Here is a 57,360-nt window from a genome sequence, read left to right as displayed (position 1 = left end):
AGGCCCTCTGGACTGAGGATCAATTCATACTTTTCGCCATTGAAGCCCAGTTCAAAAGAAGCATCATGCAGGGCCGTCTTGAGTGCATTCCCGCATTTTTCAATCAGTTCCTCGCCGCGCTGGTGCATTTTGTCGGTATCCATAATTTGGCGCAGCTCCGCCTCAATCTGAGAAAAGGCTGTCCATGCTTCCTGCGTCCTTTCCCGGAAATTCTTTTCAAACCGGGACAGGGACAAACGACGGCGGCAATCGTCTATGTACTCCTGAGTGTCTCTGTTTCCAGGGCGGGCTTTCAGGGCCTTTTCAAAGTAGCACAGGGCGGGGCCTTCCTCATCCAGAAAATAATAAGCGGAAGCGATCCGGTAATTCCAGCAGTGATCGCCTGCAAAATACTCCTCATGGGGAGCCAGAAGCTTCAGAGCTTTTTCATACAGTGCCCGTCCTGCCTCTCCGATTTCTGCAATGGCGATGTATGCCTTGGCCAGTTCGCTGTCCAGTTCCGGGGTGCGCTCCCCGGCGGGGATGGCTTCCAGCGCGTCAATCACCTCCTGAATTTCATTCTGTTCAAACCATTGCTGGCATTGTTTCAATAAATCCATATCACGGCCTCCTTTTTCGTTTTTGATTGAAATAGGTTTCTCTTAATAAGCAGAGCTTGTAATTTCAAAACTACAATTCATATCCGCGTTGATGGTTGCTTCTTCATTTGCTGCTGGTTGTATCAAAAATTCAAATGTTGGCTCATAGTCCCCGTCCTGCAAGGTTTCTCCGCCCAAAATCTCGATATGATACCAGCCATTTTCAAGCTCAATCATCGGCTTATTATGCACTCTATAATAAGAAATCAGATCTTTCACCTTTTCAGGAGTAAACTGTTTCAATATCGGCCATGTAAAAAGCAACAGCATATTATGAGCTACTTTGAGGGAATAGCCACTTTTTCTAAACTGCAATCGGTTTTTTTCTTTGCACAGCTCCGGTGTATCACCAGAGAGGTTGAACAATATGGTATAGGGATAGTTTTCAATACCGGTCATTGGGATTACAATTCCTTCGGCAAATATCCTGTCGCCGCTTTCGTTTGTGGTAAACTCCATCGCTAAATCATCTGAAAGATGATTTGCCTGCTTCCAGTCCTCCAGCAACAAAATGTCACCAAGGAGAAAATAATTAACAAGATCGTTTAATACTTCCGTAAACCTATATATCATCCATTATGCCTCCCTTACAATCCTGTCCGTTGCCAGCCGTCCAGCCGCTCCTGCACCGCGTCAATCATCCAACCCTCGCCCACGCGCTTCATGAGAAAGCGGCGGTCAAAGCTGGTATTTTTCTCTCTGGTGTAGATGTAGAGCTTGTTCTTAGTGATCTGTTCCGCGTCAAGGAATTCTTCCCCGTTGTAGGTGCCCTGGGCGCTGTATGAGAGGGCCAGAGGCCGATAGCCCAGACGGGGCTTTTCGCTCACATACTTCTCCCAGATCGCCAGCAGGCGGGGCACAGCCTCGGCATCTTCAAACCCAACCTGATCCATGTACTGCTCCCATTCTGTCATTTCGGCAAAGAAAGCGGACAACACACTGCGGCATTCCGACGCTGCCCGCTCATCCAGCTGGACGGGCTTTTTGGCCTTTTCCCGCTGGAGCTGGGAGAAGTGTTCCATCTGCTCCTTGGTAAATTGCACATGGGCCACCGGATGGATGTAGTTGTTGCCGGCGACAGCCAGTAGTCCATCATAAGTAACAGCAGTGTGGTCGATCCAGATGTGGGAGAGTTTGGGGATGGAGGCTGCTCGAAGCAGACCGGCATCCTCCAGCTTGGTGTGGTCAAGGGCCAGTAAATCCAGCTTACAGCTTTGCAGGGCGGACAAGCCGCTTCCGTCGATCCCGGAATTCCCGGTCAGCAGCAGATAGCGCAGCTTGGGCATGGCGGAAAAAAAGGGGAAACAGGCGTCGGTGAGGGCGCCGTTCTCCACGCCGAAGTTGACCATACTTTTATGCCCGGCAAAGGGGGCAAGCAGTTCATCCGTCACCGGATACCCTTTCACATGGAAGCCTACCAGGGTGTAACCGGCCAACCGCTCCATGATCTCTGCGGTCAGCTTCGGAATATCAAATTTCTTTTCTCCATCTAAAGTTAGGACACCGTTTTCCCAATCCGCTGTTCGTGTCCGTTTTGGCCATTCCATAGTTTACCTCCTTACTCTTGCGCTCTATCTATTACCATTCTCCACCCGGATGTCTGCACCCGGATAACAGGACGGAAAAAGTCATAGTCATTGTGAATCTCGTTATCTTCCCGAACCTCCGGTTTACAGTGAGGGGAACAGGGTAAATATCCAAGCAAAGGACCCATGCCACCGCAGACATTGCAGCCACCGTCACCGCCGCAGGTGGTCAATGTTTTCCCGTCTACCAACTCTCGCTTATAGGGGTCGTAGGCAATAGACAGACCAAAGAAGTTAGCCTGCTCCATGTTGTATGGCTTGCCCTGATCTTCCTCGCTTTCAAAGTGATGCAGTTTCATCTTGTGGTCCAGTCCATCCCCCCAGGGAAACAGGGTGCGGCATCCGCCTCCGCACAGATAGGCCCACTCATCCGGCGTGGGAAGGCTGGCTGCCAGCTCCCACAACAGGGACCGCTGAAATTCCGGGTAGGTCATTGGATGGCACAGCCACGCTCGCCAGCTATCACCATTGCGTTCAAAGCGGACAGTTTCGTGTATTTCAAAGCTCTGGCTGTTCTGGCCCGCCCACTTCTGCAAGTTCTCCAGCCAGTCGGGGTGGGCGGTGATGCGTGGATCGTTCATGGGTACGCTTTCCCAGCCAATTTCCTCCAGTTTTCTGCCCACGAACATGGGGGCGATGGTCACCTGGCGTACTGGGGTCATGCCCTGCCTGAGAAATTCCTCCACAGAGCCCTCATATTCGATTTCCGCAAAAATATCCGCCAGTTCCTCTTGGTTGGCCTTGTCCATTCCTTGGACAAAACTCTCCCAGCCAAGAATCACGGTATCACCTGGGACAAAGACAAACTCCCGGCCACCTTTTTCAAATAGGCCGGTGGTGCAGCTTTGTCCCCAGCGGGAAAAGGCGTATAGTTCCTTGAATGTCAAATGATAACGAGTCGCCAGCGTCTGCATCAGCCAGAGCTTATCGGACAGTTTCAATGTATCAAATTGTGAGCGAAATAAATTCTCATTCATAGCCATTCTCTCTTTCTGATTCAGGGCGATCCTGTCTCAAATTAAAAAAGCAGTTCACCGAAAAACAGCCTGAGAGTCACGGCAGATAATGATTCAAGCTGTGGCTTGCTGAGAGGAGTGTAGTGAAGGACGATTTCTCCATACAACTCCGTGTTGATGTGGTGTTCTTCCAGATACCGCAGAACCTTTCGGTTGTTCCGCACGATATTTAGACGAAACCTGGTATTATCAACGGCATATTCAAAACAGTCTGGGTCAATCAACTGACCATTGGCTGGATCATTTATTTCCAAGCGGAGTGCTTCCGCGCCGGTCTTGCGGGAGAGTGTAAAGTAACCATCCTCCAGTTCAAAGAACAGGCAGGACAGCCCTTCATCATTGTCCAGCTCCCAAGTCATTCTTTTTGCAAATAATTCCATTGGCTTACCTCATATCAACACTATCATACTCAGCCCTCATAACTACTCCAAGGTCATTTCACAAAGAACCAGCTTATCTTTCTCATCGCTGAGAAATGCCCGGTTTCCCCATACATCCAGCACATGGAAGGAAGCGTATCCACGGGGCATAGCAAGGTCGATCAGCACCAAATCCGAAAGGCGCAGCAGCTTTTGTTTACCCTTCCAGTCATCATTCTTAAAAATGGGAGATAGGATCAGGCAAGTCCTGTCACCGGAGAATTTTCCGCGCATCCCGTGTTTTCCGGGCAGGCGGCTTAAATTATCTTTACCCCACAGTTTCTTTTTGAATAGTCCGTTTTCCTCCAGTTCCAGATACCAATAGTAGCCCATGAGAGAAAGACCCGCCGGATTGATGGTGCTGCTTTCCAAAAAGGCATAAAACTGTCCATTCTGTTCCAGTATGGAGCCAATCATAGGATAGTTGTAGTGAAAGTCTGCCTGGGCAAAATTTCCGCCAGCACGCTCTACAGCCGCCAAATGGGTCTGTCGGGTTCCTGCTTTGCTGTATACGCAAGAGCCGCTTTCTGCCCAGTGTGCAGTCATGGTTTCAAAGTCTACCGTCAGGCTGGTAAAATTGTTGGTCGCATCAGCGGAGTTGTCCACTCGGCACACAATAGGGAAAACGCCCTGGCTTCCGGTGACTGCCACCGGCTTGGGAATACCCTGGGCACACCAGTTATCCATGGGGATCGGAATCCACTCTCCATCCATCTGCGGCATCCACCAAAGGGATTTACTGGCCGGGCAAACCAACAGGATTCCTCTGTCGCATGAAAGCAAGACAGGATCTTCCCAAACATCTTGCTGCTCTTTCGGCTCCGGGCTGGGAATCCACCTGGAAACTTCGTCTTTGACCCACAAAACGCCGCTGCACTTTTGCGCGAAATGATAGGTCCAAAACACAATTTCATCTTCGCTGCGGGCTACCATACCTTTGCATCCAGTCGGGCTGTATTTGAAGGAAGTTCCCGTCAGTTCAAATTCCTCGAACTCCCAGTTCTTTATCACATTTAGTTTCGCTTTCATACTTTCACCTCACAGCAAGTCTACCTTGATACCGCACCGTTCCAGAACCGGCAGTACCTGTTCCGGCTTGGAGGACATGAGGGTAATATGTTTGAGATTGGGGAACTGGCGCAGTTCCGCCACAGTAATGGTATTAAGATCAAAGGCTCCATCCTCGCCATCCCAGAACGGACAGAGCTGGGTATAAATCTCGCTGCCGCCATCCATCTCGATTTCTGTGACCTCCGGGGCCAGCCGCTCCGGGACAGGGTATTGTTCCAGCCACTTCCGAATCTCTGGGATGGGTTCATACCCTTCCGCGTCAATGTCGATCTTGCGTCGGCTATACTCTCTGGCAAACTCATGGGCATCCAGTTTAGGAGCCAGTAAGCCTTTCTCGTACATCAGGACTTCCATGACCGCCAGCTTGAAGTTGAAGCTGGTAAAGGTGAGCACTGGTTCAGTCGGCTTGGATAACTTGTATTTCTGCGCTTTCGCCGCCTTTTGCTCTGGCTCTTTCCAGCTGATCTGTACCATGGCGGAGAGGGCCTCCAGCTTTGCTTTCTGCGCGGACTGCTCTTCCGGAACAGGGCCCGGCAAGCGGGTATAAATGGTAAAGCCGCCTAATTTGAGGGTATGGGCAAATCCGGCGAAATCCTTCCAGCTGGCCTCCCGGTAGTCCTTGGACCCAATCCAAACCGCTCCGTCAAATATCTGCCGAACCGCATACTCTCCCTGTGCCGCCACCCGGACACCAAGGGTTTTGATGGTCTGTTCATCTTCATCCAACCAGCCCTGGAGTCCAAGCTCGTCCCACAAAGCAAGTGCCTGGATATAGGGACTCTCTCGGCCAGTCATAGGGCTTTTCTGTGTTCCCTTTTGCAGGACAATGCGGGCAGGCCCCAGCTTTTCCGCCAGCTGCGACAGGGTAAACGGCGGCGTAAATACCGACCCCAGGATGGTCAGGCTGTCTTTTTTGAGAATGATTTTTCGCTCCGTGGCCTTGGACGGTAGAAAGATGGGCAGATTCGGGTACACTTCTTTGTACTCCCGCCATTCCAGCTTTTTGGGCTTGTTTGCCGTCCGAAGGAAGCCCCAGAGGTCGATGGGATAACGAAATACCGGCCCAACCCTATCCCGCCGGGTGACGATGACCACCGTGCCATCGGTGAGTATTCCAATGTGCTGCATTTTCTCCCCGCCGAACATTTCCGGACGGATACGCAGCACTTCACGGGTGTTCATATTGATGAGCTGGGCAAAGTCATCGGAGAGGATTTCGCCGTTTCCCTGCACCAGCAGCCAGTCCCCGGTAAACCAGCGAAGTTTCAGTCCCTCGCCCATGCCGGGCAGGGGGGTGATGCGGCACCGCCCGGTGTCCATGTCCAGTTCCAGCAGGCATTCTTCCATCCGCCCCTTGCCACTGACTGCGTGGATCATGGTAATGCGGCCTGTGCCGGGAACGGGAACGGCCTCAGAGAGATGGTCGTATCCATCCAGAGAGAAGGTGTGTTTTGTTACCTTGCCGTTTTCCCAGCGGTAAATCTGCCCCTTGTACCACTCGTTGGAAAAGTAGACCCGGCCCAGACCGTCTGTCGTAATGCCGCAATGGTATTTGGTGCTCCATCCATCTTCCGGCAGAGTCCAGTTTTTCACATCCTGGCAGGTACCCCGGTCAGTCAGTTCGATCTGTGTAGCGTTGGTGGGATCACCCACCCAGAGGGAATGGTCAGCCCAGCACAGGGTCCGGGGTGGACCGTCATATCCAATGGGGGACGGCTCGGCCCAGTTGAGGGTGGCTGGATTCTTGCTCAGTAATGCCCGGCCAATAGTCCCGCTACCAGCGGCCCTTGATGCAGCATATAGTTCATGTTCCGGGGAATAGGTAAGGCACCCAAGGTGCGGCAAGTTGTGGGAGCGGATTACTTGCGGCGGACGGTGGCGCAGATCGGCCACACAGCCGTTTTTCCATTCTTCTGCATCCTGGTTTTTCCATTCGCCCGCCGCAAAATCACCCGCCAGAGAATTGAAGAAATAATCGTACTCATCCTGAAGTATGTATTCCTCGCAGGGCATCAGCTTCCCAGGGTCCTGCTCCTTGGCATGGTCGCCCCATTTCCGTCCTTGCTGTTTCATCAGGTGGCAATATTGCCCCTGCTTTTTGCAGTAGCGTTCCCATTCGTTGCGTTCTTCTTCTGGGATCAAGGCAAACAGATACTCGTCCTCATCGTCCAGGTTATACAACGCCCAGCCGAAGGCAGAGAGTTCCTGCCCCAAGGCCGCCGCTCCTTTTTCATGGGGCAATTTCATATATTGGATGCCGATGGCGTCAAAGCGTTCATCCAGCAGCGCCGGGACCTGTGCGCCCCATTTTTCTCGAAGTTCCGCCAGAGTGTCCTGTACGGCTCCGTCAAATTTCAGAATGTCCAGCGCATCATCTATGATTTGTGCCCAGTCTGGCATGAAAGTACCCCCTTTTTAGTGCCTCAAAGTTTGCTGCTCAGCCGCTTGACTGGCGCAGACATTACATCTGGAAAATGCTTACACAGAATCTCTGTGAATAAGGTCATTGCAAGGAACGGCTTGAGATTACCTGCTGCAATCTCAAAATATTGAGAATAGCCCCAATCCAACTCATCCTCTCCGCACCAAAAGTTGAGAAGTTCTGCACCCAGATCCATCTGCTGACTGGATAGGGATTTCCATGGAATCTGTGACCGCAGATACTCCTGAACCTCTCTGAGCTGTTCTGTGGCAATGTGCTGATGGGCATAATCCTGCACATTCTTGAAATAGGTATCCAATTCTATGTAGCTGGGAAAGAGGCTGCTGCAATCAATCTTGGAAAACATCTCCGCCATACAGAGAATGCGCCGCCGGTGAAAATCCTCCATTTCCCGCTCCAAAGCCTCGGCCTGAATCATTTCGTGTTTCTCTCTACAGGCATAGGCTTTATTTTCTGGTACCTGGAACGCTTCATCTACTTTCTTGGCTATGGTAAACATCTGGATTTCATCGGTATTCTTGCGCTTCCGCAGATCATCCCAACTGCCTCGTTCCAATTTATCCTCTTTTGAATAACAAACAGAGCATATCGCCTGTGCCGGATCAATTTCTCTCGTCAAACAGTAAGGACAAGGAATTTTCGCATTCTCACACAATCTGGTCGCCTCCTTTCCGTTGTGTTACAGCGACAGCCATGTGGTCAAAGCACTGATTTCCTCCCGCAGCAATGCGGATTTCCCAGTGGCGGCAAAGGCTTTTTGGATACCGCCATAGCGCCGCCCGGAGCGGTCTACCAGCTGGAGCGCGGCTGCCTCCAGATCGGGAATCGCCATCACAGCATCTGCCAGCGCCTGGGCGGAGAGTTTATCCCCGATCAGAGAGGCGGCAAAGTAGCGCAAATGGCTGTGAGAGAGGGCGGACAAATCGTTTAGTTTATGCAGCTCATAGAGTTTCAGGGCATAAAGGGAAGGAAGCCCATCCAGAGCCGGTAGTTCCTGCACAGCTGGGAGTGACTGGAGATAGAGTTTCTGAAGCCGGGTCGCTGGAGTCAGGAAAGCGGCAAGATCTTCCGTTTTCCGCATTTCCTCCAAATGGAGATAGGTAATGCTGGTGAGAAGTGGGGTGATGTCGCCATTCTTTTCCCCACGCAGGTGGAGAACACGCAGGCCGGGGAGAGAAACATTGTCCCAGGAAACAGGGGCCGACAGCCATAGGGACAGTGTATGAAGCTGCTTTAGCCCGGAGAGAACTTCTACACCCTCACACTTTTCCATTAGGGTTAGTTCCTCCAGATTGGGATAATCTCGCAGGAAGGACAGATTCACCTTCCGCTCTCCCGTCACAGATAGGCACCGTACCGCATCCGGCTTTCGCCCATTCAGATCAATCTTTTCTCCGCCGCGCCAGAAAACTGCGGTGCAATATGCCTGTTCCATGTTGCGTTCTCTCCTTATTCTTCTGTGTTATTCAAACTTGGTATCCGGTCTTTGGAAATATACAACATGGTCTACATCTTCCATGTATTCCAGCATTTCATCTGTACTATGTTGAATCTTGTATTCCAGTTCGTTCTCTGTCAGAGGAATCACCTGATAAAAACCGACCCAACTTCCATCTGAGAGCTTACAGACGGCAGCACCCTCCGGCGCATCCTGTACGCCTAAAAGAACACACCCTGCCAGCAATGTAGTATCTGCGTATGGTGTTCCGTTTTGAATAGAATGCCCATAGCCCAGCCAAGTGCTTTCTATGATTGGAAATCTTGCTAAATATCGAAGCAGCTCTACTGGCCAATTTTCTTGGCTTTCCTTACTTTCAGGGTTCCACTCAGGCGGAAGGCACATCATCAGTTCTATCCGAGAGGGAAGGCCATCCTCTTGATATTCACTTGGGATCTTCATCGAAAACGCACCCATGCCTGTGGTTACCAAAGTATAATAGTTGTGTTCCTCATGGGGCGGAATGATGGAGACATCAACATGAATATCTTCGCTGAAAAACTCATGAACCACTGTTGTGGCTTTTCCAAAATATTTTTCGATATGGTTGTCCAATCGTTCAAGTTCATCGGGACTATATAACGCAGGATTCTCCAAATACTTTCCAGTAATCATTGATCACACACCTTACTTCTTTTCTCGGCTTACATCATCAACACCAGTAATCATCAAATTCTTACCAAAACAGTCCTATTGTACTCATGCCAGTTCCGCATCCAAAATCTGCACCTGTTTTCCTTTATCATTCACATAGTAAAGTGCAATGTAGTCAATGCCGTCCCGTTTGACCTGCTCCCAGGGCATCCGCTCACCGTTAACCAGTTCCACGGTATCAGCCTCGTCTACCTCGAAGCTCTCTTTTTCATCCTCATAGTCGATATTGTAGCCCAGTTCCAGCACCAACTTGGAGGCAGGGATCTCATACCGCTGGAGGGGGCGGTGCGCCAGCTGAGCTGGATTGTGTTCATCGCAGAACATATTATCATAACCATGCTGCCCACCGTCGAAGATGACGAACTCTTCGCCGCTCTCTGGGTCGCGGGCTTCCACCAGTCCGGGGGCCTCGCCTCCATCTATGATATAGAATTGGGACTCTCCCTTCACTGTGAGCAAATCTCCGTAATACCACACTTCCAGCAGTTCATTTCCGGCAGAGGAGCAGAGGGTCACGGTGGGCAGGCGCTTTTGTTTCCGTTCTTTGACATGGCCCTCCAGCCAGGTAGGGATTTGGGGAAAGGAATCCCGTTTCTTCTTTTTTCGTGGTGATGCCTGTGCATCGTTCAACGGCTCCATATCCAGAATGATGATCCATCCGCTATAATCGCTGTACTTCATTGTGGTATTCGCCCGGATATAATCCTCCCCCCAGAGGGCCACATCCACCTTACTATACCAGGTAGTCTGTGTTACACCATCCTCATTGGTAACATCGCAGCAGAGGTAATCTTCTGCTTTCCCGTTTCTCAACGCTATCATACGAAGAATTTCGGTATCTTCCGGGGTGACTTCACGAAAGTTCAATTTTAATGCCATAGGGGAGCCTCCCTGTATTAAAAGGTGTCGTAGCCAACCTTCGGACTTGGCACGAACTGCTCGTCAAAGGACACATTGAGATAGAGTTCCCCAGCCGGAGAGTCCCCAGTATCATAGCAGAGGGAAAATGTCCCGTAACAGCCGGATTTGTCTATCGTAATGTCGGTCAGGGCCAGACCAGGGATGTCCTCATCATCGGGGAATTCTTTCTGTAAGATTTCATGGGCCTGCCGGTCCAGCTCATCCAGTTCCTGAGCTAATCGTTCCCAGAAGGGCATGGCCAGAATCTCTGCCTCGGTATAATCATTGCAGTTGATATGCAGTTCCTTATCTGCATCTGCCCGGTGAGCCGTGAAGTAGACCCCGCAACTCATTACCTCCCAGTTATCCGCATTCCATAAAGATAAGAGTTGATCTTTTGTCATTTGTGTTCTCTCCTTATTCCTCAAACTCTCCCTCAATCATTCCATTAAGATATTTTCCGGGATCAGCAATAAATTCCTCCCATTTGGCTAACGGATGAAACTCCTTATGCTCAATGTCCAGATACCAGAGTTTCTTATCTCTGGGACTCCACAGCAGCAAATAGTCGCTGTAATTGTCCATTTTCGCCATAAGGGAGAGCAACTTTTTCCGCTTCCAGGTCATCTCCTGTACATCCATGTAGGGGTACAGTTCCGCCCATTTCACCAGTTCCCGCTCTGGAAATTCCAGACGCAAGGGGCCGGTCTTTAAGTATTCCACCAGCTTGGCAGGCAGCTTGTAAGGCATGAGTTGACGCGCCTTTTCCTGTTCGTTGTGCCATTCCTCCGGCTCCAGAGCTTTTAAGTAGGCGGCCATTTCCTGATTTTTGTTCTGCACTGCTACGGTGTAGGGCCGGTCACCGTATTTATCTGGGATGGTGATATCCGCACCCTGCTCCACAAGCCAGCGCACCATAGGAAAATCGTTGTGCCGTGCAGCTTCAGTGACAGGAGTCGAAGCGTAGGGAAACACCATATCTGGCTTGTGATAGTTGATGTCCGCCCCGTTTTGAATCAGATACTCCACCAGCAGCTGATTTCCATGGCTCGCCATACTGCGCAGGGCTTCACCGCCGTATTGTTTCAAATCCATGCTCATCCTTTTCAAAATGGGGAGTACATTAGGCTCATCCCGATCCACCAAGTGGAGAAACAGCCTGCATATATCCCTTTGCGCTGCGGGGATTCTGACTCCCACATCTACCAAAAAGGAAAACAGGGCCAGGTCTTGACTGCGCAGGGAACCACAAAGCAATTCTTCCGGGTTATGGGTCAAATCTGCTCCGCATTCGATCAGGAGCTGCACCATGTCCATCCGATTTTCCAGCACAGCCAATTCCAGTGGAGAGGCTTCGCCATCCCGCGGCCACTCTCCAATCATTACCTGATAGCACTGCGGCTCATTGGGAGAATGCCCTGCATGAAGCAAGGAACGAATCGCCTCTATGTCACCACTTTTGATGGCAGCCATCATGGGAGGTACATTTGAATAGCTTACTTCACTCATCCGAATTCTCCTTATAGTCTATTGAAAAATTTCCTGATACCGTTCTCTCAGTTCCTTCGGAGCCGTCTTAATGACCTTGCTGCCGCCGTTTTCAGAGGCTTGCCCCCAGATCGCCCAGAGCAGGCTCTGCCAAGCGATGGCCCGGAATTTCGGGTCTTCGTTTTCTTCCGGCAGGAGATAAGCGGAAAAGCGGCGCTTGACTGCCAGCAGTGCATCCAGGCTTTCCCCATTGGCTATCAGGCTGCGGAATTCTCTGGCAGGCTCCAGCCACTGCATAGATAATGCGCCCCGCACCAATACCTCCAGCGTCCATGGTTGAAACCCAAACTTTCGGATCAAGGCATGAAGGAATTTCTCTTGCAAAGAGGAGTGCTCGTCGTCGCAGAGATCCAGATATTCCGTCACCAGCGGTGCCCACGGTTCTCCCTCCAGTCCCAGGGCAAACACGGCGAAGGTACCGGGCATCGCACAGGCTTCATCCGCAAGGTTTTGATACCACTCAAACTCCCGCATAGCCAGACGAGCGTATCGCTCCATAGCCGGATGAAGATCAGGGTGCTGCACAGCACAGGCAAAGAGCTGATTGACGCCCTTTTTGGGCAAGCCGGGAATGGGCAGATAGAGTTTTTCCTTCCCACGGAACTCCACCGAGTAACTGCGGGGAAATTCCTCCTGTTCCAACACCGCACACAGGTAGTCCAGGATTTCAGCATAGCACTCCTCGGTGGAGTCCCTGGCGGTGATGCGGATGGCAGCAAACACATCATTGGCCGATGCGGTGAAATGCTCCGTCTTAAGCCGCTGAATGTCCTTTGGCAATTTGCCGCTGCCATTGGTTTTCAGCTGCTTCACCATATCTGGGCGGAGCTGGGAAACCAGATCAAGGTAGTGTTCGGTTGTAATGGTATTATAGCTGGCTCCATATACCGTATAACAGACTGCGACATAGCAAGTAAAGCGCAGCAGGTTTTCGTCCACATCCTCTGGCCGCAGCTCCGGCCACACAGTACAAGGCGGGTAAGGAGTAAAATCGTCCTCTTTTTCTCCAGCCTCAAAATACCTTTCCTGCACCTGTTTTTTGATATACTGCTCCAGTGTGTAATCAATCTCTTTCCAGCCCACCAACCGCCGCAGTGCATCGCAGAATACAACCGCTTCCTCATAGGGGAATCCCTTCAGAGGCAGTTTGGACAGATACCGGCCCAGCAGCTGGCTGGGAAGAAAGGGCGTTCCACTTTGGTTCCGAACGACCACCGGATAGCCGGAATGGTTTTCTTTTGCAGTTCCATCCAACACATCCTGGATGCACTGATCGGCGTGTTCCAGCACTTCGGGATTCGTATCTGGTTTCTGGATCAAATAATAACGACCTTGTACGCCGTCGCGTTTCGGCAAACTCATAGCAGGCCACCACTTCCTTCCGGGTTCTTCGTTATCGGAATAAAAATCTGTCGGTAAAGTTCCTTCAGTTCCTCCGAAGCTGCTTCCACCACTTTCTGACCACCCTTGGCGCTGGCTTTGCCCCAGATCACATAGCAGACCGTTTCCCATGCGTATTGCAGCACTTCCTCCGGGCTGGCTTCTGTTTCCTCGGCGGGTTCCTCGTCCTCGTCATCATCGTCATCCTCGTCGGAGGAAAAACCGCTTGGAACGATCTCGGACAGATGGATTTTTGCCTCCAGTAGAGCGTCCAGACTTTCTGCATTTGCCATCCACGCGGTATAGTCCTTGGAATACTTCATGTTCTGCATGGACAGCACCCCACGGACAAATATAGGGACGGTATCGGCGGTAAATCCGAACTGTTTCACATACTCCCGGAGGAATTTTTCCTGTAAGTGGGAGTGCTCATCATCACAGAGATCGAGATAATCCCATACCAGCTGCCGCCACTCTTGCCCCAGCATTCCCAGGGCAAACACGGCAAAACTTCCGGGGAGAGCGCACTGCTCATCGCTGAGATTGGTGTACTGCTCATATTGCCGCATGGCAAGCCGGGCGTACCGTTCCATCAGGGGGTGGAGGCCGGGGTACTGCACGGCACAGGCAAAGAGCTGGTTTACTCCCTTTTTGGGCAGTCCTGTGATGGGAAGATACCTCTTTTCCGGCCCTTTGAACTCCACCGCATAGCTGCGGGGAAAATCCTCCTGCTCCAGAAGCTCACACAGGTAGTTCAGTACTTCATGGCAGCACTCCTCCGTGCTGTTCCTGGCAGTAATACGGATCACAGCAAAGGCATCGTTGGCCGATGCGGTGAAGTGCTCTGTTTTCCGCTTTTGCAGGTTGAGCGGCAACCTGCCGGTCCCATGTTCTTTCAGCTTTTTCACCATATCCGGACGGACTTTCTCCACCAATCCAAAGAGGTAATTGGCGTCCAGATACTGAAAGTCCATACCATATACCTTATAGCTCACCGCCACATAGCAGGCGAAACGCAGCAGCGGCTCCGGGACCTGCTCTGCACGGATACCTGGTTTTAGGGAATACTCCCGATCCCAGAAGTGGTCATCTTCATTGCCTGTCACGATAAAATATTTCTCCTGTAGCTCCCGTTGCAGCATATCAAGTAGATGGTGGTCAATTTCACCCCACCGGCTCTGGCGGCGCAGGTTTTCGCTGAAGGCGATGGCCTTTTCCGCGTCAAGGGTCTCAGCCCGCTGCGCTTCGGTCCATGTCCGAATCAGTTGCCACACCTCAAAGGGCGCGCCTTCGCTGCTGACCACTACCGGCGGCCAGAGGGAATCAAGCCGCGTGATTCTCCCGTCAATGGCATCCTGGATGCACTGGTCAAAGAGCGGTTGCAGTTCCTCCTGTACCTCGGGCTTCATCCAGTAACAGCGCCCGTCCGCACTATTTCGTTTTGGTAAATTCATATCAGGCCACCTCTTTCCGAACAATAAAAAATGCCCTGCGACACCCTGTCATTTGGACAGGCTGACGCAGGGCGCGAAAAGGCCGCACAGAACCAAAACCTGTATCCCAAGGCTCTGTGTCTGACGATATTCTGCTGTCTTTCCCGTCCGTTTGGACATGGGTACTCATCTCTATCCATTTGCTTTCACCTACCGCACATGCTCTTTTACCCGCTCCATCTCGTCCACCAGAGCCCTGACCTGGAAGTCCACCATATCCTCCGCCACCTCTGGGAATAGAAATGGCATGGTGTCTGGAATGGCTTTGTGTACCATCATCATGCTGAGGGCCAGATTGCCAAACAGCCGGGGATCAATACTGTCCACAGGGAGGCCAAAGATGGAAAGCAGCTTTCCATAAAAAATAATCTGATCCCGCCGGAACGCCTGGAAATTCTCCTCGGAAAGGCAGTGGCGTACTTGCTGCTCCTCCTCAATGGACAAAACGGCAACTCCGCTTTTAGCTCCATAACAGCAGTTTTTCAGAAAGGTTTCCACTCCCGCCCGCCAACTGAGTCCGGGGTCCTCCATTAGGGATCTGGCATAATCCAGCAGCTTGGGCTGTTGGTATCGCAGGGCGTAGAGCACCAGTTCTTCCTTGGATGAGAAAAAACTGTAGAAGAAGGTCTTGGAGATCTCTACTTTTCTGCACAAAACATCAATACTGCTGTGAATCAATCCCCGATCCGCGATACACTGAATCATGGTGGTCATTAGGGCATTCCGCACTTGCACTCTATCTTCTTCAGAATAGGCTTTTCGTGCCATATCTTCCCATCCCCCTATAAAGAACAGAATCATAAAACGGTATTTATATAATAACTGCACAGAAAAAAATATACAACTATATTTTGAAAATTTTTTATGAACTAAATAGCGGCAAGCAATGCTTGTGGCTATCCATTTCGCCACAAACGCTTGTTGAGGGCGCTGCCCCCAAGCCCCTTTGAACACAGGATTTTATCCTGTGGCCACGCGTTCTGCGAACGCTTTTGACTGCGATCAGCTCACCGCTGGTCGTGGTCTTTTTCTTTCTCCTGTTTCTGCTCCTCGTCCATTTTCAGCAGCCGATCCACATTCGCTTTGGCCGTCAAAAGTTCCCTCATTTCTTCGCGGGAACGCCGGTATTCAGCATATATTTTTTTCTTTTCCTCCAGGAGTTTGGCATAGTCAGTTTGCAATTCTTTGACCTTGGGCAGCTTCTTAACCCCCATATCGTCGAAAGCATTTTTTGCTGTCTGGTGGAGCAGGATTTCTGCTTCATGTTCCTGGCGGAATTTCTTAGAGTAACCAGCCTGTCGATAAGCTACATAGATCTCGCGGGTCTTCGCATAATTGATGATGTGGGTCCGCAAGACAGCAATCTCCGCCATGCGTTTTTCCGCCGCCTTAATCTGTGCCGACAGTTCGTTATGGTGGGCTGTAGCCGCTGCCGCTTTTTCCTCCAGCACTGCATATTCCAGCAGATTATGCTCGGTAAGAAAATTCATCGTCTGTGCCATCTGCTTGAGGTTAAAGACCTTGGCCCAACGCGCATATCCAGCACCTTTTCCAGCACGGAGTTTTTCTTGGATGTCCACCAATAGATTAACCTTGGGAGGCTCTGCCTGTACGGTGGATTTTTTGCGGGGTGTGTGCTGCTTTTTCCCTGCCAGCACTGCACGAATTTCTGCCTCACTGTATCCGGTTCCAAGTCCTTCATCCATCCGGGCAATATTTTTCCATCCGGGTGCCTTGAGGCGAATTGCTTTTCCGCGTCGGGTTACTTCGCAGCCCATCTCGGAAAGCATTTTCAGTAACTCATCAAAGTCTGTAGGCTTTTGCTCCAGTGCCTGGTCGATCATCATTCTCAGCTGCTCCCGATGGGATGGCTTCGCCTTATTGCCCAACCATTTATTGTAGCTTTTGCCATGGAGATTGGGATTCTCGATAATGGACAATCCATTTTCGATACAGATGGTGTCGCTCAAACGCCTAACAGCCTTTGTACTGCCCCAGAAGTTTCGGAATTTTCGGTCACAGTCCAGATTGACCGAACTCCAAATAATGTGATTATGCACATGGGCTTTGTCAATGTGAGTGCAGACAATAAAGGCGTGGTTGCCTTTGGTAAACCGTTTGGCAAATTCCACTCCCAGCCGGTTGGCTTCTTCCGGCGTGATTTCACCCGGACGGAAAGACTGACGGACATGGTAAGCAATCACATCGTCTTTTCCGCGCACCCTTCCGGTGATGGCAATATACTGACGCTTGGCCATAACAAATTCTGTGTCTGCGATCCGGCTATCACACTCATATCCGGTAACGAGCCTGCCGTTGTCGGTCTTTTGGGGATTAGCCACATAGTCGATAATATCACTGATCGCAGTGCTTTCTGTGCGGCCCTTGCCAATGTGCAGCGGCATAATTCGTGTTGTTGCCATGAAGTTCCCTCCCTTCAAAAAATGGGCAGTCTCAGCTGCCCATCTCGTCACAGTATGAAATAATTTGTTTCTTTTTTTGTTTGGCGCACTGTAGTGTTGTGGCAGCTCCACCCCAATCATGGAGAACATAAGCAACGGCTACATCAGCAGACTCTACCATCCAGCGGTTTCTATGAGAAATCGCAAACCGGTGCGGGACAGTTTCCAGTGGCGGATAAATGGTGCTGTCGTAACCTGAAGTGCCCCTCCCGGTGTTAAGATATGCCAGAACAAGAATCAACTCAATATGTGGATACCGTTTTTTCTGCACTCTCAGAACGGATGCCGCCAAGCTATCAAAGGCTCCATAACCACCCAGGTAAAAGGTAGTCGCTCCTTGCTCAATTAGTTTTTCCGTAACATCGTATAGCCATTTCTCTATTTTCTCACTTTGCAAGATCTGTGCATGGCCACAAAAGGTCACAGTCATAAAAACACCCCTGATCCTATCTTAGCGCAAATAGCACTATTAGTACAGTCACAGGGACTAATTTTCACGCGCCTGCCCATATAATAATTTTAGTACAGGGACAGGGACGGTGAGTGAAATTGAAGCTAAATCAGGCGGTCAGTAGACGCCTTTCAGAATTGCTGGAGGAGCGGAAAATGACGCAGTATCAGCTGTATATGAAAAGCGGCGTTCCCAAGTCCACCATAGGCAATATCATTAACTGTTCTTATGATTCCGTAAAGTTGCGTATCATCCATGAGATGTGCCAGGGATTGGGAATTGGAATAGGCACCTTTTTTGCATCACCACTTTTTCAAGAAGATAATCTCGAACCATAAGACCTCCGACGAAAAATCCGCCGGAGGTCTTTGTATTACCTGTAAACCAAATCACGAATTGTAAATTTCAAATCCTGAGCCTTACCCAATAACCAGATGGCTGCCATTGGCAGACCGTATGGGCTGATAAGGAATGCCATCACCAGCAGAATGATGCCGTTTTGTAGAGAGTAAGTAATCATTACTGCCACGCCCAACAGAGCAACCACCGTACTGAGCAGCCCCAGTACTAAGCCGCATACATAAACAATTCCTACACACATCCAAATGGCAACCGTGAGCACCACCACTACTGGTGCGGCAACGATCTTCAAAATCAGTTTGAGCAAGCCAATCACTATATTCATATCGTCTCCTCCTTTAAGCTGCTTTCTATGGGCTCCTCTGTGCTGATGCCCCTCTATGTGCAGAGTGTCATGGGATATTCAGCCGTTATTTCCGGTCTTGTCACCTTGCCGGGATCCCTTGCCACCACCCTTGTAAGCCCCTTTGCCGGGAGAATTTACGATAAAATGGGAATCAAAAGGCTGTTTGTCATTGGTTCAGCTATCATGCTGTTCAGCAATATAGGAATGTACTTTTTAACGATGAGTACGCCTCTTTGGACAGCTGCTGTGCTGAACGTGATACGGAATGTTTCCATCGGCAGTCTGATGATGCCGCTGCTGACATGGGGAACGAGCAGCATTCAGATCAAAAAGGTGGCCGACGCCTCCTCACTGCTCACCTCGTTCCGGACGATTGCAGGTTCCATCGGATCTGCCGCTTTTGTGGGAATTATGACTGCGGTAAGTGAAGGTTCCTCTGCTGCTTATGGAGAGGGAGCACTGATGCATGGTATGAACATTGCCTTTTTGTGTATGGCAGCGGGTTCTGTGATTCTGCTTCTGATTTCTGTCTTTGGAGTCAGAAAGGAAAACAAATGCAACAGGGAAGGGACTGAGACGAACGGCTGAGACGAACTGCTGACACAAACAACTGACACAAACGGACTGAGACAAACGACTGAGATAAAGCAGAATTTGCCGCAGAAGGGTCCGCTGAAGGGGCCTCTGCAGGCAGGAACTGCCCCGCAATACAAAAGCCTTTGGGCGGATGGTTTTAACGAAATCTGAAGAAAAAATGCGCCTTGTATCAGAGGGTTATCTCTGATACAAGGCGCATTTTTGCAGAATTTTTTATTGCAGAGTTTTTTATTTCTTCTCTGCGCCAGTCCCTTTCGTTTAAGAGGAATCTCCGTTTCCTCGAGGGGGGAAAGGGCAATGCATAGGGGATGTCAGAAGCGGGAAAGGCTTTACAGTCCTTCAAACTGCATGCTGTAGTAATGAGAGTAAATGCCATCCTGCTCCAGCAGCTCTCTGTGATTTCCCCGCTCCGCAATACCGCTTTCATTGATCACAATGATCTCGTCTGCGTTCCGGATGGTGGAAAGACGGTGGGCGATGGTGATGGTTGTCCTGTTCTTAGACAGCTCCTCTAGGCTTTTCTGAATATGGCGTTCACTCTCATTGTCCAGAGCGCTGGTGGCCTCGTCAAGAATCAGAATCGGGGGATTTTTCAGGAAAACCCGGGCAATGGAAATACGCTGTTTCTGACCGCCGGAAAGGCGTGTTCCCCGTTCTCCCACAAAGGTATCATAGCCGTCAGGCAGGGACTCGATGAACTGGTGAATATTGGCCTTTTTGGCAGCTTCAATGATTTCCTCCTCGGAGGCTCCGGGCTTCCCGTAGGCGATATTCTCACGGACTGTCCCGCAGAAGAGATATACATCCTGCTGTACGATGCCTATCTGGCCTCTGAGGCTCTCCAGAGTGAGGCTTCGGATATCCTTTCCATCGATGAAAACGGCGCCCTCTGTGACGTCATAGAAGCGCGGCAGGAGAGAACAGATGGTGGTTTTCCCGCCGCCGGACGGTCCAACCAGCGCAACAGAGCGTCCGGCCGGGATGTGAAAGGAAATATCAGAAAGCACCGGTTCCTCTTCCAGATAGGAGAAACTGACGTGTCTGTACTCCACATCGCCCTTTACATCTGTCAGGGGGACAGCGCCCGGCAGGTTTTTGATCTCAGGCTCTGTGTCCATGACAGCGAGAAAGCGGCAAAAGCCTGAGAGGCCCTTCTGCATCATTTCTGTCAGCTCCACCAGGATCTGTATGGGACTGATAAAAATTCCGATATAGAGGGCATACATGGCCAGATCTGCTGCATCCATCGCTCCGTGAGCGATCAGATATCCGCCGTAGACCAGGGTAACCAGATACATCATGCCCTGGAAAAACAGGTTCCACCCCATGAAGCTGCCCATACAGCGGTAATTGGCATCCTTGGAAAGGAGAAAGCTGTGATTGCTTTTTTTAAATTTCTCTCTCTCTACCTTTTCATTGGCGAAGGACTGGACAACGCGGATGCCGGCCAGAGTATCCTGAAGGCTTGCATTTACATCGCCGATCCGGCGGCGGTTATCCATAAAGGTTACCTGCATTCTGCTGTTTTGTCCCAGAGAGAACAGGAACATGCAGATAACGAGAAAAACGAGAGGAAGAGCCAGCCGCCAGTTAATGAGGAAGAGAAAGATAAAGGAGCCAATAATTTTGATCAGGGAAATAAACAGGTTTTCCGGTCCGTGGTGGGCGAATTCTGCAATATCAAACAGATCGGAAACCAGCTTGCTCATCATCTGGCCGGAGTTGTTGCTGTCGTAGTAGGAAAAAGACAGCCGCTCATAGTGGTCAAAGAGCTGCTGGCGCATATCCCGCTCCATCTGGGCGCCCATCATGTGTCCCTGATAGCTGACGTAATATTTGCACAGGCTCTGGATCACATACATGGCGAAGAGCCCCAGGCCGATGGGGAGAAGAGCTCTCAGGATGACAGAGCTGTCCTCGGTAAACAGAGTTCTGGTAAGCGTGCGGAGAATCTGGGGATAGAGCAGATCCACAGTGCTGATCACTGCCGCACAGAGGAGATCCAGAAAAAATACGGCCTGGTAAGGCCGGTAGTAATGAATAAATCGTTTCAGTGTATTCATGGCAGTCTCCCTTGCAGATAGGTTTTGATTGACAGCCGGCATATTGTGATACGGCTGATATTAGTAATTATAGTGTAAACCGTGGGGAGGAGCAAGGAAAAATAAGTAAAGAAAAGGCTGAAAAGCAACAGGAGAGATAGGCCTGAAAAAGAGAATGAAAAGGAGAATATATCAAAGAAAAGCTTCAAATAAACCTTCAGAAAGTTTCAAACAAACCTTTAGAATATGCCAAGGAACCTGTGTATTATGATTACGGATTGTATGGTATGGACGTCTGACAAAATAAAAAATCAGATTTCTGTGATGGGGAACAGTACCCGAAATATCTATTGATAAAGTATATAAATATGCATATTTAATTTAAATAAGAAGAAAAAGAGAAAGAATAAAAATAGAAAATGCAGCATAAATATACAGATAAAAATTCATTCAAACTATATAATACAGTTCGGTCGGTTTCCCCTGGAAGCCCACAGGAAGCACTGAGGAGCCATTTCTAAAAATAATAGCAGAGAGGGAGAGACTGCAGACAGCTGAAGAAAGAAAAGTCCACGGTACCGAAAAACAGGATTGGTGAAAGAATTGTTTCACGTGAAACATGGGGATTATACGAAATAATGATGTATTGATAAGATATAGATAAGATATAAATAAGATATAAATATAAAAAACTTACGGTGAAAAGTAGAGATGGATAATATGAAGCCAAAAATGGGAATGCACTGTGCTAAATAATCTTTAAATTACTGAAAGCTCAGACAGGTATTATACCAAAACGGAATCTGGCCGTACTGAAGAAAAAAGAGTTTCCTGACAATTCTGAGACAGAGAAACAGTGAGTAAAATTGCAAATATGCTAAATAAGATAAACGGAAACATGAAAGAATAATTAATTATTAAAATAAATAATTATTCAGTACAAAAATCAGAAGACCGTTTTTTCAAACGGCATCTTTCAGTATCTGCTCGAGACAGGGGAAAGGGACCGGAAAAATTTTTCATCGACTTATTTCATAGAATGTGGTAAAGTTAATAACAGGTAAAGAGCAGCCCAAAGCGTTCTTGCAGGGCTGCTCTTTGTTTACGCAGGCGGATTGGCAGGGCCGCAGCCTGGAGGACGTGTGTTTTAAAGAGTCAGATTTATTTGGGAATGATAGCTATGGGACATTATATTGTGCTTGATCTGGAATGGAACCAGAGCTCAGGCGGCAGGGAGGCATCCATTGATCGACTGCCCTTTGAGATTATTGAAATCGGAGCGGTGAAGCTGGACGAAAATCTCAGAATTGTATCAGAGTTCAGCCGCCTGGTGCGCCCGCAGGTGTACCGGACACTTCACTATAAAATTTCAGAGGTAACGCATCTCACGGCGGAACAGCTGGAACGGGAGGGCCAGAAATTTGAGACAGCGGTAAAGGAATTTTTTGACTGGTGTGGAAATGACTGCCGTTTCTGTACCTGGGGATCCATGGATCTGACAGAGCTTCAGAGGAATATGGTTTATCATGGCATGGAGCTTCCCTTTCAGAAACCTCTCTATTACTTTGATCTTCAGAAGATTTACAGTCTGATTCAGGGAAATACGAAGAGAGAATCGCTGGATACGGCGGTTCTGGAGATGGGAATTGAGGAGGAGCGCCCGTTTCACCGCGCTCTGGATGATGCCTGGTACACAGGCCTTGTGATGGGAAAAATGAACTTCTACAGTATGATGGAGTACATTTCCGTGGACTACTACCAGACTCCTGAAACAGAGGAGGAGGAGATCTATCTGGAATTTCCCGATTACTCGAAATTCGTGTCAAGAACCTGGGAAACCAAGGAGGAGCTGCTCGCACAAAAGCGGGTGACAGATGTGGTCTGCTATAAGTGTCACCGCATGCTGCGAAAGAAAATCCGCTGGTTCAGCGTGAACCAGCGGTATTATTTCTGTCTGGCTGTCTGCCCCGAGCACGGGTTTGTGAAGGGAAAAATCAGGATTAAGAAGTCAGAGGACGGCTCTGTGTTTGCTGTAAAGACAGTGAAGTTTGCAGATGAGGCAGGGGTGGATACGATTATCAGGCGCCGCGAGGAAGCGAAAAAAAAGCGCGCTGAGCGGGCAAAGGCGCGCAAGGAGGCCAAAAAGAAGGAAAAATCAGAGGCTGCAGCAAACCGGCTGAAAAGAAAAGGAAAGAATTCCGGAGCGGCAGGGCAGCAGGGATGAAACAGGCAGGCAGCTGGTGCTCTGAATCGCAGGTTTGGAAAAACTGAGGCGAAGCGGACAGGAAGAGAGAAAGAGAAGCTGAAAGGCTGTATAAATAGAAAGCTGTATTAATAAAAGCATCCTCCGGGGGAAGACCTGAAAAACAGGCTTTCCGCCAGAGGATGCTTTTTTTATTCAATGTTCAAGCCATAATATCCGAGCCGTCAGAAGAACTGAATCAAATACTCTGCGGATACACAGTGGGTATTGGGGCAGATGCTTCTTCGATGAGACTTTGCTCTGTCATGACTTACCGCTTCCACCTGCGCCTTTTTTTCAAGGTGAATTCACTGTCCCTGGTTCTCTTTTTCTTCGGCTGGGATAAAAGAAAGCTTTTAGAACTTCCCTTTCTGCGGGGAGAACGTTTATCCGGCTCCAGCGGGATGGAGAGGCGGCGGTTTTTCATCATTTCGTTAAACTCCTCCTCAGATACGCCTGTTTCTTTCAGGCGCTCCATACGCTTTCTGCGGCGCTCCATGCGCTCTGCCTCCTCGCGGCGGCGGCTTTTTCCGATCCAGACAGCCAGGGCCGTTCCGAGAAGGGCGATTACAGCTGCTGCAGCGGTAAAAATGAGAATCGGTGTGACAGAAAAGCCATCCGATAAAGCGCCGCCGGTGGGGTTCTCATCCGGAGTGTTCTGGGACTGCTCGCCGGAGGATAAGGTATTCTGGTCCGGTTCGGAGGCGGAATCTGACGTGCTTTGACTGTCAGCGGCTTCTTCCATGTTTCTGTCTTTTTCAGAGCTGTTTTCTGCCGCTGCTTCATCCTCATAGCTGACCTGAGCGATAGTAGTGGGAACCGCGCTCAACAGCTCCTCCGGAATGGCGGGAGATTCTGACCGCTCTGCGCCCAGGGTAAGCCAGGCAGTTCCGACCTGGTGCTCTCCCAGAGAGTAACAGACGGCTGCAATCGCATTGTCCGGAGCATTTTCCGGCAGGTCGAACGATACGGAGGAGGTGGTTTCCTCAAACTCCGCATTGTTTGGGAGAATAATCCGGCTGTCCGGGTCCACAGTCAGGGACGGGGCAGACGATGTAGGCAGCCCTGCGATGGTCAGGTTGCTGTTTAACGAGGAATAGGTGGTATCATTATTCTCAAGGGAGACGGAGCGGAAGTTGCCAAAGCCGAAATCCAGCATGCGGCTGGTGTCGGAATAGGTGGTTCCGCGGCTGTGGAGGACAACGGTGATCAGCGTCGTGTCGTCCTGCCTGGCTCCTGTCACCAGGGTGTTCAGGGCGATGGAGGTATAGCCTGTCTTTCCGCCGATTACATCGGGACGGTATTCGGGGAAATTTTTCTTGATAAGCTTATTTCCCGGGGAAACGCCGAGTCCCTCGGGATTTCTGGCATTTGGAGGGAGTTCGTAATAGGTGGTGGAAATAATCTCTTCAAATATCTCGTTTTCGAAGGCGTATCTGGTAATCAGAGCCATGTCGTAGGCGCTGACATAGTGATTTTCGTCGTTCAGGCCGCTGGGATTGGCAAAGTGGGAATCCACGCAGCCAAGCTCCTTTGCTTTCTCATTCATCATCTCGGCAAAGGCCTCTGTGGTTCCCGCGACATGTTCAGCTAGGGCGTTTGCCGCTTCGTTTGCCGACTTTAAGAGGAGGGCATAAAGACAGTCACGTACTGTGGCCTGATCTCCGGTGTCGTAGCCGGCTGACGAGCTGTCAGCCTCCACATTGTAGACAGCATTTTTTGAGAAGGTGACCATCTCATCCAGATCACAGTTTTCAAGGACAATGATGGAGGTGAGCACCTTGGTAATGCTGGCGGGGGAGTAAGTGTCATGGATATTTTTTCCATAAAGGACGGTTCCTGAGTCCGCATCCATGACAATCCCGGCATCCGCCTCTATGGATACATCAGAAGGCCATTCCTGGGAGGCATAGGCGGGATGGGCCGAAACGGCAGCCGTCAAAAAAAAGCACAAAATCGTGCGTATAAATTTCTGTTTCATCTATATTCAATCCTTTGCGTGGTTTTATTCTCTATACAGGGAGCTGCCGGGCCGACCCAGTCTCCTGCTCCGGCCGCAGCAAAAACATTTCTTGTAACATAAATGTAAAAAATGTAATGCTTATTTAACAGTATATCGGATTATCCTCTGTTAGTAAAGGCCGGAGTGAGCGGTTTTCTCTTCTTCGTGAAGAGGATGAAAGCCAGGCAGACAGCAAAGAGAAACAGAACCATCAGGCCAAAGGTAACTCCTATCCTGGCGGCAGTGTCCATAAAGAACGGCTCAGGCACAATGTTAATCAAAAGATCCGTGGCCGGATCGAGAATCCACAGGTCATTGTCAAAGAAGATTTTGTGGAAAATCACAAAGTATTTCGTGAAGTCTGTGGATATAACAGCTGCCAGAACGGCTGTCAGCATGAAAAAGATTCCCGTTCCCGCGCAGAGAGCCCGCGGCAGGACGAAGCGCAGGCTGGCCTTCGATAGAATCAGAAAGATTATGCAGAGAGCGGCAGCGGCAAGGCAGGCAGCCCGCAGATAGAGAGCACCGATAAAGAGCTCTCTCACATCTTCCATATGGGCAATCTCCCTCTCGTTAAAAAATTCCCTTTCCTGCCCGTCCACCACTGTGTCAATGTGCAGATCATCCCTGTTTCCTCTCAGATATGCCATCATCTCCTCTGTGACGTAGAGGAGATCGTCCATCTGCATGTGAACGGTTTCGGGAACCTGGTAGGTTTCATATTCTGTTTCAAAATAGCCTGGCGTCCAGTAAACGACCGCTTCCACCGATGTGATGAGAAAGGCAATCATCAGGCAGAAGGCGCAGACAATGCCGGCCAGCCAGGCAAGGGGCCCTGTGTGTTTCATAATCATGAATCTCCTGTCTGCTGACTTGCGTCAGCTTTATGTTCCAATACAGTTCGGAAAGTGACTAAGCCTCAGCCCGGGACCAGTCTGCCCTGTAAAATGGAAGGCTGAGCTGTTTCAAGTATACCACTAAAGCCGGCGGACGCAAGCGGGACAAGGGAAAATTCATAAAAGTGTTAGAATTTCCAGGGAGGCGCTGTGGAACAGGAGGCATGCGGCGGGATGAGACAGAGCGATACAGAGAAATACAGAGTAATATAGAGCAATACAGAGAGATACACAGAGAACAGCCTGGCCGGCTGCGGATACATCTGTCAAAGACACAAAAAAGTACAAGTCTGAAAAATAGAGTTGAACTGAGCCCGGGGCTTCCCTATACTGTAGGTATGTGCCCGTCAGCGCCTGAGGGGCGGAAAAAAGAATCTGAAGCGGGATAAATACAGAGGATATGTTAGGGAAAGGAGCTTCATAAAAATTATGATAAAAGCAGTGATTTTCGATATGGACGGAGTGATTATTGACAGTGAGGGCGAGTACCTGAAATACATGTATGCGTTTGCCAGAGAAAAGAGGCCGGACATCAGGATCGAGGAGCTTTACGGGACGGTCGGCACGACGAAAAAGGACTGCTGGGACGTGATGGAGAAGGCTCTGAAAACAGGCGAAACCTGGGAGGAGCTGAGGGAGCAGTATCACAGCAGGGGAATCTGGAAAAGGGCATTTGAGGAGGTAGATTACCGCGCCATTTTCAGACCTGAAATTCTGCCGGTGATGGATCAGATGAGGGAGATGGGACTCAAGCTGGCGGTGGCTTCCTCCACTAATCTGGAACAGGTGGATCATATTCTTACATTGAATCATGTAAAGGAGAGGCTGGAGATTATGGTAAGCGGCGGCATGTTTAAGAGAAGCAAACCGGATCCGGAGATTTATCTCTATACAGCAGAAAAGCTGGGAGCAGAGCCTGGAGAGTGCCTTGTCATAGAAGATTCCACTGTCGGTATCACAGCCGCCAGCCGGGCGGGGATGAAGGTGGCGGCCCTGATCGATAACAGATTTGCCTTTGACAGAAGCCTGGCTTCCTGTGAGATACGTACCCTGACGGAAATACCGGCTCTTGTAAGAACGCTTTTGGGGAATAAAAACACAGAAAAATAAAAAAGTGCTGTAAAAGCATAAAAAATAAAGAACAGAATTATTAAAACTTCATGAATTTTTTGAGAGGCTCTTGATTTTTTTAAAAAAATCACTATACTATGGATATGTCATGAGGGGGCAAACAAAAAACCTCTGTGACAGAATATTTTATAACTTTGTTGTAAAATGAGGAGGAAAAAAATTATGAAGAAAACAGTTTTATTTGCAGCAGCAGCTTTAACAGCATTTGCTTTAACAGCATGCGGAAGCACAGAGACAACTACAGAGACAACAGCAGCAGTTGAGACAACAGCAGCAGCTGAGGAGACAACAGCAGCAGTTGAGGAAGAGACAACAGAGGCAGCTGAGGAGGAGACAACAGAGGCAGCCGAGGAAGAGACAACAGAGGCAGCTGAGGAAGAGACAACAGAGGCAGCTGCAGACGAGGAGACAGAGGCAGCAGCTGATGAGGCTGAGGAGACAACAGAGGCTGAGACAGAGGCTTAATTGTCTGAGCTCTAAATTTCAAAATGCGTTATAGTTTTCTGGGACTCGGGGATTGCCCGGAGGAACAGAAAATTATACATATAAGTAAAATTCACTCTTTCATGAAAAGGGCCGTCGGATTTCCGGCGGCCCTTTTTATGGCAGGTAGCTAAGCAGAGAGCGGCTGTTGGGCCGCAGTCTCTATTCAGCAATCAATTCCAGATATTCTTTTGATACATATCCCTCCTGGCCTTCAAAGGTAATTTTCACCCAGGTATCATCGTAATCCTCTATGTATTCTACCTCCGTTCCCGGGGCCAGCTGACCCAGCTTTGAGGCGCTGGTTGACGGCTCAGAGCGGACATTCAGCGTGTCGCTTGTCCTGTATCGTTTGGCAGGAGCGGCCTCAGTAGTATTCTCCTCAGTAGTCGCCTCTTCAGTGGAAGCGATGGTTTCCAGCTCAATGGGAGCTGTAGTCTCTGCACCGTTCTCATCTCCCGGGTGAACCAGGCGGATAATAAAGATCAGGATGATAATGATCGCAATCGGAATAAAAATCTTCAAAAGGCTTCCCGGATCGATAACCGGTCCGGAGGAACGGGGTCTTCTGCGCCTTGCGGAGGAGGAACCTCCCGCTCTGGAAACAGCCCCCCTGGAACGGGAGGCACTGCCTCTGGAAGGCCGGGAAAGCTGCTCTCTGGATGAGGCGTCCTCCCGGGAAATATCTTCCCTCTGGCGGGGTAGGGGTTTCTTTTTCTTCCCTGTAAAGTCATTTGCGAAGGTGTAGATCTCCTGGGACAGCAGGTGGTAGGCCTGCCCTGCATTATATGCCAGATTATCCTCCTCATGAACCGCCTTGTTTCCTATCATGCGGATTTTGTGATAATGCTCGCAGGTGGTCTTATTGATAATGCCGTTCTCATAGAGGGCGTCGATCATGTCCACAAGAGTGGCCTCTGACACATCAAAGCGCTCGCAAAGGCATTTCACCATAAATTCCAGAGTCTGTCTGGCTCTGATCATACATTCATTGTACCGTTTCTGGCCTAACAGCCGTTCTGTATCCTGGAAGCCGTTCTGTATCCTCTCCCAGCTGCCGGTATTTATATTGTCCGTATTCATAAGGCATCTCCTTTACCATTTAATACAATTAATACAAATCACACACTGCTATTATAATATACCTCGACATTTTCTGCATCATTATTTTGAAAAAAATAAAATTTGTAAGGAAATAGTTCATATATTGTCAGAATATAGGGAGTTTTCGGGAAATTCGTAAGAAGAGGGGGAAGGAGGAGCGGAAGGGGGAGCTGAATCAGATACGGGAACAGGGAGAAGAATTAAGAGCGCAGACAGGATAACTTTCTTGCATGTGAGGAAGAGAAATGGTAAGATAGAGGGCGGAAAACAGAGAAGAAAGCAGAATTTCCTGCCAAAAATCGGCAGGAAACAGGAATAAATCGGGAGACAGGAGGAACGAGAATGAGATTACGCCACATACCGGGCGCTGAGGAGGCGATTGCACAGAGCCCCTATGTGATCCAGGAACCAAAGGAGAAAAAGGGCAGATGGAGAGAAGTGTTCGGAAATGACCATCCGATCCACATCGAGGTAGGAATGGGGAAGGGCCGGTTTATCATGGAACTGGCAGAGAGAAACCCAGACATCAACTATATAGGAATAGAGAGATACTCCACTGTACTCTTAAAGGCACTTCAGAAGCGGGAGAAGCTGCCGCTCTCCAATATCTGCTTTATGTGTGTGGATGCAAAGGAGCTGGGGGAGATGTTTGAGCCGGGAGAGGTGAAGAAAATTTACCTGAATTTTTCCGATCCGTGGCCCAAAGACCGCCACGCAAAGCGCAGGCTCACATCGCCGCAGTTTATGGCAGTTTATGATCAGGTGCTCTCAGAGGATGGAGACGTAGAGTTTAAGACAGACAACCGGGGACTGTTTGAGTACTCTCTTGAATCTATCCCGGAGTCAGGCTGGAAGGTGAGGGAATATACCTTTGATCTTCACAACAGCCCCATGGCCGAGGGAAATGTGATGACAGAGTATGAGGAAAAGTTCTCCTCCAGAGGTCAGGCCATCTGCAAGCTGTCAGCTGTCCGAGGCAAATAGAGGGAAGGATGCGGAAAAATCCGAGGCGGAGGCAGAGTCGGCTCTGTGCGCTTATATCTTGACTGTGCATAAAATAAGGCGAGGAGAGAGGAAGGGATGAGGCCTGTGAGCCTGAAGAAAAAGATTATCCGCTCACTGTCCATCGCCACCTGCGACAAGGCAGAGCTCAATAAGGCAGTACTCCACTACAAGCGCTGTTTTGAGGAAGCTGGAAAGGCTCTTGGGAAGGGCTGCGCAAAGCAGTGCCGCCGCAGATAGCAAAAGAGAGCAGAGAAAAATACGAAAGAAAAATCTGCCTATCCCTTTGTTTCATTTTGCCAGGGAGAAAAAAATGCAACAGTTCAGCCATATATCTTCTTGCCCGCTTAAAGCGGGCGGGGAAGCGTCTGGCGTCCGCCCTATGAAGATTCGGACAGGAAAACTCTTATGAAAGTACGCTTTCAGCGTATTTTCCCATCCAAATTTTCGCATGGCTGAACTGTAACAAAAAAATAAATAAAAAATAAAAAAAGTATTGACTTTTTCAGAATGGAGAGGTATACTAATTTGCGTGTTACAGGACAGGCTTCAGAAACCTGACGGAAACAACAGAATATGCGCCTTTAGCTCAGCTGGTAGAGCAGTAGACTCTTAATCTATTTGTCCAGGGTTCGAGTCCCTGAAGGCGCACTGGGAATTTCCCTGATATAATATAAAACAACAGAATACGCGCCTTTAGCTCAGCTGGTAGAGCAGTAGACTCTTAATCTATTTGTCCAGGGTTCGAGTCCCTGAAGGCGCACTGAAAGCACTGATTTTGGCGACTGAGAGCGCTGGGATCGGTGTTTTTTTTCTTTTGTCGAATCTTTATTGTCTGCAAAGAGGAGAGAGGCGATCAGGAGGCTGCGCCCCCGGCGCAAAGAAAGCGGACCCTTTTCAGGAATTCAGGGCACCGGGGGTGGCCTGCCATGGGTCTAGCCCAGGCGCATCTTCATCTGTTCAGGATTTAAGCTGTAGTTTATACAGGTTTCCTTTGTGATAAGTCCCTGCTGAAGATATCTCAGAAGACTGCTGTCCAGGCTTACCATGCCTTCCGCCATGCTGGTGGCGATGACATTCTGGATCTGGTGGATCTTTGACTCCCGGATCATGCTGCGGATAGCCTCATTGACGAACATGATCTCGAAGGCCGGAACCAGGGAACCGTCTGCAGCGGGAACCAGCTGCTGTGACACAACGGCTTTTAAAACCATAGCCAGCTGAACGCGCACCTGCTGCTGTCCGTCAGCCGGAAAAACGTCGATAATACGGTCGATGGTGTTGGCGGCTCCGATGGTGTGGAGGGTGGAGATCAGCAGATGGCCCGTCTCTGCCGCAGTCATGGCTGTCTGGATGGTTTCGTAGTCCCGCATCTCGCCTAAGAGAATAACATCCGGCGCCTGGCGCAGGGAGGCCCTCAGGCCGTCCACATAGGAGGCGGTGTCGTGGCCGATCTCCCGCTGGGTAACCACAGAGTGCTGATGATGGTGAAGGTACTCGATGGGATCCTCCAGGGTGATGACATGGGCGTTTCTCGTCTGGTTGATACGGTCGATGATGCAGGCCAGAGTCGTGGATTTTCCGCTTCCTGCTGCGCCTGTCACCAGCACCATGCCCTTTTTCATGGAGGCGATGTTTAAGACGGTCTCCGGTATATGGATGTCTGCGGGATTTGGAAGATCGAAGCGGACAATCCGGATGACCGCTGCCAGAGAGCCCCTCTGTTTCATCACGCTTGCGCGGAACCGGGAGAGTCCCACAATGGAGAAGGAGAAATCATCGTCTCCCAGCGTCATAACCCTGGACATGTCCCGGCTGCCGCTGAGGGTGTAGATTTCCCGGATGTAATTGTCCATCTCTGCAGGGAAGATTTTTTCCTCCCCTATATTTTCGATTCGGCCGTTAATTTTGAGAGCCAGAGGCATTCCTGGGATCATAAAGATGTCGGATGCCTGTCTTTCCACGGCGTCTTTAAAAAATTCTTTGATATTCATAAAATTCTCCTGTATAAGTGATCCTGACTAATCTGCCTGGGTCCCATCAGCTTTCTCGTCCGACTGTCCCGTCCAGACAGGAAGGCGGGTGTCGATGGCGTAATCTTCACTGTTGTAGACGCGGGAGGAGATAAGCCGTCCTTCTGAAACGCTGTAACGGGCAAGGAGCGACTGGCCCTGGGACATGGGGATGGTGAGAGTCAGTATGCCCTCCTCGCCGGATGCCTCCACAGAGGCGTCCTCGGGCAGACTCTCCCGTCTGGCCGCCGCTTCCTGAATGGAAAGTCCCTGGATGTCCGAGAGCCATCTCTGGACCTGGGCGTCTGCGCTGTAGAAGGCCTGAACAGACTGGGCTCTTCTCTCTGCAAAAGAGAGGGAGGAGCGGGCATCACTGAGGCTCAGCAGGGAAAAGACGGACAGACACAGGATAATCAGGATCAGAACAATGGAGGCCGTGCCGATATTGATCCGGCTTACTTGTCTTGTCTCTCTCATGACTGTCCTCCTTTCCCGGATTCCTGCAAAATCTCTCCGGACATCATGTGGCTTCCCTCCAAGGTGTATATGGTTTCCTGGTGAGGAGACATGACTGCGGCGTTTATCGTTACATTTAAAAGACTGCCGTCCAGTCTGCTGTCCACAAAAAGAGCAGCGTGGACTCCTGGCAGGTTTGCAGAATCCTCAGACGGTGTTTTATCAGATATCAGGGCAGGATCTGAGAGGCTCCCGTCTTCAGGGAGAGGATTCCAGCTGTCATCAAAACAAACGATCCAGGAGCCTTCCCTCCCCAGCAGAAAAGTCTGCTCCATCTCATTTTCAGCGGCCATGACCGCCTGGTTCAGGTCCTCTGCCCGACGGCTCATGGAGTCAGCCTTTACAAAGGCCAGAACGAAAATACAGGCAGCTACGGCGAAGAAGCCGCAGACCCAGAGCATTTCCATCAGGAAGGCGTAGGAAGGCCGCCTGTTTCGAGTGGTATATTTTTTCTGAAGCATAATTGTCCTCCTTAGTATCCGGCATTTCCGGCGCTTTCAGCCGGATGAAGGCCGGTGCTGCCTGTAAAAGTCCCGCCGGAGCTTCTCAGAAGGAGAGAGACCCTGCGGTCTTCCTCCTGAGTCTCTGAGCCTTCTGAGGCAGCGGGACTGCAGGAAGAGGTTTCGCTTTCCGGGGAGGACTGACAGATGGTCAGCAGTTTTTTTCCGCCCTGATCTTCTAAAAGGAAGGTAAGCTTTGGACAGCTGCTGATCTCAAGTCCGTCGGCTGTGGTCAGCCCGCTGTCTTTGGGGGTGAAAAGCTCTCTCAGTGTTCCGTCCAGGGTGTAGATCCACGTTTCATAGAGACTTCCGTTGATCTGCGAGGTGAGGACAAGCACAGAGGTATCTCCCTCATCCCGGACTTCCACCGCGCCGGTTTCGTCGGCCTGTCTTACCTTGTTTAACACATAGCTGAGGGCTGTATCCCGATAGAAGGACTCATTGTCCCTGGCTCTGATATTTTCATAGACACGGCTTCCGATCAAAACAGTGAAAATGGAGCAGAGCAGAAAGACAAAGAGGAGGAGCATGGAGAAAAGCAGCTCTGTTCTGCCGGAATTCTGCGTTCGTTTTACCATGTTTCATCTCCTTTCTCCTCCTCTGCGACGGGAAGAACGGTGATGTCGGGCATTACGTTGCTGGCCCAGCCGTCGTAGAATACATGATAGCGGTCTCTGTCAATGACGATTCCATAGTGCTCTTCCAGATATTCCACGCTTGGCGGATAGCGCCCCTCAATGGCATAGCACTGGACGCTTGCCCGTCTTATGGCGTCCCTCAGGGACATCAGGCTCTCCTCCTCGCTTCTCCTCTGCATGGCGTTCATACAGAAGAGAGAGAAGAAGAGAATGGCAAAAAAGATGAGGAAGGACAGAAGGTATCCTGCAAATCCCCTCTTTTTTTTCTGAACTTGTACGTGCAGCATATCAATTCTCCTGTCTCAGATTCCCAGACTGCGTTCAAAGGGCAGTGCTTTCCAGGCGAAAGCCTCTGAATGCACAGGCTGGTTCTGCAATATGTTAAAAGGCGTCTTTGCCGGATATGCCGGCAGATATTCTGCTATCCGATGGAGGAGAGAATTCCTGCCAGCGGAAGCATGACAGACAGGAGGACAAGCCCCACTGCAACTGCCAGCACCGAGACGATGGCAGGCTCAAGCCTTGCAATCAGACTGTCAAGGGCATCAGAGGAGCGCTCATCATAGTCCTCCTCCAGCTCACGCATAACGGTTTCCAGCTGTCCGGCCCTGCTTCCGATGCGGATCATCTGCAGATCAAAGCCGGAAAACAGACCGGAGGGTTCGATGGAGTCGTAGAAGGCCTTTCCCGATTCCAGCTCCCTTTCGCAGGCTTTGACTCCGGGAAGCACAGAATCGTTGTCCACCAGTGTGGCAGCCATACGGCAGCCCTCGGCCATGTTCATTCCGCAGTGAAGCGTCATTGCCATGACAGAGCAGAAGCGGCGCAGGGCAGAGAGCTTCGCAATGGAGGAATGGTTTTTAATGGAGCGCAGAAGGCGGTGCGACAGGCTGCTTTCCTGGCCGGGCCGGCTGGTAAGCCGGACGACGGCGAAGGCAGCTATGAGCACTGCTGCAAAGACGAGAGCCGCGCCGCTTAAGATACCTCCGAACTGGATAGCCGCCTGGGCGGCGTCCGGTATGGAGGTTCCCAGCTGTTCATAGACACCGGAAAAGATCGGCATCACCCTGGTGAACAGGATAAACAGGATCACAAGGAGCATCACGATCATGATGGCGGGGTAGGTGACGGCACGGCGCAGATTTTCGCCGAGCCGGTATTCCCTCTCATAGAACCGGGACAGATGCTCCATGGTTTCATCCAGAGTACCTGTGCGCTCCCCCAGCACAGTCATCTGGGTTACATAAGCCGGAAAGCAGCCGGCCTCGCTGACGGCCTCGCTGAAGGGAAAACCCATGCGCAGCTTATCGGACATGGCGGTGAGAATTTCCTTCTCGCGGGGCGATGATGCGTCCTCAGCCATGACGGAGAGCCCCTCATAGAGAGGCACTGCCGATTTTAAGAGAATAGAAATTTGCATACAGAAGCCGGACAGAGAAAGTCCGGTAAATGGTACGGATTGTTTCATAGTATGATTCCTCTTCTGGGATCAGTCTCCCTTTTAGTAAGTGAATTTTGCCTGATAGTTTGCCGGATTCGTAATGTAGCTGGTGATGGCTGCGTTGCCCTTTCCGCTGGACGCAAAGGTCGGATCCATGTACCGCCAGTTTACGCCGTCGAAGTAGATAATATTGTCAACCCAGCCCTGTCCGGTTACATACACGCTTACCCATGCATGGTAGGCGCCGCCGGTGTATCCGATCACAAGCTTGGTCGGAATGTCCTGGGAGCGGAGCATGGAGGTCATGACTGCCGCATAGTCGAAGCAGATGCCGGTTTTTGACGCCAGCGTAGAATCCGGTACGGGCAGGTATCCGCTCTGTACAGTTGCAGCCTTCTGGTAGTCGTAGGAAATATTGTCCACCGCATAATTATATATGGCCTGTACCTTTGAGAGCGGATCAGAGATTCCGGCTGTGATGGAGGCCGCTGTGGAGACTACCGCGGAGTCTGCGCGAAAGTTGCAGAACTGGTTGGGATAGAGGAAGGGGGACAGCTCGTCAGCCAGATTCACATTGATGGTCTGACTCATGACCTGGGCGTAGGAGGTTCCCTGAACCTGCTGGAATACCTTGACAGTGTAAGTTCCGCTTCCCTCTGTCAGCGGGAATACCTCATAATTTCCGCTGGCATTCAGATCATAGGTGTAGTCTGTGCCCTTTGTAATTCTTACTTTAATGCGTGATGTGCCGCCGGTATATTTTACCATGACATAGCCCTGAGACGCGTTGGAGGCGTCGATGACAGCGTTTCCGTTTGAGTAGGTGACGGAGCCGGAGGATTCCGGTGTCCTCACCTGGGCAAATACCGGCGTGCAGATTAATGCGGCAGCAGAAAGACCCAGAATCACTGCATTTCTGGTCTTTTTCAGGCCTTTCTGAAGACTGCGGCGCAAAGTTTTTCGAAACATAGATAATCACCTCTCAGTGCATTGATAATATAAAGAAACAAGCTTCTCTTTTTTCATTATATATGGAAGCGGGAGCATTGTCCATGCTGCAGACAGAAAAACAGACATAAAAATATGAAGAGAAAGGCAGCAGAGGCTGTGAGAAAGCAGGCGGTTGCCATATGTTTGAAAGAGGGATGCCGTATTTGTGAATTTATCTGTATGAATTGAAAAAGACAGTGGTTTTGGGTATACTATAACTGCCGAAAATGGCTTCCATGCAGTCAAAATCGTATGGGATCATTAAAGACAGGTCAGGAAGTTGATAAAGGCGGTTTTCAGCCAGCATACTCAGACCGGGTCCCGCTTCATACATGGATTCTGATATCAACACAGGAGAATTTCACAAATGTCACAGGCAGTTAAAGCAAAAAAGAAAACCTGCAGTATGCTCACCGATCATCCGGGAAAGGCCCTTTTACTCTTTGCCTTCCCCATGATTCTGGGCAATCTGTTCCAGCAGTTTTACAATATTATGGACTCCGTTGTGGTGGGGCAGTTTGTCAGTGAAAATGCCCTGGCCTCCGTGGGAGCCTCCTACGCCATAACCAATGTGTTCATCGCCGTGGCCATCGGCGGAGGGACGGGAAGCTCTGTAATCATCTCACAGTTTCTGGGAGCGGGCCAGATTACAAAAATGAAAACAGCCGTCTCCACAACCCTGCTTAACTTTCTCGTTATCAGCGTTTTTCTGGGAGTGTTCGGACTGGCATATAGCGACAAGATTCTGGCGCTGATGAATGTGCCGGGCAATATCTTTGAGGATGCGGCCCTGTATCTGAGCATTTATTTTCTGGGTCTGCCGTTTCTCTTTATGTACAACGTCCAGGCGTCGGTGTTTAACTCTCTCGGAGATTCCAGGACGCCCCTTTGGCTCCTCATCTTCTCCTCGCTGTTAAATATCGTGCTGGATCTGCTGTTTGTCATTCAGTTTGGCATGGCAGTCCGGGGCGTGGCTGTTGCCACTCTGATTGCTCAGGGACTCTCGGCTGTGCTGTCCTTCTGCCTTCTGATGAGAAAGCTCAGAGGCTATGAACACAGGAGAGAGGAATTCCGGTTTTATGACAGGGGAATGATGCTCTCCATGGTAAAGGTGGCGATCCCCTCCATCCTGCAGCAGTCTATTGTGCAGATGGGAATCCTTCTGGTGCAGTCGGTGGTGAACACCTTCGGCTCCTCTGCCATTGCCGGGTACTCGGCAGGAACCAGAATCGAGTCTATCTCCATCGTGCCCATGCTGGCGATTGGAAATGCCATGTCCACCTTTACAGCCCAGAATATAGGGGCCGGGAATGAAAAGCGCGTCAGAGAGGGATACAGAACCTGCTATTTCGCCCTTGCAGCCTTTGCAGCAGCTCTCTGTGTCCTGACCCAGAGCTTCGGAAGCCTGTTTATCTCTGCGTTTCTGGACGCTGAGGTCAGCGAGGAGGCTTTCAGCGTGGCTATGTCCTACGCGGACTTTATCTCGTTTTTCTATATTCTGATCGGGCTGAAGGCCACGACAGACGGCCTTTTAAGGGGAGCAGGGGATGTGACTGTATTTACCGTCTCCAATCTGGCCAACCTGACCATCCGCGTGTTTGTGGCCAGCTTCTTTGCTACCCGCTATGGGCTTGAGTTCGTGTGGTACGCCGTTCCGCTGGGCTGGGCCACAAACTATGCCATATCCTTTGGGTGGTATCTGACAGGCCACTGGAAACGGATCCGGCTGATTGAGGGAGGGGAAAAAAGACCTTACAGGGCCTAAGCTAAGGAGTCTGACCTTCGCTTTCAGCCCTGCCTTCGTCATCCTCTGTCTTTGCTTCCGCTGTTTTGGGCAGGACTTTAGGCGGAACTTCTGCCACAGGAAATGCCACTCTTACCTTAAAGAGATCGCCGTCGATATAGATTTCAAAGCTTCCGCCCTGAAGCTGTGTCAGACTTCTGGCGATAGAGAGTCCCAGGCCGCTCCCCTCCGTAGTCCTTGCCACATCGCCGCGGACAAACCGCTCAGTCAGCTCCTCGGCCTTGATATTCAGAGGGCTGGCAGATATGTTTTTAATGGTAAATACAGCCATGGAGTTCTCCACTGACACATCCGCATAGATCCGGCTTCCCTCCAGAGCATACTTAAAGGCGTTGTTATAGAGGTTTTCCAGAACCCGCCAGAGTCGGCGGCCGTCCGCCTCGATAAAGACACTTCGCTCCGGAGCGGAGGTAATGAGATCCAGCCGTCGGCTTATAAACTTCTCCTCAAATTCTCCGTTCGTCTGATAGATCAGCTCAATGAAATCCAGTCTGCTGATGTCGAGCTTTAAATTTCCCGAGCTGGCCTTGGAGGCCTCCACCAAATCCTCTGTGAGATTTTTCAGGCGGTGGGATTTCTGTTCCAGCACTTCCAGATAGCGCTGAATCTTCTCATCCTGGATGTTTTCCCGCTTGATTAAATCTACATAGTTGATAATGGAGGTTAGGGGTGTCTTGATATCATGGGACACATTTGTAATCAGATCCGCCTTGAGCCGCTCACTTTTTACTTTTTCGGAGAGAGCCGCTTCAAGTCCCTGGCTGACATTGTTCAGGTTTTCCGCTGTCTCCCGTATCTTGCCTGAAAACTGGGAGATATCTACCTGATAGGTGGTTTCTCCTCCAGCCAGATGGCGGATGGCAAGATCCAGCCTGTCTCTGTCGGCAGCCCGCCTGAACATCAGATAGAAGATCCACAGGTTTACACAGAGCCATAAAAACAGGAGCATGCCGATTATGATCTTTAAGGTCAGAGTCAGGATATGCCACTTCAGGTACAGGTAGGAGGCGGTCACCAGAAGCACCGTGTTGGCGATCTGGTAGGCGATAAAGGCAGCTGATAGCTGGCCGGCAAAGGTCTGGCCTGTAAAGAAGACGGAAAGTCTGTCGCCGAGCTTTCGAATCAGGCTGTTTTTCCAGAGTATTCCAGCCTTGCAGCGTCTGAGCAGGCTGAACAGCCCGATGAGGCATACCAGATAGACAATGGCTGTGTAGATCACCTTTTCTCCCACATCCCAGGATTCCTCAGGAAGGGTCAGATGTGCGATTCTCACCAGAGTGTATCTCCCTGCCAGAAGTGAGGCTCCCGCCAGAAGGATGAGAAGGATCAGACCTGTTTCCGTGCTGGTCTGGTCAAAGGGGGAAAGGGTAATGCGGCTGTCTCCATACTCCTGTTTTCCGGACACTGAAAGCAGGTACAGGAGGGAGGCGGCTGCCGTCAGGCCTCCAACCACCATCAGAGCAAAACCCAGAAAGTAGTAATTCTGCATTCTGACATAATGGTTATAATTGTCTGCATAGGGATCTGACACTGGATAGGAGGTGTCAAGGGCAGCCAGCAGATAGTAGGTTTTTGTGTCATAGGGATTGCCTGCCGACAGGGCCGACACAGTGTCCAGATCGATAAAACGGAAGTTTGTGTCATAAAACACAGAGTTGCCCTGAAGACAGGCGTAGCGTCCATAAGTCTTGGCCTGCTCTAACGTCAGTGTACTGTCGTTTGAGAAGGATGTGATACGCTTTGGCTCTGACTCGCTGTCTATGTACTCGATCCTGAAATGCAGGTTGCTGGGACTTTCTATGAGCCGTTTGTAAGTACTGTAGTAACGGTTCAGGGTGTTTATGATTTCAAGGGAAATCTCCTCCAGAGAGCAGTGGCGCATCCCATCTTTCAGAGAGGTGTAATATATATCTGGTTCGCTGGCAGACCAGGCGACATATCCCATGGCGGGCTTCCTGTTTTCGTCCACAGAAACGGGTATGCACTCAAAATCTCCGTTGAGAGAGTACCCCAGAGACTGAAGATACTTGATAATGTCGTTCAGCGAATAGGAGCGGGTGTCATTGGGGCCGAAGGTCATCTCGAGCATCGTTTTTGAGATGTCAATGGAACCTCCTGTGGCAAAAATCTCATTATATTCCATGTATTGGAAAATATCGGCCAGATCGTCATTGAAATACTGGGTAAATTCGTCCGTGTCCTCGTAGACGCTGCTGTGAATCCGGGTGATGCCCACTCCCAGATTGTCGTTCAGGTACATCGTTCCAACGCCTGCAAACATCAGCGCAAGAAAGAGAAGATGGATGACACAGACAATCGTCTTATGGTTTTTTAAATTTAATCTGCGGTTCATCATATCCACCTACTGCTTTTCAATCTTATATCCTACGCCCCAGACAACCTTAAGATAGCGGGGCTCTCTGGGATTAATCTCGATTTTTTCACGGATGTGACGGATGTGCACAGCCACGGTATTGTCTGCTCCGATGGCCTCCTCGTTCCAGATTTCCTCGTAGATCTGATCAATCGAGAATACCTTTCCTGCATTTTTTACGAGAAGGAGGAGAATGTTATACTCGATAGGCGTCAGCTTGATCAGCTCGCCGTCCACCAGAACCTCCTTGTTCTCATCATTGATCTGAAGGCCGCCGCACTTATATACGCGGCTGTCGGACTGGGTATTCATATTTCCCAGCTGCGTGTAGCGGCGAAGCTGGGATTTGACGCGGGCTACCAGCTCGAGGGGGTTGAAGGGCTTGGTAATGTAGTCATCCGCCCCGATATTCAGTCCCAGGATCTTGTCAGGATCCTCTGACTTGGCGGACAGAATGATAATCGGTATACTGCTGGTTTCCCTCACTTTGAGCGTGGTTCTGATTCCGTCAAGGCCGGGCATCATCACGTCCACAATCATGAGGTTCACCTCATGTGTTTTGAGAAGCTCCAGAGCCTCCAGACCGTCATAGGCCTTGATCACCTCAAAGCCCTCTCCGGTCAGATAAATATCTATAGCCTCGACAATCTGTCTGTCGTCATCGCATACCAGGATTTTCTGCATTATGTAAACCTCCTTTTGAATGATAGTACTATGGTTCTTATGATTTCTTATTATACATTTTCCTGCCTCAAAAAGGTACTGGTTTTTTTCGTTCTGATAAAAATGACAGAGGGCTGCCGTTTCCATATTTATATGGGGGAAGGTTCAGCCTGCTCAGCCTGCGCCTGCCTGAGCAGGTTATCCCCGGAACTTTTGCATTTCAGAGAGGTACTTTGCCGTATAAATCAGACAGAAAGCCTGCAGGTCTTAGAAAAGACGGGACAGAAAATCAGAAGGAGGGCAGAAAGGTCTGGGAAATGCAGTCTGAAAAGCCTGTTTTTCAGGGGCGGATTATGCGGAAAGTTCTTCTTGACAAACAAACGGCCATAGAATACACTAGCAATAGTTTGAATATCAAACAATCTGTCGGGAAGGCCCGGACATGTCTGAAAACGGAGGCCTCGTTTGGCTTTCAGGCAGGGGGGTGTCTGCCCAGGCGGACAGGTGTATGTTATTGTAAAATAAAAAATCAATATGACAGCCAGACAGGCGCTTGGCGGCGGAGGCTGTCATAAGCAGACAGAAAAGCGGGAATCAGACATGACTACAAGAATCATCGGAATCGGCTCATATGTGCCGGATACAGTTGTTACAAATAAGGATCTCATGGAATTTTTGGATACGGATGACGCGTGGATCCGTGAGAGAACGGGAATCTGTGAGAGGAGAGTGTCAAAGGAGATGGGAACCTGCGCTCTGGCGGTGGAGGCGGCTAAGAGAGCAGTTTCTGATGCGGGGATTGACCCGAAGGAGATCGACCTGATTGTGCTTGCCACCTCATCCGGAGACCGTGCATTCCCGGCGGCGGCCATGGATGTACAGGCAGCCATCGGAGCGGTAAACGCTGTAGGCTTTGACATTACGGCAGCCTGCTCAGGATTTATCTTCGGCCTGCACATTGCCCACAGCTTTTTTATGTCCGGAATCTATAAGACCGCTCTGATCGTAGGTGCGGAAGCCTTAAGCAAGGTGGTGGACTGGACAGACCGGGGAACCTGCATCCTTTTTGGCGACGGAGCAGGGGCAGCGGTTGTGAGGGCCTCAGAGGACGGCGGAATCATAAAAACACTGATGGGAAGCGACGGAACGAAGGGATGGACGCTGGAGTGCCAGGCCAGAAATCTCGGAAACTGCCTGAACGGAGTCAAGCCGGAGCTGGGCTTTATGAAAATGGACGGGAAGGAAGTTTTCAAATTCGCAGTCCGCAAGGTGCCTGAGATTGTGGAGGATATTCTGAAAGAGGCGGAAATGACGCCGGAGGAAATCAAATACTTCGTTCTTCACCAGGCCAACTACAGGATTCTGGAGGCAGCCTCCAGACGGCTTAAAATACCCATGGAAAAGATTCCTGTAAATATTGACCGCTACGGAAACACATCCGCGGCTTCTATTCCGATTCTTCTCGACGAGATGAAGCAGGAAGGGAAGCTTAAGCGGGGAGATAAACTGGTACTTGCCGGCTTCGGCTCCGGCATGACCTGGGGGGCCACCCTTTTAGAGTGGTAAAGCAGGAAGAAGCACGGCTGCGGATAGGGCGCGTCCGCGTCATTTTTCCCTTGCAAGTTCCTGAAAATCAAATATAATAAAAGAAATGAATGCTGTGGGGGAGGAACCCTGTAACGGCTTTCAGAAATTAAATTCAAAAACTAAAACTTAAAGGTAAAGGAGAATGAATTATGTTAGAAAAAATGAAAGAGATCATCGCAGAGCAGTTAAGCGTGGATGCAGATTCCATCACAGAGGCTTCCTCCTTCAAGGATGATCTGGGAGCAGATTCTCTGGATTTATTCGAGCTGGTTATGGCACTTGAGGATGAGTATTCTGTAGAGATCCCGGCTGAGGACTTACAGAACCTCTTAACAGTAGGCGATGTAATGAACTATTTAAAAGAAAAAGGTGTTGAAGCATAATGAAGACCAGAGTCACTGAACTTTTAGGGATTGAATGTCCGATCATCCAGGGCGGTATGGCCTGGGTGGCCGAGCATCATCTGGCTGCAGCTGTTTCTGAGGCCGGCGGTCTGGGTCTCATCGGCGGGGCGAATGCTCCGGGAGAAGTAGTCCGCGATGAAATCAGAAAGGCCAGAGAGCTGACAAAGAAGCCGTTCGGCGTAAACGTCATGCTCATGAGCCCTCATGCTGACGACGTGGCAAAGGTAGTCGTTGAGGAGGGCGTGAAGGTAGTCACAACAGGAGCCGGAAACCCTGGAAAATATATGGAGATGTGGAAGAACGCCGGAATTAAGGTAATCCCGGTAGTGGCCTCCGTCGCTTTGGCAAGGATGATGGAGAAAGGCGGAGCTGACGCCGTTATCGCAGAGGGCACAGAGTCCGGCGGACATATCGGTGAAGCTACGACCATGACGCTCGTTCCGCAGGTAGTGGATGCGGTATCCATACCTGTTATCGCAGCAGGCGGAATCGGGGACGGCCGCGGAATTGCAGCCGCCTTTATGCTGGGAGCTGAGGCAGTCCAGATGGGAACACGCTTTGTAGTGGCGAAGGAGTCCATTGTACATCCCAATTACAAGGAAAAGATTATCAAGGCGAAGGACATAGATTCCACAGTAACAGGCAGGACCCACGGCCATCCGGTCAGATGTCTGAGAAACCAGATGACCAGAGAGTATATCAAGATGGAGCAGGAGGGCAAGTCCTTCGAAGAGCTTGAGTATCTGACGCTGGGAACCCTCAGAAAGGCCGTTATGGATGGAGACACATCAAACGGAACTGTTATGGCAGGCCAGATTGCAGGTATGGTCAAAAAAGAACAGACCTGCAAGGAAATGATGGACGAGATGATGGCAGAGGCAGGTAAGCTTCTGCACTGGTAATCCATAAAAAGGCGGCGCAAAAACGCCGCAGAAGACAGACCTGGCAGAAAAGCAGGTGCGGCATAGCTTCGCCATCCGGCTCTGTCAGATAATAGGAAACAGCGGCCCGTGTGCACAGGAAGACGGCAGGCGGGCCGTTTCCATAGGAAGAAAAAGGAGTAGCGCTATGAGCAAGATTGCATTTATTTTTCCAGGCCAGGGTGCGCAGGTGTGCGGCATGGGGCAGGATTTCTATGAGCAGACAGAGACAGGAAAGCAGGTATTCGACACTGCAACTGAAATTCTAGGCTTTTCCATGCCTGAGCTCTGCTTTGAGAAAAACGACAGGCTGGACATAACAGAGTACACACAGCCGGCCATGGTGACAGCGAGCCTTGCTATGATGAAGGTTCTCATGGAGCGTACAGGGATAAAGCCTGATGCGGCCGCAGGACTGAGTCTGGGAGAGTATCCGGCAATGGCTGCTGCTGGCGTGATGTCTGTGGAGGATGCGATTCGCACCGTAAGACAGAGGGGAATCCTGATGCAGGAGGCGGTTCCGGCGGGAATCGGAGCCATGGCCGCTGTCCTTGCGATGGATGCAGAGGAAATTGAACGGGTGATCGAGCCAATTGAAGGGGTGCAGATTGCCAACTATAACTGCCCGGGACAGATCGTTATCTCTGGAAAGAAGGAGGCGGTCGACGAGGCGGCAGAGAAGCTTAAGGAAGCGGGAGCAAAGAGGGTGATCCCGTTAAATGTCAGCGGCCCGTTCCACTCCAGAATGCTCACAGAGGCAGGAGAGAAGCTGGGAAAAGTGCTTGACACAGTTGAAATTCACGAGCCTGTGATTCCGTATGCGGCCAATGTGACGGCTGAGTATGTGACAAAGGCAGAGGATGTAAAACCGCTTCTGGTGAAGCAGGTATCCTCCTCCGTGCGGTGGGAGCAGACCATGAGAATGATGCTTCAGGACGGCGTGGATACATTTATTGAGATCGGGCCTGGCAAGACACTGGCCGGATTTATGAAGAAGATAGATAGAAACGTTCGCGTGATCAATATAGAGAAACTGGAAGATATTGAGAAAGTAAGGGAGCTGTAGAGGCTTCCTGGAAAGAAAGCCGGCCAGAGAGGGGCGGCCGGCTCTCTGTACTCTCAGGCAAACCGGAAGCGATTCCGAGGAAAGGTTGTAAAAATATGTTATTGGAAGGCAAAATTGCACTGGTAACCGGAGCGAGCCGCGGAATTGGCCGTCAGATCGCCCTGACACTGGCCAAAGAGGGCGCTGTTGTTATCGTAAACTACAACGGATCTGCGGCGAAGGCGGAGGAAGTGGTGAAAGAGATCACAGAGGCAGGCGGTACCGCTGAGGCTGTTCAGTGCAGCGTCTCCGACTACGCAAAGACTGAAGAAATGATGAAGGATCTCATCGCCAGATATAAGAGAATTGATATTCTGGTGAATAATGCCGGTATCACAAAGGATAATCTGCTCATGAAGATGAGTGAGGAGGAGTACGATGCTGTTTTAGACACCAATTTAAAGGGAACCTTTAACTGCATCAAGCATGTCTCCAGACAGATGCTGAAGCAGAAGGGAGGCCGCATCATTAATATCTCCTCCGTATCAGGCGTGATGGGAAATGCGGGACAGGCCAATTACTGTGCATCCAAGGCAGGAGTGATTGGGCTTACAAAGTCCGTGGCCAGAGAGCTTGGAAGCCGCGGTATCACGGTAAATGCGATCGCGCCGGGATTCATTGACACAGAGATGACAGCCGTTCTTCCTGAGGATGTGAAGAAGTCCATGGGAGAGCAGATTCCGATGAAGAAGTTTGGAAAAACGGAGGATGTAGCAAATCTTGCCGCCTTCCTGGCTTCCGATCTGGCAGGCTACATTACAGGACAGATTATAGGCGTGGACGGCGGAATGGCCATGTAGGCCTTAACGTGCGGACAGCTGAAGAATTTCAAAGAGTTCAGGAGGGAATATATGGCAAATAGAGTAGTAATTACCGGCATGGGTGCAATTACCCCAGTCGGAAATGATGTGGAGACATTCTGGAATTCCCTGAAGGAAAAAAAGACAGGATTCGGGGAGATTACATATTTTGATACAGCAGATTTCAAGGTGAAGCTGGCTGCCCAGGTAAAGGATTTTGACCCAAAGAATTACATGGATGCAAAGACTGCGAGAAGAATGGAGCCGTTTTCCCAGTTCGCAGTGGCAGCAGCCTCTCAGGCCCTTGCACAGTCAGGTCTCGATATGGAAAAGGAGGATCCCTTCCGCGTAGGTGTCAGCATCGGTTCCGGAATCGGAAGCCTTCAGTCTGTGGAGAGAGAGTACAAAAAGCTCCTTGAGAAAGGGCCTAACCGCGTAAACCCTCTTCTCGTGCCCATGATGATCTGCAATATGGCTGCAGGAAACGTGTCCATCCAGTACGGACTTAAGGGAAAGTGCATCAACGTGGTGACTGCCTGTGCTACAGGAACCCACTCCATCGGTGAGGCCTTCCGCTCCATCCAGTGCGGCGAGGCAGAGGTAATGCTGGCAGGCGGAACCGAATCAAGCATCACCCCAATCGGTGTCGCAGGCTTTACGGCTCTTACAGCCCTCTCTACCAACCCGGATCCGGCCACCTGCTCCCGTCCTTTTGACAGGGACAGAGACGGCTTTGTTATGGGCGAGGGCGCAGGCGTTGTCGTGCTGGAGTCCTTAGAGCATGCATTAAACAGAGGGGCTACTATTCTGGCTGAGATCGTCGGATACGGCGCAACCAGCGATGCATACCATATTACCTCCCCGGCAGAGGACGGAAGCGGAGCCGCAAAGGCTATGGAGTACGCTATCAGGGATGCGGGGATCACACCGGAGCAGATCGACTATGTAAATGCTCACGGAACCAGCACCCACCACAACGATCTCTTCGAGACAAAGGCTATCAAGCTGGCTCTGGGAGATCACGCTTACAAGGTAAAGATCAATTCCACCAAATCCATGGTCGGCCATTTGCTGGGAGCGGCAGGCGGAGTGGAGTTCATCACCTGTGTGAAGTCTGTCATGGAGGATTATGTGCACGCCACAGCAGGGCTTGCTGAGTCAGAGCCTGAGTGCGATCTGGATTACACGAAGGGCGAGGGAGTCCACACAACTGTAAATTATGCCATTTCCAATTCCCTGGGCTTCGGCGGACACAACGCAAGCCTTGTGGTAAAGAAGTATGAGGCTTAATGCCGGAGGAGGACAGACATGGATATTAAGGATATTGTGACACTGATTGAGGCTGTCTCCAAAAATAATCTTACCAGCCTTGTGATCGAGGAGAACGGGACAAAACTGTCCCTAAAGAGAGAGAAGGAGAGGGAGATTGTGACGGCTGTTCCGCCTGTGGCAGCTCCGGCTGTCTCCGCTATGGGACTTGCCCCGGGCCTTGCAGGAGCGGGAGTGACAGGGCTCCCCGTGACCCCGGAGGCTTCTCTGGCCGGTTCAGTTTCCGCACAGGCGGCTGAGACAAAGGAGGATATCCCGTCCGGCAATGTGGTAAAGTCTCCGCTTGTAGGAACTTTCTATTCAGCTCCTGCGCCGGACGCCGACAGCTTTGTGAAGGTAGGCGATACGGTGAAAAAGGGCCAGGTGCTTGGAATCATCGAGGCCATGAAGCTGATGAATGAGATCGAGAGTGAGTATGACGGCGTGGTGGAGGCCATCCTTGTAAACAACGAGGAGGTTGTGGAGTACGGCCAGCCGTTATTCAGAATTAAATAGCAGGACGCTGCAGATTTTATAGCGGCGTAAGGCAAATAAAAAAGACAGGGGTACCGAATATGTTAGGAATCAAGGAGATTCAGGAAATTATTCCCCACAGGCATCCATTTCTCCTTATCGATTGTATCGAGGAGATAAGGCCGGGCGAGGGAGCCACGGGCTATAAGTCAGTGACTTACAATGAGCCGTTTTTTGCAGGCCATTTTCCGCAGGAGCCGGTTATGCCGGGAGTCCTGATTGTGGAGGCTCTGGCTCAGGTGGGCGCAGTGGCGATTCTGAGCGAGGAGGAGAACAGAGGCAAAGTTGCCTACTTTGGAGGAATCAACAGCGCCAAGTTCAGAAAAAAGGTAGTTCCGGGGGACAGACTGAAGTTGGAATGCCAGATTATCAAGAGAAAGGGGCCGGTTGGAATTGGAAGTGCGACAGCATCTGTGGACGGCAAAGTGGCAGTTTCCGCCGAGCTCACGTTTATGATTGGATAGGTGACGCTTTTGTTTAACAAGATTTTGATTGCAAACCGCGGCGAGATCGCGGTCAGGATTATCCGCGCCTGCCGGGAGATGGGGATCAAGACGGTGGCTGTCTACTCCGAGGCAGACAGGGACAGCCTCCACACACTGCTCGCCGACGAGGCTGTCTGTATCGGGCCGGCCCCGTCCAGCGAGAGCTATCTGGATATGGAGCGCATTATCTCCGCCACAGTGGCCATGAGGGCGGACGCCATTCATCCGGGCTTCGGGTTCCTTTCTGAGAACGCCCGCTTCGCAGATCTGTGCGAGAAATGCAATATCCGCTTTATCGGACCCTCCGCTGACATCATTCACCGGATGGGAAACAAATCAGAAGCCAGAAAGACCATGATCGAGGCCGGAGTTCCCGTTGTTCCTGGAAGCAAGGAACCGGTATATTCACCGGAGGAGGCCTTAAAGATGGCGAAGGCTATCGGCTTTCCCGTTATGATCAAGGCATCTTCAGGCGGCGGAGGAAAGGGAATGAGAGTTTCCAGAAGCGCGGAGGATTTTGAGGCCAATTTTAACCAGGCGCAGATGGAATCAGTCAAGGGCTTTTCCGATGACACCATGTATATTGAAAAATATATTGAGCAGCCAAGACATATTGAGTTTCAGATCCTTGCGGACGAGTATGGGAATGTGGTACACCTTGGAGAGCGCGACTGCTCCATCCAGAGACGCCATCAGAAGGTCCTCGAGGAGGCTCCGTCGGAGGCTATTTCCCCTGAGCTTCGCAAAGCTATGGGAGAGACAGCGGTGAAGGCAGCCAGGGCAGTGGGCTATGTAAATGCGGGAACCATCGAGTTTCTGTTAGACAAACACAAGCAGTTCTACTTTATGGAGATGAATACGCGTATTCAGGTGGAGCATCCGGTGACAGAGGCTGTCACAGATCTGGATCTGATTAAAGAGCAGATTAAGATCGCAGCTGGAGAACCCCTTGGCTTTACCCAGGACGATGTGGTGATCCGCGGCCATGCTATTGAGTGCAGGATCAATGCGGAGAACCCGGAGAAGAACTTTATGCCGTGTCCGGGAACCATCACGGAGGTGCATCTGCCGGGAGGCCGGGGAGTCAGGATAGACACCCATATTTACGCCGGTTATCAGGTTCCGCCGAACTATGATTCCATGCTGCTAAAGCTCATTGTCTATGACAGAGACAGACAGGCCGCTATAGCTAAGATGAGGAGCGCTCTGGGAGAGCTTGTTATCGAGGGAATTGACACAAACATTGATTTCCAGTATGAAATCTTAAACAATGAGGCCTATCAGGAGGGACAGATCGACACGGATTTCATTCCGAAGGAGTTTCCGTCCTACTGCAAATAGAGTGATGTCTTAGACCTCTGGCATCAGTCTGGGCGGACAGGTCAGGTATCGGCAGTCCGAAAGGGAATATCCGGGGAAAGGGAGAGTGTTATATGCTGAAAGATATGTTTAAAAAGACATATACCTTGATAGATACGAAATACAAAAAGGCTTCTGAGGAAAAGGAGGAGGCTGTCTACGAGGGACAGCCGAATATTCCTCAGGGACTCTGGCGCAAATGCAATAAGTGCGGCCGGCCCATCTATACAGAGGATGTGAAAAACAATTTCTACATCTGCCCTAAGTGTGACGGCTACTTCCGCGTCCATGCCTACAGAAGAATCGAGATGACGATAGACAGCGGTTCCTTTGAGGAGTGGGACAGGGAGATGGAGTTTGTAAACCCCTTAAATTTCCCGGGATATGAGAAGAAGGTCCAGGCTGTCAGGGAAAAGACGAACCTGAACGAGGCGGTCGTCACAGGACGGGGAACCATTCATGGTCAGAAAACAGTGATCGCCGTCTGCGATTCCCGCTTCATTATGAGCAGCATGAGCCACAATGTAGGAGAGAAGATTGCGAGAGCTGTGGAGAGGGCTACGGCTCTCCGCCTTCCGGTGATTATCTTTGCCTGTTCAGGAGGAGCCAGGATGCAGGAGGGGCTTGTGTCCCTGATGCAGATGGAAAAGACCTCTGCGGCAATAAAACGCCACAGTGACGCCGGCCTTCTCTACATCAGCGTGCTCACAGAGCCCACGACAGGCGGCGTGACAGCCAGCTTTGCCATGCTGGGCGACATCATTATTGCTGAACCGAAGGCGCTTATCGGATTTGCGGGACAGCGGGTGATTGAGCAGACAATCCGGCAGAAGCTGCCTGAGGGCTTCCAGAGGGCGGAATTCCAGATGGAGCACGGCTTTGTGGATCTGATCGTGGAGCGTCCTGAGATGAAGGATACCCTTTCCTCCATCCTCCGCATCCATGCCAACAGAAATGAGTGGAATTATAAGGGCGAGGGCCGGAGAAAGCAGGAGTCAGAAAAGGCTCAGGAAAGCGGCAGCGCGAGGAAGATCCAGGGTTCTGCAGAGGGAGAGAAAGGAACTGGAAGCCTGTCAGAGCAGGAGCTTTTAGCTGCCCTGGAGAAATCCTTTGACAGAAAGAGCGCAGTGATTAAGCGCACGCCGGAAAAGGAGCTGCAGGAGATTGCAAACCGCCAGTTAAGTGCATGGGATACGGTGCTTATATCAAGAAGTGAGGACAGGCTGATCTCCAGTGACTACATCGAAGAGCTGTTTGACGGCTTCATCGAGCTTCACGGCGACCGCTATTTCGGAGACGACGGCGCGATTATCGGCGGAATTGCCACCTGGCACGGAATGCCGGTGACGGTGATTGCTCAGGAGAAGGGGAAGAGCACAAAGGAGAACTTAAAGAGGAATTTCGGAATGCCGAATCCCGAGGGTTACAGAAAGGCCCTGCGCCTGATGAAGCAGGCTGAGAAGTTCGGCCGCCCGATTATCTGCTTTGTGGATACTCCGGGAGCTTTTCCGGGAATTGAGGCCGAGGAGAGAGGACAGGGTGAGGCGATTGCCAGAAGCCTGTTTGAGGCATCCAACCTGACTGTGCCGGTACTTGCCATTGTCGTAGGCGAGGGAGGAAGCGGCGGCGCCCTTGCCATGGCTGTGGGAAATGAGGTCTGGATGATGGAGAATGCTGTTTACTCAGTACTCTCACCTGAGGGCTTTGCGGCAATTCTCTGGAAGGATGGGAAGAAGGCCAGCGAAGCAGCCAAGGTCATGAAGATGACGGCAAAGGATCTTTATGAGCTGGGACTGATTGAGTGCATTATCCCTGAGCCTGAGCCTGCTACCAAGGCCAACAAAGAAGAAATCTGCCGTGAGCTGGACTGGAAGCTGGAGGAATTCTTCCTGCGTTTCAGGGATATGACGCGGGCGGAAGCAGTCAGCCAGAGATACGACAGGTTCCGCGCGTTTTAGAGAACCAGAAATAAAATTTAGGAGAACGAGGATGGATAGATTTAAACCGCTGAAAATAGGGAATCTGACGGCTAAGCTCCCTGTTATTCAGGGGGGCATGGGGGTTGGAATCAGCCTTTCATCCCTGGCAGGAGCTGTGGCTAAGGAGGGGGGAATCGGCCTCATCTCAACCGCACAGATCGGCTTTCGGGAGCCGGATTTTTACCGCAATGCCCAGGAGGCAAATCTGAGGGCCATGGAGAGCGAACTGAAAAAGGCCAGAGCTATTGCCCTTGAAGGCATCATCGGCTTTAATATCATGGTTGCCACCAAGAATTATGTTGAGTACGTGAAGACTGCCGTGAAAATCGGCGCGGATCTCATTGTTTCGGGGGCCGGTCTTCCTGTGGATCTGCCTGAATATGTGAAGGGAAGCGCCACTAAAATTGCACCGATCGTGTCCACGGTCAAGGCTGCCAAGGTTATCTGCAAGATGTGGGACAGAAACTATAAGACGGCTCCGGATCTGGTAGTGGTTGAGGGACCTCTGGCAGGCGGTCATCTGGGCTTTTCCAGGGAGCAGCTGGCAGAGCTCGAGGCGGACACGGAGGAGGTATCGAAAACCTACCATAAAGCGGAGTACGAGGAAGAGGTGAAGGGCATTATCGCCCTGGTAAAGCAGTACGCTGACAAGTATGGGAAGGAGATCCCGGTAGTGGCTGCCGGAGGTGTGTACACGCACGAGGATGTGCGCCACTGCATCGAGGATCTGGGAGCCGACGGCGTCCAGGTGGGAACCAGGTTTGTGACTACAGAGGAGTGCGACGCGCCTCTTGTCTACAAGCAGGCATATATCAACGCAAAGGAAGAGGATATTGTGATCACCAAAAGCCCGGTGGGAATGCCGGGAAGGGCCATCATGAATCCGTTTCTCAGAAAGATGATGACCGAGGGGGAGAAGGTCACCAGGTGCTTCCGCTGCCTGGAACACTGCGATCCGGCCACTACCCCGTACTGCATTACCCAGGCGCTGATCAATGCGGCCCAGGGAGATGAGGAGCATGCTCTCCTGTTCTGCGGAAGCAATGCATACCGGGCTGAGCGAATCGAGAAAGTCCCAGACGTGATGAGGGAGCTCTGCTTCGGAGAGTAAGGATCGAGAAGACGGAATGGAAAAAGGGCATAAATCCCGCTCTTCTGGCATACAGTTTGCCAGAAGGGTGGGATTTTTTTGCTGAATTACGTCTGGGCTGTGATGATGGCTGTGGGAATTTTGTGGGGAGCACTTCACGGAAGGCTCCCGGAGGTCACAAATGGTGCGCTGGAGGCAGCGGGGGAGGCGGTAACCCTGGGAATTACCATGCTCGGCGTCATGTCCTTCTGGACAGGAATTCTGGAAATCGGCCAGAAGGCAGGTCTGATCGAGGCCCTGGCAGGGAAAATGTATCCGGTTCTGCGCTTTCTGTTCCCGAAGATTCCAAAGGGCCATCCTGCTCTGGAATCTATCTCCGCCAATATGATTGCCAACATGCTGGGCCTGGGATGGGCGGCGACACCGGCCGGCCTGAAGGCCATGGGGGAACTTGAACAGCTGGAGGAGGAGAGGAGGGAGAGGCGACTGGAAAAAGACTGCCATCCCGTTTTAAGGGGAACGGCCAGCAATGAGATGTGTACCTTCCTGATTATCAATATCTCCTCCCTTCAGCTCATCCCCATCAATATGATTGCCTACCGGGCACAGTACGGCTCTGCAAATCCGGCTGCTGTCACGGGCCCTGCACTTCTGGCTACGGGGGTGAGCACACTTGCAGCTGTGCTGTTCTGCACAGTCATGAACCGGAGAGGGAAAAAAGAGAGGTAAAGTGTGCCGGAAATTTCTTCTTCGGGGTACCGAAACAGCGGAAAATAAGCTATAATAGACAGATATGAGGGGCTTTAAAAGCCGAGGAAAAAGGTGTCTGAAAGAGGACAAAACCAGAAAGGCACCAGTCAGACAGGCTTCAGAAGCATGAAAGACGGTATGGTAAAGCGGCATGAAAGAACGAATAAGAGAGGGGATTTTACTATGGCATTTGAACTGAAAAAGTACACGGCACCTGATTTTACCGAGGAGAAGTTTGTGAAGGCTCCGGACGCTCTGATGGCACCGGCGCCGAAGGACAAGGTGGCACCGGAGAATTATCATGCTACTACGATTTTTCCGGAGTATTTCAAGGTTGGAGGCCAGTGGCTTCTGGCAAAGGAGAGCCGGATGGACTGTGTGGCTGTCTATGAGAACGGGGAGATCTCTGTGAGGGAGTTCAGGACCCTGAAGAAGGGGGACCTTGTCATCGTCGGGAGAACGGAGGATGCCCAGGAGGGAATCTTTGTGTGGACCCATGGCTTTGATGAGCCTTCTGCAGGAAGCGGGGAGGCATTTGCCTTCCGCCAGGGACGTTCCAGGGAGACGGCATTCTCCAAGGATTACGACCAGATTTATGAGCTCTTAAAGCATGAGCGGGAAAACGGATATGTGGTCTGGGTGATGGGGCCGGCCTGTGCCTTTGACTCCGATTCCAGGGAGGCTTTCTCCAAGCTGGTTATGAACGGATATGTGGACGCTCTGCTTGCGGGAAATGCCCTGGCAACCCATGATCTGGAGGGGGCCTATTTAAAGACTGCTCTGGGACAGGATATATATACCCAGGAGAGCTTTGCAGGGGGCCATTACAATCACATTGATACAATCAACAGGGTGCGCTTCCACGGCTCGATCCCGGAGTTTATCGAGAAGGAGCACATTGACAACGGGATTATCTACAGCTGTGTGAAAAAGGGAGTGCCTTTTGTGCTGACAGGTTCCATCCGCGATGACGGGCCTCTCCCGGAGGTCTATGCAGACGTGTACGAGGGACAGTCGGCCATGAGAGAGTGCGTAAAAAAGGCCACTACTGTGATCTGTATGGCTACCACCCTGCACTCCATCGCCACGGGAAATATGACCCCGTCCTTCCGCGTGCTGGCCGACGGAACCGTGCGTCAGGTATATTTTTACAGCGTGGATGTTTCCGAGTTCGCCGTCAACAAGCTGGGCGATCGGGGCAGCCTTTCCGCAAAGAGTATTGTAACGAATGTGCAGGATTTTGTGGTGAATGTGAGCAAGGGCCTTGGTCTGTAGGCCCTTGCTTCTGCACTTTTTCTTTCAGGCTATTTAAGCCTGGCCTCCCACTCAGCCTCTTTAAAGCCGACGAGCACAAAGTCTTCGGATATAATCAGAGGGCGTTTTACGAGCATTCCATCGGTGGCGAGCAGCTCATACTGCTCATCCTCACTCATGGAAGGGAGCTTGTCCTTTAACGCCATGGACTTGTAGAGAAGGCCGCTGGTATTGAAGAACTTTTTGAGGGGGAGGCCGCTTATCTTATGCCATTTTCTGAGCTCCTCTGCTGTCGGGTTGTTTTCCTTGATATGGCGATCCTCATAGGAAACGCCGGCGTCATCCAGCCATTTCTTAGCTTTCTGACAGGTAGTGCATTTCGGATATTCAATAAAAAGTACGCTCATGGATTTTCCTCCTGAAATTAATTTTTCTGAATGCTTTTGTTATACCATATCCTTCGGATATGGCAGCCTCCGGCGGAATTCAGCGCCCGGCTTTCAGCAGTGAATGCTGAAACCGGAATGCGCAGATATAATGCCCGCCCTGCGGTCATTATATCATATCCTTCGGATATATATCTCTCCGAGGGATGCGCACTCGCCGCAGGAGTGTTTTGGCTCCCTTCGGGCGCCAGCGGCTCAGCGCAGATATAATGCCCGTTCTGCGGTCATTATATCATAGAATATCAAGAAACGTATGGAAAATTATTGCCGAGTCTGAGACAGGCGGCAGACAGTCTGAAAAAAGGCCTCCCTGGACTGTGGCGCTTCATAAATCAGGATCAGAACGGTTTAGATTTTAGAAAGACAGTTTATAAAAATTTCCTGATTTTGCAAGGAGTAATTCACAGTCAGGACACAAACTCCCCGTATAATACTTAACATGAAAAGGAAATCACCCTTTTCATAAATCATGAAACTAGGAATTTACCGGTACCTTCTGGCATAGAATGACAGAAAGGGCAATAGAGCGGGGATTAGCCATGAAGGCAGTTCTTTACCTGTCAGACTTTCTGGTACCGGTGATTCTGTTTTACATAATCGGCTTTGGACTCATTTCCAGGCGCCCTGTGTTTGACGACTTCACGAGAGGGGCAAAGGAGGGGATGAGGACGGTTGCCGGAATACTGCCCACCCTGATCGGCCTTATGACAGCTGTGGGTGTCCTGAGAGCATCTGGATTCCTGGAGTTTCTTTCAGAAATATTGAAAGCTCCAGCAGGATTTCTCCGAATTCCTGGAGAAATAGTCCCCGTAATCCTGGTACGCCTCGTGTCCAGTTCAGCGGCCACCGGGTTTCTTCTCGATATTTTCAGGACATACGGACCGGATTCTCTGTTGGGAATGACAGTTTCTATTATGGAGAGCTGTACAGAGACCGTGTTCTATACCATGAGTGTGTATTTTATGGCAGTGAAGGTGACAAAGACAAGATGGACCCTGGCCGGAGCTCTGATTTCCACGGCTGCGGGAATTGCAGCCAGCGTGGTCATAGCGGGAGCTATTGTCTGAGAAAAAAGAAGGAAAGCCAGGGCGAAGGAGGCGGGCAGGGAGGCTCAGGACAGCCTTTGCCAGCAAAGGCTGCGAGGACTTCAGGTACAAAAGTTGTAAGAATTTTGTTGACTGCTAACAGTTGCCGGGATGGATTGTTTATTGTATAATCAGTGGGGAAATTTTGTTTTGGTCAGATGAGGGGAACACTGTGGACAATTACGATACATTCAATGAGGTACTGGTAAGGCTGTTCCGCGATATTATGGATATTGAGCAGAAGGCCATTATAACGCCGGAATTCCGGGATATCACAAGCAATGACATGCACGTAATTGAAGCGATAGGAATCGGGGTACCTAAAAACATGTCCGCGATTGCCAGGGAACTTTCGGTCACAGTGGGGACACTCACGATTGCCATGAACAGCCTTGTGAAGAAAGGCTACGTGGAGCGCACCAGAGGAAAAGAGGACAGGAGGGTGGTCTATATCTCCCTGTCGGATAAAGGGCGCAGAGCCTTTGAGCACCATGCAGAATTTCACAGAAGGATGATTGACAGTATAAAAGAAGAGCTGTCCGGCGAGGAGCTCCAGATCCTTTACCGGGCTCTCACGAAGCTGAACAAATGGTTCAGAGAGTTTACTGTCTGAAGAACAGAGAACTGAAAAAAAGACCCGCATGACAGCCGATCTGAAGAGAAATGGAAGCTGCCTGCGGATTGGAAAAACTTTGCCGTGCCTTGGGGGTTTGGCCGGGGTGCTGACAAAGAATAATCAGATGAGGAGGAAATGCAATTATGAAAAAAATGATGCTTGGTTTTATGGGAGTCGTGATGTCTGTTTCTCTGGCAGCCTGCTCCCCGACAGATGTATCCAGCCAGACAGATGCCCAGGCAGGAGGACAGACGGTGGAGGCTTCCATCGAGCAGACAGAGAGAGAGGTTGTGGAGAAGCTCCCTGACGCAGATGCAGCACCCATGGCTCAGGTCAGCATATTCACCATCAAGGAGGATGGGACAGGTCTTGAGCAGAAGATGGATGCCATCGATTCCGATGAAGAGGAGACAGTGGACGCCCAGCTTCTGGCTGACAAGATGGCAGAGTACGGAATTCTCGAAGAGGGGACAAAGGTGTTAAACTTCTCCCAGGACGGAGATGTGATTACAGTGGATCTCAGCGGTATGCCAAACCAGGACGATGTGCTGGAGCAGACAGCCGTAGCAAACACGTTCATCCAAAACTATGAGGCTCAGACGCTGAATCTGTCCGTAAACGGCGAGAGTGTCGGCCCAGGCAGCTTTGAGTTCAACCGCTCCTACAAAAATATGAGCGGAGAGAATGCCCAGGCAGCAGCAGCTTCCAGTGAGGACACAGGTGCAGATGAGACTGAGGCAAATGGAGGACCGGCATCTGAGGCTTCGGAGGAAACAGCAGCTGCTGAATAAGAAGCGGGCTTAAGTTCCAGCCAGGAAACAGAATAACAGACTAGAAAGGGGCTGTCGGAAATAGATAGCCCCTTCTATTCTGTTGTGGAGGCTGTAAAATATTCTGTGTCTATGGGAATGAAACCTTCCAGATAAGAATTCGATA

At 50.7% G+C, this 57,360-nt stretch carries 57 protein-coding genes and 2 tRNA genes (1 of these 59 only partly in view); 26 read left to right on the top strand and 33 right to left on the bottom strand.

Translation table 11 applies throughout. The features are described from left to right. From DW757_RS11635 to DW757_RS11550, 18 genes are all read right to left on the bottom strand, one after another. A protein-coding gene (locus DW757_RS11635) for a suppressor of fused domain protein (RefSeq protein WP_118751775.1) crosses the window boundary here: on the bottom strand, window positions 1-599 show its 5' portion. It extends 3,841 nt beyond the left edge of the window; only the first 599 of its 4,440 coding nucleotides appear in the window; its start codon is at window positions 597-599; its stop codon lies off the left edge, out of view. A gap of 42 nt (window positions 600-641) precedes the next feature. Next, window positions 642-1,211 carry a hypothetical protein gene (locus DW757_RS11630; RefSeq protein WP_118751774.1) on the bottom strand — a complete coding sequence of 190 codons (570 nt, stop codon included), beginning with the start codon at window positions 1,209-1,211 and terminating at the stop codon, window positions 642-644. Between the two features lie 14 nt (window positions 1,212-1,225). Further along, window positions 1,226-2,185, bottom strand: coding sequence for an NTF2 fold immunity protein (locus DW757_RS11625; RefSeq protein WP_118751773.1), 960 nt, complete (start codon window positions 2,183-2,185; stop codon window positions 1,226-1,228). 11 nt (window positions 2,186-2,196) lie between these two features. Beyond that, on the bottom strand, window positions 2,197-3,201 hold the full coding sequence (locus tag DW757_RS11620; RefSeq protein WP_118751772.1) for a hypothetical protein: 1,005 nt from the start codon (window positions 3,199-3,201) through the stop codon (window positions 2,197-2,199). 41 nt (window positions 3,202-3,242) lie between these two features. Then, window positions 3,243-3,620, bottom strand: coding sequence for a hypothetical protein (locus DW757_RS11615; RefSeq protein ID WP_118751771.1), 378 nt, complete (start codon window positions 3,618-3,620; stop codon window positions 3,243-3,245). A gap of 42 nt (window positions 3,621-3,662) precedes the next feature. Next, window positions 3,663-4,688, bottom strand: a complete 1,026-nt coding sequence (locus DW757_RS11610; protein ID WP_118751770.1) for a hypothetical protein — start codon at window positions 4,686-4,688, stop codon at window positions 3,663-3,665. Window positions 4,689-4,697: 9 nt separating this feature from the next. After that, on the bottom strand, window positions 4,698-7,130 hold the full coding sequence (locus tag DW757_RS11605) for a hypothetical protein (protein ID WP_118751769.1): 2,433 nt from the start codon (window positions 7,128-7,130) through the stop codon (window positions 4,698-4,700). Between the two features lie 23 nt (window positions 7,131-7,153). Beyond that, window positions 7,154-7,729 carry a hypothetical protein gene (locus tag DW757_RS11600; RefSeq protein WP_243033633.1) on the bottom strand — a complete coding sequence of 192 codons (576 nt, stop codon included), beginning with the start codon at window positions 7,727-7,729 and terminating at the stop codon, window positions 7,154-7,156. Between the two features lie 123 nt (window positions 7,730-7,852). Then, on the bottom strand, window positions 7,853-8,608 hold the full coding sequence (locus DW757_RS11595; RefSeq protein ID WP_118751768.1) for a hypothetical protein: 756 nt from the start codon (window positions 8,606-8,608) through the stop codon (window positions 7,853-7,855). 27 nt (window positions 8,609-8,635) lie between these two features. Then, window positions 8,636-9,286: a suppressor of fused domain protein gene (locus DW757_RS11590; protein WP_118751767.1), complete on the bottom strand. Its 651-nt coding sequence runs from the start codon at window positions 9,284-9,286 to the stop codon at window positions 8,636-8,638. A gap of 84 nt (window positions 9,287-9,370) precedes the next feature. Continuing rightward, window positions 9,371-10,204: a hypothetical protein gene (locus DW757_RS11585; RefSeq protein WP_118751766.1), complete on the bottom strand. Its 834-nt coding sequence runs from the start codon at window positions 10,202-10,204 to the stop codon at window positions 9,371-9,373. A gap of 17 nt (window positions 10,205-10,221) precedes the next feature. Next, window positions 10,222-10,629, bottom strand: coding sequence for a hypothetical protein (locus DW757_RS11580; RefSeq protein ID WP_025543805.1), 408 nt, complete (start codon window positions 10,627-10,629; stop codon window positions 10,222-10,224). A 13-nt stretch (window positions 10,630-10,642) separates the two neighbouring features. Further along, window positions 10,643-11,734 (bottom strand): ankyrin repeat domain-containing protein, encoded by a 1,092-nt coding sequence (locus tag DW757_RS11575; RefSeq protein ID WP_182433293.1) that lies wholly within the window; start codon window positions 11,732-11,734, stop codon window positions 10,643-10,645. An 18-nt stretch (window positions 11,735-11,752) separates the two neighbouring features. Continuing rightward, entirely contained in the window at window positions 11,753-13,135 is a 1,383-nt protein-coding gene (locus tag DW757_RS11570) for a DUF6138 family protein (protein ID WP_118751765.1), read from the bottom strand. After that, a complete protein-coding gene (locus DW757_RS11565; protein ID WP_243033631.1) occupies window positions 13,132-14,607 on the bottom strand; it encodes a DUF6138 family protein in 1,476 nt (491 codons plus the stop codon). The genes DW757_RS11570 and DW757_RS11565 overlap by 4 nt, the downstream gene beginning before the upstream one ends. A 189-nt stretch (window positions 14,608-14,796) precedes the next feature. Then, the gene (locus tag DW757_RS11560; protein WP_020225646.1) at window positions 14,797-15,414 is read right to left on the bottom strand and encodes a TetR/AcrR family transcriptional regulator; all 618 of its coding nucleotides are present in this window, start codon (window positions 15,412-15,414) and stop codon (window positions 14,797-14,799) included. A 239-nt stretch (window positions 15,415-15,653) separates the two neighbouring features. After that, window positions 15,654-17,069: a relaxase/mobilization nuclease domain-containing protein gene (locus DW757_RS11555; RefSeq protein WP_118751764.1), complete on the bottom strand. Its 1,416-nt coding sequence runs from the start codon at window positions 17,067-17,069 to the stop codon at window positions 15,654-15,656. Between the two features lie 31 nt (window positions 17,070-17,100). Further along, complete coding sequence (locus tag DW757_RS11550) at window positions 17,101-17,538, bottom strand: hypothetical protein (RefSeq protein ID WP_118751763.1); 438 nt, start codon at window positions 17,536-17,538, stop codon at window positions 17,101-17,103. A 113-nt stretch (window positions 17,539-17,651) separates the two neighbouring features. Here DW757_RS11550 and DW757_RS11545 point away from each other — a divergent pair, with 113 nt between their 5' ends. Further along, window positions 17,652-17,897 (top strand): helix-turn-helix transcriptional regulator, encoded by a 246-nt coding sequence (locus tag DW757_RS11545; protein WP_279221224.1) that lies wholly within the window; start codon window positions 17,652-17,654, stop codon window positions 17,895-17,897. 35 nt (window positions 17,898-17,932) lie between these two features. On the opposite strand, the gene DW757_RS11540 is transcribed toward DW757_RS11545, so the two are convergent. Next, entirely contained in the window at window positions 17,933-18,244 is a 312-nt protein-coding gene (locus DW757_RS11540; protein WP_008394732.1) for a CD1845 family protein, read from the bottom strand. On the opposite strand from DW757_RS11540, the gene DW757_RS11535 reads away from it, so the two are divergent. Next, on the top strand, window positions 18,140-18,853 hold the full coding sequence (locus DW757_RS11535; protein ID WP_347559987.1) for an MFS transporter: 714 nt from the start codon (window positions 18,140-18,142) through the stop codon (window positions 18,851-18,853). The two genes, DW757_RS11540 and DW757_RS11535, sit on opposite strands and share 105 nt — an antisense overlap. Window positions 18,854-19,191: 338 nt before the next feature. Here the strand turns inward: DW757_RS11535 and DW757_RS11530 are convergent, their stop codons facing one another. Then, window positions 19,192-20,925, bottom strand: a complete 1,734-nt coding sequence (locus tag DW757_RS11530; RefSeq protein ID WP_015572852.1) for an ABC transporter ATP-binding protein — start codon at window positions 20,923-20,925, stop codon at window positions 19,192-19,194. A 1,159-nt stretch (window positions 20,926-22,084) separates the two neighbouring features. Between DW757_RS11530 and DW757_RS11525 the strand changes: the two genes are divergently transcribed. After that, entirely contained in the window at window positions 22,085-23,128 is a 1,044-nt protein-coding gene (locus DW757_RS11525) for a 3'-5' exonuclease (RefSeq protein WP_015572853.1), read from the top strand. Window positions 23,129-23,417: 289 nt separating this feature from the next. Here DW757_RS11525 and DW757_RS11520 read toward each other — a convergent pair whose 3' ends face one another. Together DW757_RS11520 and DW757_RS11515 are read right to left on the bottom strand one after the other, a co-directional pair. Further along, window positions 23,418-25,127: a D-alanyl-D-alanine carboxypeptidase family protein gene (locus DW757_RS11520; protein WP_118751761.1), complete on the bottom strand. Its 1,710-nt coding sequence runs from the start codon at window positions 25,125-25,127 to the stop codon at window positions 23,418-23,420. A gap of 140 nt (window positions 25,128-25,267) precedes the next feature. Next, window positions 25,268-25,996, bottom strand: a complete 729-nt coding sequence (locus DW757_RS11515) for a TIGR01906 family membrane protein (RefSeq protein WP_021966034.1) — start codon at window positions 25,994-25,996, stop codon at window positions 25,268-25,270. Between the two features lie 477 nt (window positions 25,997-26,473). Here DW757_RS11515 and DW757_RS11505 point away from each other — a divergent pair, with 477 nt between their 5' ends. Both DW757_RS11505 and DW757_RS11500 read left to right on the top strand, forming a co-directional pair. Next, window positions 26,474-27,154, top strand: coding sequence for an HAD family phosphatase (locus DW757_RS11505; RefSeq protein ID WP_118751760.1), 681 nt, complete (start codon window positions 26,474-26,476; stop codon window positions 27,152-27,154). A 183-nt stretch (window positions 27,155-27,337) separates the two neighbouring features. Continuing rightward, complete coding sequence (locus DW757_RS11500) at window positions 27,338-27,640, top strand: hypothetical protein (RefSeq protein WP_015544308.1); 303 nt, start codon at window positions 27,338-27,340, stop codon at window positions 27,638-27,640. A gap of 180 nt (window positions 27,641-27,820) precedes the next feature. Here DW757_RS11500 and DW757_RS11490 read toward each other — a convergent pair whose 3' ends face one another. Continuing rightward, window positions 27,821-28,741 carry an SH3 domain-containing protein gene (locus DW757_RS11490; RefSeq protein ID WP_118751758.1) on the bottom strand — a complete coding sequence of 307 codons (921 nt, stop codon included), beginning with the start codon at window positions 28,739-28,741 and terminating at the stop codon, window positions 27,821-27,823. 363 nt (window positions 28,742-29,104) lie between these two features. Between DW757_RS11490 and trmB the strand changes: the two genes are divergently transcribed. The 4 genes from trmB (at window position 29,105) to DW757_RS11475 (ending at window position 30,527) form a co-directional block, all read left to right on the top strand. Next, window positions 29,105-29,746 carry a tRNA (guanosine(46)-N7)-methyltransferase TrmB gene (trmB, locus tag DW757_RS11485; RefSeq protein ID WP_021966028.1) on the top strand — a complete coding sequence of 214 codons (642 nt, stop codon included), beginning with the start codon at window positions 29,105-29,107 and terminating at the stop codon, window positions 29,744-29,746. Window positions 29,747-29,842: 96 nt separating this feature from the next. After that, entirely contained in the window at window positions 29,843-30,004 is a 162-nt protein-coding gene (locus DW757_RS17400) for a hypothetical protein (protein WP_015572859.1), read from the top strand. 338 nt (window positions 30,005-30,342) lie between these two features. Then, window positions 30,343-30,415: transfer RNA gene (locus DW757_RS11480), tRNA-Lys, on the top strand. Window positions 30,416-30,454: 39 nt separating this feature from the next. Next, a tRNA-Lys gene (locus DW757_RS11475) sits at window positions 30,455-30,527 on the top strand. 172 nt (window positions 30,528-30,699) lie between these two features. Here the strand turns inward: DW757_RS11475 and DW757_RS11470 are convergent. From DW757_RS11470 to DW757_RS11440, 7 genes are all read right to left on the bottom strand, one after another. Continuing rightward, window positions 30,700-31,758 carry a PilT/PilU family type 4a pilus ATPase gene (locus DW757_RS11470; RefSeq protein ID WP_015572860.1) on the bottom strand — a complete coding sequence of 353 codons (1,059 nt, stop codon included), beginning with the start codon at window positions 31,756-31,758 and terminating at the stop codon, window positions 30,700-30,702. A gap of 27 nt (window positions 31,759-31,785) precedes the next feature. Continuing rightward, window positions 31,786-32,253 (bottom strand): Uro-adherence factor A, encoded by a 468-nt coding sequence (locus DW757_RS11465; RefSeq protein WP_008397715.1) that lies wholly within the window; start codon window positions 32,251-32,253, stop codon window positions 31,786-31,788. Next, window positions 32,250-32,753, bottom strand: coding sequence for a hypothetical protein (locus tag DW757_RS11460; RefSeq protein ID WP_008397716.1), 504 nt, complete (start codon window positions 32,751-32,753; stop codon window positions 32,250-32,252). Before DW757_RS11460 ends, DW757_RS11465 begins: the two co-directional genes overlap by 4 nt. A gap of 11 nt (window positions 32,754-32,764) precedes the next feature. Then, a complete protein-coding gene (locus DW757_RS11455) occupies window positions 32,765-33,370 on the bottom strand; it encodes a DUF4860 domain-containing protein (protein WP_118751757.1) in 606 nt (201 codons plus the stop codon). Then, entirely contained in the window at window positions 33,364-33,717 is a 354-nt protein-coding gene (locus tag DW757_RS11450; RefSeq protein WP_118751756.1) for a hypothetical protein, read from the bottom strand. The genes DW757_RS11455 and DW757_RS11450 overlap by 7 nt, the downstream gene beginning before the upstream one ends. A gap of 134 nt (window positions 33,718-33,851) precedes the next feature. Then, complete coding sequence (locus tag DW757_RS11445; protein ID WP_015572863.1) at window positions 33,852-34,898, bottom strand: type II secretion system F family protein; 1,047 nt, start codon at window positions 34,896-34,898, stop codon at window positions 33,852-33,854. A gap of 33 nt (window positions 34,899-34,931) precedes the next feature. Then, window positions 34,932-35,840: a transglutaminase domain-containing protein gene (locus tag DW757_RS11440; protein WP_118751755.1), complete on the bottom strand. Its 909-nt coding sequence runs from the start codon at window positions 35,838-35,840 to the stop codon at window positions 34,932-34,934. Between the two features lie 388 nt (window positions 35,841-36,228). On the opposite strand from DW757_RS11440, the gene DW757_RS11435 reads away from it, so the two are divergent. Beyond that, complete coding sequence (locus DW757_RS11435) at window positions 36,229-37,626, top strand: MATE family efflux transporter (RefSeq protein ID WP_118751754.1); 1,398 nt, start codon at window positions 36,229-36,231, stop codon at window positions 37,624-37,626. Window position 37,627: 1 nt separating this feature from the next. On the opposite strand, the gene DW757_RS11430 is transcribed toward DW757_RS11435, so the two are convergent. Continuing rightward, window positions 37,628-40,021, bottom strand: coding sequence for a HAMP domain-containing sensor histidine kinase (locus DW757_RS11430; protein WP_015544314.1), 2,394 nt, complete (start codon window positions 40,019-40,021; stop codon window positions 37,628-37,630). A gap of 6 nt (window positions 40,022-40,027) precedes the next feature. Continuing rightward, entirely contained in the window at window positions 40,028-40,723 is a 696-nt protein-coding gene (locus tag DW757_RS11425) for a response regulator transcription factor (protein ID WP_118751753.1), read from the bottom strand. A 579-nt stretch (window positions 40,724-41,302) separates the two neighbouring features. Here DW757_RS11425 and DW757_RS11415 point away from each other — a divergent pair. From DW757_RS11415 to DW757_RS11355, 13 genes are all read left to right on the top strand, one after another. Next, on the top strand, window positions 41,303-42,268 hold the full coding sequence (locus tag DW757_RS11415; RefSeq protein WP_008397733.1) for a beta-ketoacyl-ACP synthase III: 966 nt from the start codon (window positions 41,303-41,305) through the stop codon (window positions 42,266-42,268). 170 nt (window positions 42,269-42,438) lie between these two features. Continuing rightward, window positions 42,439-42,672, top strand: coding sequence for an acyl carrier protein (gene acpP, locus DW757_RS11410; protein WP_008397736.1), 234 nt, complete (start codon window positions 42,439-42,441; stop codon window positions 42,670-42,672). Further along, window positions 42,672-43,595, top strand: coding sequence for an enoyl-[acyl-carrier-protein] reductase FabK (gene fabK / locus DW757_RS11405; RefSeq protein WP_008397737.1), 924 nt, complete (start codon window positions 42,672-42,674; stop codon window positions 43,593-43,595). The genes acpP and fabK overlap by 1 nt, the downstream gene beginning before the upstream one ends. Before the next feature lie 166 nt (window positions 43,596-43,761). Then, entirely contained in the window at window positions 43,762-44,679 is a 918-nt protein-coding gene (fabD, locus tag DW757_RS11400) for an ACP S-malonyltransferase (RefSeq protein ID WP_008397738.1), read from the top strand. Between the two features lie 95 nt (window positions 44,680-44,774). Continuing rightward, window positions 44,775-45,518 carry a 3-oxoacyl-[acyl-carrier-protein] reductase gene (fabG, locus tag DW757_RS11395; protein ID WP_008397739.1) on the top strand — a complete coding sequence of 248 codons (744 nt, stop codon included), beginning with the start codon at window positions 44,775-44,777 and terminating at the stop codon, window positions 45,516-45,518. 51 nt (window positions 45,519-45,569) lie between these two features. After that, window positions 45,570-46,808, top strand: coding sequence for a beta-ketoacyl-ACP synthase II (gene fabF, locus DW757_RS11390; protein WP_015572871.1), 1,239 nt, complete (start codon window positions 45,570-45,572; stop codon window positions 46,806-46,808). Between the two features lie 18 nt (window positions 46,809-46,826). Next, window positions 46,827-47,342 carry an acetyl-CoA carboxylase biotin carboxyl carrier protein gene (accB, locus tag DW757_RS11385; RefSeq protein WP_008397741.1) on the top strand — a complete coding sequence of 172 codons (516 nt, stop codon included), beginning with the start codon at window positions 46,827-46,829 and terminating at the stop codon, window positions 47,340-47,342. Window positions 47,343-47,401: 59 nt separating this feature from the next. Continuing rightward, the gene (gene fabZ, locus DW757_RS11380) at window positions 47,402-47,824 is read left to right on the top strand and encodes a 3-hydroxyacyl-ACP dehydratase FabZ (RefSeq protein WP_008397742.1); all 423 of its coding nucleotides are present in this window, start codon (window positions 47,402-47,404) and stop codon (window positions 47,822-47,824) included. 9 nt (window positions 47,825-47,833) lie between these two features. Beyond that, entirely contained in the window at window positions 47,834-49,186 is a 1,353-nt protein-coding gene (locus tag DW757_RS11375; protein ID WP_021966259.1) for an acetyl-CoA carboxylase biotin carboxylase subunit, read from the top strand. A gap of 92 nt (window positions 49,187-49,278) precedes the next feature. Further along, on the top strand, window positions 49,279-51,162 hold the full coding sequence (locus DW757_RS11370; RefSeq protein ID WP_021966258.1) for an acetyl-CoA carboxylase carboxyl transferase subunit: 1,884 nt from the start codon (window positions 49,279-49,281) through the stop codon (window positions 51,160-51,162). Window positions 51,163-51,193: 31 nt separating this feature from the next. Further along, window positions 51,194-52,294, top strand: coding sequence for a nitronate monooxygenase family protein (locus DW757_RS11365; protein WP_118751752.1), 1,101 nt, complete (start codon window positions 51,194-51,196; stop codon window positions 52,292-52,294). Window positions 52,295-52,372: 78 nt separating this feature from the next. Further along, window positions 52,373-53,002, top strand: a complete 630-nt coding sequence (locus tag DW757_RS11360; protein WP_021966256.1) for a hypothetical protein — start codon at window positions 52,373-52,375, stop codon at window positions 53,000-53,002. Window positions 53,003-53,206: 204 nt separating this feature from the next. Beyond that, complete coding sequence (locus DW757_RS11355; protein WP_021966255.1) at window positions 53,207-54,298, top strand: TIGR00300 family protein; 1,092 nt, start codon at window positions 53,207-53,209, stop codon at window positions 54,296-54,298. A gap of 29 nt (window positions 54,299-54,327) precedes the next feature. Here the strand turns inward: DW757_RS11355 and DW757_RS11350 are convergent, their stop codons facing one another. Further along, complete coding sequence (locus tag DW757_RS11350; RefSeq protein WP_008397754.1) at window positions 54,328-54,684, bottom strand: arsenate reductase family protein; 357 nt, start codon at window positions 54,682-54,684, stop codon at window positions 54,328-54,330. 578 nt (window positions 54,685-55,262) lie between these two features. Between DW757_RS11350 and DW757_RS11340 the strand changes: the two genes are divergently transcribed. The 3 genes from DW757_RS11340 to DW757_RS11330 all read left to right on the top strand — a co-directional run bounded on the left by DW757_RS11340 (window position 55,263) and on the right by DW757_RS11330 (window position 57,215). Then, a complete protein-coding gene (locus DW757_RS11340; RefSeq protein ID WP_015572875.1) occupies window positions 55,263-55,790 on the top strand; it encodes a membrane protein in 528 nt (175 codons plus the stop codon). Window positions 55,791-55,980: 190 nt separating this feature from the next. Beyond that, on the top strand, window positions 55,981-56,421 hold the full coding sequence (locus tag DW757_RS11335; protein WP_021966254.1) for a MarR family transcriptional regulator: 441 nt from the start codon (window positions 55,981-55,983) through the stop codon (window positions 56,419-56,421). 146 nt (window positions 56,422-56,567) lie between these two features. Next, entirely contained in the window at window positions 56,568-57,215 is a 648-nt protein-coding gene (locus tag DW757_RS11330; protein ID WP_015572876.1) for a GerMN domain-containing protein, read from the top strand. The last annotated feature ends 145 nt before the right edge of the window (window positions 57,216-57,360 follow it).

This window comes from Clostridium sp. AM29-11AC (assembly GCF_003480545.1).
GTDB classification, from domain to species: Bacteria; Bacillota; Clostridia; order Lachnospirales; family Lachnospiraceae; genus Otoolea; species Otoolea saccharolyticum_A.
The sequence above is the reverse complement of the archived record's forward strand: the minus strand, read 5'-3'. Positions and strand labels throughout refer to the sequence as shown.

Coding starts and splice junctions, on each gene's coding strand:
- DW757_RS11430 (WP_015544314.1), bottom strand. CDS start 40,021: ATGATGAACCGCAGATTAAATTTAAAAAACCATAAGACGATTGTCTGT.
- DW757_RS11620 (WP_118751772.1), bottom strand. CDS start 3,201: ATGAATGAGAATTTATTTCGCTCACAATTTGATACATTGAAACTGTCC.
- DW757_RS11490 (WP_118751758.1), bottom strand. CDS start 28,741: ATGAATACGGACAATATAAATACCGGCAGCTGGGAGAGGATACAGAAC.
- DW757_RS11450 (WP_118751756.1), bottom strand. CDS start 33,717: ATGCTGCACGTACAAGTTCAGAAAAAAAAGAGGGGATTTGCAGGATAC.
- DW757_RS11515 (WP_021966034.1), bottom strand. CDS start 25,996: ATGAAACACACAGGGCCCCTTGCCTGGCTGGCCGGCATTGTCTGCGCC.
- fabD (WP_008397738.1), top strand. CDS start 43,762: ATGAGCAAGATTGCATTTATTTTTCCAGGCCAGGGTGCGCAGGTGTGC.
- DW757_RS11440 (WP_118751755.1), bottom strand. CDS start 35,840: ATGTTTCGAAAAACTTTGCGCCGCAGTCTTCAGAAAGGCCTGAAAAAG.
- DW757_RS11615 (WP_118751771.1), bottom strand. CDS start 3,620: ATGGAATTATTTGCAAAAAGAATGACTTGGGAGCTGGACAATGATGAA.
- DW757_RS11415 (WP_008397733.1), top strand. CDS start 41,303: ATGACTACAAGAATCATCGGAATCGGCTCATATGTGCCGGATACAGTT.
- acpP (WP_008397736.1), top strand. CDS start 42,439: ATGTTAGAAAAAATGAAAGAGATCATCGCAGAGCAGTTAAGCGTGGAT.
- DW757_RS11355 (WP_021966255.1), top strand. CDS start 53,207: ATGGCATTTGAACTGAAAAAGTACACGGCACCTGATTTTACCGAGGAG.
- DW757_RS11590 (WP_118751767.1), bottom strand. CDS start 9,286: ATGATTACTGGAAAGTATTTGGAGAATCCTGCGTTATATAGTCCCGAT.
- fabG (WP_008397739.1), top strand. CDS start 44,775: ATGTTATTGGAAGGCAAAATTGCACTGGTAACCGGAGCGAGCCGCGGA.
- DW757_RS11580 (WP_025543805.1), bottom strand. CDS start 10,629: ATGACAAAAGATCAACTCTTATCTTTATGGAATGCGGATAACTGGGAG.
- DW757_RS11565 (WP_243033631.1), bottom strand. CDS start 14,607: ATGAATTTACCAAAACGAAATAGTGCGGACGGGCGCTGTTACTGGATG.
- DW757_RS11550 (WP_118751763.1), bottom strand. CDS start 17,538: ATGACTGTGACCTTTTGTGGCCATGCACAGATCTTGCAAAGTGAGAAA.
- DW757_RS11540 (WP_008394732.1), bottom strand. CDS start 18,244: ATGAATATAGTGATTGGCTTGCTCAAACTGATTTTGAAGATCGTTGCC.
- fabZ (WP_008397742.1), top strand. CDS start 47,402: ATGTTAGGAATCAAGGAGATTCAGGAAATTATTCCCCACAGGCATCCA.
- DW757_RS11555 (WP_118751764.1), bottom strand. CDS start 17,069: ATGGCAACAACACGAATTATGCCGCTGCACATTGGCAAGGGCCGCACA.
- DW757_RS11560 (WP_020225646.1), bottom strand. CDS start 15,414: ATGGCACGAAAAGCCTATTCTGAAGAAGATAGAGTGCAAGTGCGGAAT.
- DW757_RS11605 (WP_118751769.1), bottom strand. CDS start 7,130: ATGCCAGACTGGGCACAAATCATAGATGATGCGCTGGACATTCTGAAA.
- DW757_RS11625 (WP_118751773.1), bottom strand. CDS start 2,185: ATGGAATGGCCAAAACGGACACGAACAGCGGATTGGGAAAACGGTGTC.
- DW757_RS11575 (WP_182433293.1), bottom strand. CDS start 11,734: ATGAGTGAAGTAAGCTATTCAAATGTACCTCCCATGATGGCTGCCATC.
- DW757_RS11460 (WP_008397716.1), bottom strand. CDS start 32,753: ATGCTTCAGAAAAAATATACCACTCGAAACAGGCGGCCTTCCTACGCC.
- DW757_RS11425 (WP_118751753.1), bottom strand. CDS start 40,723: ATGCAGAAAATCCTGGTATGCGATGACGACAGACAGATTGTCGAGGCT.
- DW757_RS11365 (WP_118751752.1), top strand. CDS start 51,194: ATGGATAGATTTAAACCGCTGAAAATAGGGAATCTGACGGCTAAGCTC.
- DW757_RS11525 (WP_015572853.1), top strand. CDS start 22,085: ATGGGACATTATATTGTGCTTGATCTGGAATGGAACCAGAGCTCAGGC.
- DW757_RS11630 (WP_118751774.1), bottom strand. CDS start 1,211: ATGATATATAGGTTTACGGAAGTATTAAACGATCTTGTTAATTATTTT.
- DW757_RS11370 (WP_021966258.1), top strand. CDS start 49,279: ATGCTGAAAGATATGTTTAAAAAGACATATACCTTGATAGATACGAAA.
- fabK (WP_008397737.1), top strand. CDS start 42,672: ATGAAGACCAGAGTCACTGAACTTTTAGGGATTGAATGTCCGATCATC.
- DW757_RS11585 (WP_118751766.1), bottom strand. CDS start 10,204: ATGGCATTAAAATTGAACTTTCGTGAAGTCACCCCGGAAGATACCGAA.
- DW757_RS17400 (WP_015572859.1), top strand. CDS start 29,843: ATGAGGCCTGTGAGCCTGAAGAAAAAGATTATCCGCTCACTGTCCATC.
- trmB (WP_021966028.1), top strand. CDS start 29,105: ATGAGATTACGCCACATACCGGGCGCTGAGGAGGCGATTGCACAGAGC.
- DW757_RS11570 (WP_118751765.1), bottom strand. CDS start 13,135: ATGAGTTTGCCGAAACGCGACGGCGTACAAGGTCGTTATTATTTGATC.
- DW757_RS11330 (WP_015572876.1), top strand. CDS start 56,568: ATGAAAAAAATGATGCTTGGTTTTATGGGAGTCGTGATGTCTGTTTCT.
- fabF (WP_015572871.1), top strand. CDS start 45,570: ATGGCAAATAGAGTAGTAATTACCGGCATGGGTGCAATTACCCCAGTC.
- DW757_RS11445 (WP_015572863.1), bottom strand. CDS start 34,898: ATGAAACAATCCGTACCATTTACCGGACTTTCTCTGTCCGGCTTCTGT.
- DW757_RS11505 (WP_118751760.1), top strand. CDS start 26,474: ATGATAAAAGCAGTGATTTTCGATATGGACGGAGTGATTATTGACAGT.
- DW757_RS11470 (WP_015572860.1), bottom strand. CDS start 31,758: ATGAATATCAAAGAATTTTTTAAAGACGCCGTGGAAAGACAGGCATCC.
- accB (WP_008397741.1), top strand. CDS start 46,827: ATGGATATTAAGGATATTGTGACACTGATTGAGGCTGTCTCCAAAAAT.
- DW757_RS11455 (WP_118751757.1), bottom strand. CDS start 33,370: ATGGTAAAACGAACGCAGAATTCCGGCAGAACAGAGCTGCTTTTCTCC.
- DW757_RS11340 (WP_015572875.1), top strand. CDS start 55,263: ATGAAGGCAGTTCTTTACCTGTCAGACTTTCTGGTACCGGTGATTCTG.
- DW757_RS11530 (WP_015572852.1), bottom strand. CDS start 20,925: ATGAATACACTGAAACGATTTATTCATTACTACCGGCCTTACCAGGCC.
- DW757_RS11610 (WP_118751770.1), bottom strand. CDS start 4,688: ATGAAAGCGAAACTAAATGTGATAAAGAACTGGGAGTTCGAGGAATTT.
- DW757_RS11520 (WP_118751761.1), bottom strand. CDS start 25,127: ATGAAACAGAAATTTATACGCACGATTTTGTGCTTTTTTTTGACGGCT.
- DW757_RS11435 (WP_118751754.1), top strand. CDS start 36,229: ATGTCACAGGCAGTTAAAGCAAAAAAGAAAACCTGCAGTATGCTCACC.
- DW757_RS11465 (WP_008397715.1), bottom strand. CDS start 32,253: ATGAGAGAGACAAGACAAGTAAGCCGGATCAATATCGGCACGGCCTCC.
- DW757_RS11350 (WP_008397754.1), bottom strand. CDS start 54,684: ATGAGCGTACTTTTTATTGAATATCCGAAATGCACTACCTGTCAGAAA.
- DW757_RS11500 (WP_015544308.1), top strand. CDS start 27,338: ATGAAGAAAACAGTTTTATTTGCAGCAGCAGCTTTAACAGCATTTGCT.
- DW757_RS11595 (WP_118751768.1), bottom strand. CDS start 8,608: ATGGAACAGGCATATTGCACCGCAGTTTTCTGGCGCGGCGGAGAAAAG.